The 57671-nt window shown below is 43.7% G+C and carries 45 protein-coding genes; 17 read left to right on the plus strand and 28 right to left on the minus strand.

From position 1 onward, the window contains the following. Positions 1-373: 373 nt before the first annotated feature. Together AACT52_RS22740 and AACT52_RS22745 are read right to left on the minus strand one after the other, a co-directional pair. On the minus strand, positions 374-835 hold the full coding sequence (locus AACT52_RS22740) for a DUF4079 domain-containing protein (protein WP_073627177.1): 462 nt from the start codon (positions 833-835) through the stop codon (positions 374-376). Positions 836-1012: 177 nt separating this feature from the next. After that, a complete protein-coding gene (locus AACT52_RS22745; RefSeq protein ID WP_073627179.1) occupies positions 1013-1405 on the minus strand; it encodes a DUF1830 domain-containing protein in 393 nt (130 codons plus the stop codon). A 540-nt stretch (positions 1406-1945) separates the two neighbouring features. On the opposite strand from AACT52_RS22745, the gene AACT52_RS22750 reads away from it, so the two are divergent. Together AACT52_RS22750 and AACT52_RS22755 are read left to right on the plus strand one after the other, a co-directional pair. Then, on the plus strand, positions 1946-3538 hold the full coding sequence (locus tag AACT52_RS22750) for a photosystem II high light acclimation radical SAM protein (protein WP_073627183.1): 1593 nt from the start codon (positions 1946-1948) through the stop codon (positions 3536-3538). 103 nt (positions 3539-3641) lie between these two features. Next, positions 3642-5039 (plus strand): DICT sensory domain-containing protein, encoded by a 1398-nt coding sequence (locus AACT52_RS22755; RefSeq protein WP_073627185.1) that lies wholly within the window; start codon positions 3642-3644, stop codon positions 5037-5039. A gap of 3 nt (positions 5040-5042) precedes the next feature. Here the strand turns inward: AACT52_RS22755 and AACT52_RS22760 are convergent, their stop codons facing one another. Beyond that, positions 5043-5177, minus strand: coding sequence for a hypothetical protein (locus AACT52_RS22760; protein WP_272937055.1), 135 nt, complete (start codon positions 5175-5177; stop codon positions 5043-5045). Between the two features lie 134 nt (positions 5178-5311). Between AACT52_RS22760 and AACT52_RS22765 the strand changes: the two genes are divergently transcribed. After that, on the plus strand, positions 5312-5950 hold the full coding sequence (locus tag AACT52_RS22765) for a pentapeptide repeat-containing protein (protein WP_073627187.1): 639 nt from the start codon (positions 5312-5314) through the stop codon (positions 5948-5950). Between the two features lie 52 nt (positions 5951-6002). Here AACT52_RS22765 and AACT52_RS22770 read toward each other — a convergent pair whose 3' ends face one another. Both AACT52_RS22770 and clpS read right to left on the minus strand, forming a co-directional pair. Beyond that, entirely contained in the window at positions 6003-6854 is an 852-nt protein-coding gene (locus AACT52_RS22770; RefSeq protein WP_073627189.1) for a CPBP family intramembrane glutamic endopeptidase, read from the minus strand. A 22-nt stretch (positions 6855-6876) separates the two neighbouring features. Further along, on the minus strand, positions 6877-7158 hold the full coding sequence (clpS, locus tag AACT52_RS22775; protein WP_041036514.1) for an ATP-dependent Clp protease adapter ClpS: 282 nt from the start codon (positions 7156-7158) through the stop codon (positions 6877-6879). Between the two features lie 226 nt (positions 7159-7384). On the opposite strand from clpS, the gene AACT52_RS22780 reads away from it, so the two are divergent. After that, positions 7385-7747, plus strand: coding sequence for a hypothetical protein (locus tag AACT52_RS22780; RefSeq protein WP_198940815.1), 363 nt, complete (start codon positions 7385-7387; stop codon positions 7745-7747). Positions 7748-7750: 3 nt separating this feature from the next. Here AACT52_RS22780 and AACT52_RS22785 read toward each other — a convergent pair whose 3' ends face one another. Together AACT52_RS22785 and AACT52_RS22790 are read right to left on the minus strand one after the other, a co-directional pair. Continuing rightward, positions 7751-7978 (minus strand): hypothetical protein, encoded by a 228-nt coding sequence (locus AACT52_RS22785; RefSeq protein WP_158054490.1) that lies wholly within the window; start codon positions 7976-7978, stop codon positions 7751-7753. A 518-nt stretch (positions 7979-8496) separates the two neighbouring features. After that, the gene (locus AACT52_RS22790) at positions 8497-8703 is read right to left on the minus strand and encodes a hypothetical protein (RefSeq protein WP_073627193.1); all 207 of its coding nucleotides are present in this window, start codon (positions 8701-8703) and stop codon (positions 8497-8499) included. A gap of 463 nt (positions 8704-9166) precedes the next feature. On the opposite strand from AACT52_RS22790, the gene AACT52_RS22795 reads away from it, so the two are divergent. The 4 genes from AACT52_RS22795 (at position 9167) to AACT52_RS22810 (ending at position 16319) form a co-directional block, all read left to right on the plus strand. Further along, entirely contained in the window at positions 9167-9529 is a 363-nt protein-coding gene (locus AACT52_RS22795; protein WP_073627195.1) for an STAS domain-containing protein, read from the plus strand. A 98-nt stretch (positions 9530-9627) separates the two neighbouring features. Beyond that, positions 9628-12321, plus strand: coding sequence for a TIGR03960 family B12-binding radical SAM protein (locus AACT52_RS22800; RefSeq protein WP_073627197.1), 2694 nt, complete (start codon positions 9628-9630; stop codon positions 12319-12321). Between the two features lie 1174 nt (positions 12322-13495). Continuing rightward, entirely contained in the window at positions 13496-15550 is a 2055-nt protein-coding gene (locus AACT52_RS22805; RefSeq protein WP_073627199.1) for an Rne/Rng family ribonuclease, read from the plus strand. A gap of 34 nt (positions 15551-15584) precedes the next feature. Beyond that, positions 15585-16319 (plus strand): ribonuclease HII, encoded by a 735-nt coding sequence (locus tag AACT52_RS22810; protein WP_073627420.1) that lies wholly within the window; start codon positions 15585-15587, stop codon positions 16317-16319. A 369-nt stretch (positions 16320-16688) separates the two neighbouring features. On the opposite strand, the gene AACT52_RS22815 is transcribed toward AACT52_RS22810, so the two are convergent. After that, positions 16689-17270, minus strand: coding sequence for a DUF1997 domain-containing protein (locus AACT52_RS22815; RefSeq protein ID WP_073627422.1), 582 nt, complete (start codon positions 17268-17270; stop codon positions 16689-16691). A 169-nt stretch (positions 17271-17439) separates the two neighbouring features. Here AACT52_RS22815 and pheA point away from each other — a divergent pair, with 169 nt between their 5' ends. Next, positions 17440-18330 (plus strand): prephenate dehydratase, encoded by an 891-nt coding sequence (gene pheA / locus AACT52_RS22820; RefSeq protein WP_073627201.1) that lies wholly within the window; start codon positions 17440-17442, stop codon positions 18328-18330. 64 nt (positions 18331-18394) lie between these two features. Here pheA and AACT52_RS22825 read toward each other — a convergent pair whose 3' ends face one another. The 9 genes from AACT52_RS22825 to AACT52_RS22865 all read right to left on the minus strand — a co-directional run bounded on the left by AACT52_RS22825 (position 18395) and on the right by AACT52_RS22865 (position 28362). Then, positions 18395-19045, minus strand: a complete 651-nt coding sequence (locus AACT52_RS22825; protein WP_073627203.1) for an LON peptidase substrate-binding domain-containing protein — start codon at positions 19043-19045, stop codon at positions 18395-18397. A 226-nt stretch (positions 19046-19271) separates the two neighbouring features. Next, positions 19272-19589, minus strand: coding sequence for a 30S ribosomal protein S10 (rpsJ, locus tag AACT52_RS22830; protein WP_008232935.1), 318 nt, complete (start codon positions 19587-19589; stop codon positions 19272-19274). 273 nt (positions 19590-19862) lie between these two features. Further along, a complete protein-coding gene (tuf, locus tag AACT52_RS22835; protein ID WP_073627205.1) occupies positions 19863-21092 on the minus strand; it encodes an elongation factor Tu in 1230 nt (409 codons plus the stop codon). Positions 21093-21115: 23 nt separating this feature from the next. Continuing rightward, positions 21116-23194: an elongation factor G gene (gene fusA, locus AACT52_RS22840; protein WP_073627207.1), complete on the minus strand. Its 2079-nt coding sequence runs from the start codon at positions 23192-23194 to the stop codon at positions 21116-21118. Between the two features lie 138 nt (positions 23195-23332). Beyond that, a complete protein-coding gene (gene rpsG, locus AACT52_RS22845; protein ID WP_073627209.1) occupies positions 23333-23803 on the minus strand; it encodes a 30S ribosomal protein S7 in 471 nt (156 codons plus the stop codon). Between the two features lie 596 nt (positions 23804-24399). Then, complete coding sequence (gene rpsL, locus AACT52_RS22850) at positions 24400-24774, minus strand: 30S ribosomal protein S12 (protein ID WP_073627211.1); 375 nt, start codon at positions 24772-24774, stop codon at positions 24400-24402. A 91-nt stretch (positions 24775-24865) separates the two neighbouring features. Continuing rightward, positions 24866-25195, minus strand: a complete 330-nt coding sequence (locus tag AACT52_RS22855) for a HesB/IscA family protein (RefSeq protein ID WP_073627213.1) — start codon at positions 25193-25195, stop codon at positions 24866-24868. A gap of 292 nt (positions 25196-25487) precedes the next feature. Next, positions 25488-25919, minus strand: coding sequence for a phosphomannose isomerase type II C-terminal cupin domain (locus AACT52_RS22860; RefSeq protein ID WP_073627215.1), 432 nt, complete (start codon positions 25917-25919; stop codon positions 25488-25490). Between the two features lie 316 nt (positions 25920-26235). After that, positions 26236-28362, minus strand: a complete 2127-nt coding sequence (locus tag AACT52_RS22865; protein WP_073627217.1) for a phosphodiester glycosidase family protein — start codon at positions 28360-28362, stop codon at positions 26236-26238. 867 nt (positions 28363-29229) lie between these two features. Between AACT52_RS22865 and AACT52_RS22870 the strand changes: the two genes are divergently transcribed. Then, positions 29230-33948, plus strand: coding sequence for a glutamate synthase-related protein (locus AACT52_RS22870; protein WP_073627219.1), 4719 nt, complete (start codon positions 29230-29232; stop codon positions 33946-33948). A gap of 145 nt (positions 33949-34093) precedes the next feature. Here the strand turns inward: AACT52_RS22870 and AACT52_RS22875 are convergent, their stop codons facing one another. The 6 genes from AACT52_RS22875 to AACT52_RS22900 all read right to left on the minus strand — a co-directional run bounded on the left by AACT52_RS22875 (position 34094) and on the right by AACT52_RS22900 (position 42976). Next, on the minus strand, positions 34094-35014 hold the full coding sequence (locus tag AACT52_RS22875; RefSeq protein ID WP_073627221.1) for a polysaccharide deacetylase family protein: 921 nt from the start codon (positions 35012-35014) through the stop codon (positions 34094-34096). A gap of 898 nt (positions 35015-35912) precedes the next feature. Then, positions 35913-37328 carry a DUF2079 domain-containing protein gene (locus AACT52_RS22880; RefSeq protein ID WP_073627424.1) on the minus strand — a complete coding sequence of 472 codons (1416 nt, stop codon included), beginning with the start codon at positions 37326-37328 and terminating at the stop codon, positions 35913-35915. 27 nt (positions 37329-37355) lie between these two features. Next, positions 37356-38630 carry a mannosyltransferase family protein gene (locus tag AACT52_RS22885; protein WP_083629972.1) on the minus strand — a complete coding sequence of 425 codons (1275 nt, stop codon included), beginning with the start codon at positions 38628-38630 and terminating at the stop codon, positions 37356-37358. Positions 38631-38656: 26 nt separating this feature from the next. Continuing rightward, on the minus strand, positions 38657-40015 hold the full coding sequence (locus AACT52_RS22890; protein WP_233153779.1) for an ArnT family glycosyltransferase: 1359 nt from the start codon (positions 40013-40015) through the stop codon (positions 38657-38659). Positions 40016-40119: 104 nt separating this feature from the next. Next, on the minus strand, positions 40120-41484 hold the full coding sequence (locus AACT52_RS22895) for a DUF2079 domain-containing protein (RefSeq protein ID WP_073627428.1): 1365 nt from the start codon (positions 41482-41484) through the stop codon (positions 40120-40122). Between the two features lie 208 nt (positions 41485-41692). Next, entirely contained in the window at positions 41693-42976 is a 1284-nt protein-coding gene (locus tag AACT52_RS22900) for a mannosyltransferase family protein (RefSeq protein ID WP_073627225.1), read from the minus strand. Between the two features lie 533 nt (positions 42977-43509). Between AACT52_RS22900 and dxr the strand changes: the two genes are divergently transcribed. Next, a complete protein-coding gene (gene dxr, locus AACT52_RS22905) occupies positions 43510-44706 on the plus strand; it encodes a 1-deoxy-D-xylulose-5-phosphate reductoisomerase (protein WP_073627227.1) in 1197 nt (398 codons plus the stop codon). Positions 44707-45315: 609 nt separating this feature from the next. Then, positions 45316-45513 (plus strand): hypothetical protein, encoded by a 198-nt coding sequence (locus AACT52_RS22910; protein WP_073627229.1) that lies wholly within the window; start codon positions 45316-45318, stop codon positions 45511-45513. 320 nt (positions 45514-45833) lie between these two features. Here the strand turns inward: AACT52_RS22910 and AACT52_RS22915 are convergent, their stop codons facing one another. Further along, positions 45834-46340 (minus strand): acyl-CoA thioesterase, encoded by a 507-nt coding sequence (locus AACT52_RS22915; RefSeq protein WP_073627231.1) that lies wholly within the window; start codon positions 46338-46340, stop codon positions 45834-45836. A gap of 603 nt (positions 46341-46943) precedes the next feature. On the opposite strand from AACT52_RS22915, the gene AACT52_RS22920 reads away from it, so the two are divergent. Then, positions 46944-49034, plus strand: coding sequence for a CHAT domain-containing protein (locus tag AACT52_RS22920; protein WP_073627233.1), 2091 nt, complete (start codon positions 46944-46946; stop codon positions 49032-49034). Between the two features lie 220 nt (positions 49035-49254). Here the strand turns inward: AACT52_RS22920 and AACT52_RS22925 are convergent, their stop codons facing one another. From AACT52_RS22925 to AACT52_RS22935, 3 genes are all read right to left on the minus strand, one after another. After that, positions 49255-49599: a DUF1815 family protein gene (locus AACT52_RS22925; RefSeq protein ID WP_041036559.1), complete on the minus strand. Its 345-nt coding sequence runs from the start codon at positions 49597-49599 to the stop codon at positions 49255-49257. 1043 nt (positions 49600-50642) lie between these two features. Further along, complete coding sequence (locus AACT52_RS22930) at positions 50643-50858, minus strand: DUF2839 domain-containing protein (protein WP_073627235.1); 216 nt, start codon at positions 50856-50858, stop codon at positions 50643-50645. Positions 50859-51019: 161 nt separating this feature from the next. Continuing rightward, a complete protein-coding gene (locus AACT52_RS22935) occupies positions 51020-52588 on the minus strand; it encodes an ATP-dependent DNA helicase (RefSeq protein ID WP_073627237.1) in 1569 nt (522 codons plus the stop codon). A 163-nt stretch (positions 52589-52751) separates the two neighbouring features. Here AACT52_RS22935 and AACT52_RS22940 point away from each other — a divergent pair, with 163 nt between their 5' ends. Continuing rightward, a complete protein-coding gene (locus tag AACT52_RS22940) occupies positions 52752-53723 on the plus strand; it encodes a M48 family metallopeptidase (protein WP_073627239.1) in 972 nt (323 codons plus the stop codon). A gap of 330 nt (positions 53724-54053) precedes the next feature. On the opposite strand, the gene AACT52_RS22945 is transcribed toward AACT52_RS22940, so the two are convergent. Further along, positions 54054-54293: a DUF2283 domain-containing protein gene (locus AACT52_RS22945; RefSeq protein WP_073627430.1), complete on the minus strand. Its 240-nt coding sequence runs from the start codon at positions 54291-54293 to the stop codon at positions 54054-54056. Between the two features lie 304 nt (positions 54294-54597). Here AACT52_RS22945 and lysS point away from each other — a divergent pair, with 304 nt between their 5' ends. The 3 genes from lysS to AACT52_RS22960 all read left to right on the plus strand — a co-directional run bounded on the left by lysS (position 54598) and on the right by AACT52_RS22960 (position 57592). Beyond that, positions 54598-56124 carry a lysine--tRNA ligase gene (gene lysS, locus AACT52_RS22950; RefSeq protein ID WP_073627241.1) on the plus strand — a complete coding sequence of 509 codons (1527 nt, stop codon included), beginning with the start codon at positions 54598-54600 and terminating at the stop codon, positions 56122-56124. 47 nt (positions 56125-56171) lie between these two features. Further along, the gene (locus tag AACT52_RS22955; RefSeq protein ID WP_073627243.1) at positions 56172-56375 is read left to right on the plus strand and encodes a hypothetical protein; all 204 of its coding nucleotides are present in this window, start codon (positions 56172-56174) and stop codon (positions 56373-56375) included. Positions 56376-56752: 377 nt separating this feature from the next. Beyond that, complete coding sequence (locus tag AACT52_RS22960; protein ID WP_143172702.1) at positions 56753-57592, plus strand: PEP-CTERM sorting domain-containing protein; 840 nt, start codon at positions 56753-56755, stop codon at positions 57590-57592. The last annotated feature ends 79 nt before the right edge of the window (positions 57593-57671 follow it).

Genomic DNA, 57671 nt, shown 5'->3' on the forward strand with positions numbered 1-57671 from the left:
GTTCGTTTGTGGACTCTTCAAGAATCCCCCGGCTTTTAGCCGTGGGGAGTATCAAACAGAAATGTCACCAATGAGTCTGGAACCGAACAAAACTCATTACTAGGTGCCTTAAGTTCCTGTAAAGGCACAGAGGCGAACCTTCTAAAACGGTTGAGGGCATACCTTCTCAGTTGATTCCCGATCCAATCAATGGTTGACATCATTTCCTCAGTTGTCACAAACCGTGGTGCTGATTCGTTTTATTCGTGGATTTATTTGTCGAATGTCATCAGTGACTTCGCAACTGACTTCGACCTTTCTTAAAGGAGATAGTAATTCTTCCAGATATTGCTTGGCAAACTGGTTCTACAGCTGTTGGGTCATTTGTGACTCATCATGGTAAGTACTTTTGTACTACACTCCAACCTGTGATCGACACCCACACAAAGCCAAAGAACAGGACTATATTAGCACCAACATGGATACGTCTTGCCCAAGGTCGTCTTGCATTGATTAGTAATGCACTCCCAGCAGACAGCAAAACCAGCACTACTGCTATCAACCCAGCAATCAAGTGTGACGAGTGTCCCAAAGAACCAAAGTGACCCAAAGTGCCAATAATGCCAATAAGGAGCAGCAGCAGCACTAAACTTACCATGCAACTGCCGATGAGAAAGTGAAGGGAACGTACGCTTCTATTTCCCTCGGTAAACGGGGAAATAAAAGAGGGGTGCGGCGATGTTCTGTTACGAAACATCCAAAAGCCTGTTACCGCCAATAGCAAATAAGCTAGCAGCGATAGACCCATCGACCATGCTGCTATTTTCCACAGCCAAAGAAAGGAAGGTAAGTTCATAGTAGACATTGTAGATGGGGAGTGAGGAAGTGGGGGAAGCTTCTAAAGGTAGAAGTGTTGTCTTTCCTTGAGCATAGCTGCCCTCTACATAACTGCCTTTTTTCTTTAATGACTAATAACGAAACAAAAGAGGGCTGCTGAGTTCAGCAACCCTCTTACTAAGCAAAATTGTTTTTTTTAATCAATGGATACTAAACCAGCGACCTGTAAGGATTTTATGAAATCTCCGGTTTTTGTATTAATCTGCACAATTGGTTTTTTATTGATAGGGTCAATTGCTGGTTGTGAGTTTGATACAAACTCATAATTGCTAGGTTCGGTGATTGTAAGGCGATCGCACGGAATTGTATCCGATAAAATTGCACTTGCCATCATGCCCGTATGAATCTCAAGTTGAGCTTCTTTTGGAGCTTCAAACACTAACCTTTGTCCAGGAAAAACAACCCGTTCAAAGTACCAGTTGGGAATATTTGAGATGCGAGCCACCTGTATTTTGCTTGTGGCATTCACGTAGCAGCAGAAAATTTTACCTGATTGCTCAGGTGGTAGAGGATCTAATATTTGAGCCATAACTGCTAAGGAGCTTTACGCCACTATCTTATCTTACATCTGTCAAGCTAGCACTGAGTGATCCCCAGCTGCTGTAACTCCGACTACCAAGTGAGCTTTTCTAATATTATTTCTATCTTAAGATGTGCGGCTATATGAAAATTTTGTAAAAATCTATGCCTTTTCTGCAATTCTATATTATTCTCCCACAAATATAATGTTCGCTGGTTCACAAATAAATAACGAAGCGTGAAATCGAGTTGCTTTTCCTGGACTTCTACCACACAACCAAGATACGTGGCTCATCGATTTGCATGCGAGAGTTGCTGTTCTTCTAAAGCTATCATCCCATAAAAATCTTTATAATTTTATAATATCTCTCTTCAGATATTATGTATCTGATGGCTAAATGATTTTAGCTATTTTCACTGATATCAATAAAAACGACAGACTAATTCAATAATCTGCATAAATGTAAAGTAATATTAAGATATAGGACAAAAATCAAAATAAAGACTCTTAAAAAAGCTATTACTATCGCTTTTCCTTAAAAACAGCAAGATGGAAGTTAAAAGACCTGTGATGGACAACCGAATTCTCTACGTTCGCCTTCCTTGTAACCCGATCTTTCCGATTGGGGTAGTTTATCTTGCAGATCACGTCCATAAGCAGTTTCCTACCATAGAACAGCGCATTTTTGATTTGGGATGTGTGCCACCTCTAGATTATGCTGCTGCCCTGGATCGCTGTATCGATGACTTCAAGCCCACACTACTCGTGTATTCATGGCGTGATATTCAAATTTATGCTCCAGTGGGTGGACGTGGTGGTAACCCATTGCAGTATTCCTTCGAGTTTTTCTACTCCCGCAATCCATTACTCAAGATAAAGGGCGCTATTGGTTTGTTGCGGATTGCGTCGGGATACTACGGTGAGTTGTGGCGGAATTTGGGCTTAGTGAAACGGGGCATTAAACGCGCTAAACGTTATAACCCTGATGCTCGAGTGATTGTCGGTGGTGGTGCTGTCAGCGTCTTTTACGAGCAAGTGGGTAAAAGCTTACCCAAGGGAACGATTGTTTCCGTGGGAGAAGGCGAAACCCTGCTGACAAAACTTTTAAGCGCTCAAGAATTTCGCGATGAAAGGTGTTATGTCGTAGGAGAAGAAAAACCACGCGATCGCCTGATTCACGAACAACCCACTCCCCTAGAAAAATCCGCTTGCAATTATAACTATATCGAAAGCATCTGGCCGGAATTTAACTATTACCTGCAAGAGCAAGACTTTTATATCGGTGTACAAACTAAGCGTGGTTGTCCCCACAACTGCTGTTATTGCGTCTACACCGTTGTTGAAGGCAAACAAGTACGCATCAATCCAGCTGAGGAAGTCGTTGCCGAAATGCGGCAATTGTACGATCGCGGTATTCGCAACTTCTGGTTTACCGACGCCCAATTTATCCCAGCGCGAAAATTTATGAGCGATGCTGTAGAACTCTTACAGAAAATCGTTGATTCTGGGATGACGGATATCCACTGGGCAGCATACATCAGAGCCGACAACCTCACACCAGAGTTGTGTGACTTGATGGCGAAAACCGGGATGAACTACTTTGAAATTGGTATTACCAGTGGTTCTCAAGAACTCGTGCGGAAAATGCGCATGGGTTACAACCTGCGAACAGTCTTGCAAAACTGCCGTGACTTGAAAGCTGCTGGATTCAACGACTTAGTTTCTGTCAATTACTCATTTAACGTCATTGACGAACGTCCCGAAACCATTCGCCAAACCATCGCCTACCACCGTGAACTCGAACGCATCTTCGGTGCGGATAAAGTCGAACCTGCGATTTTCTTCATTGGTTTGCAACCCCATACCCACCTCGAAGAATACGCCTTTAAAGAAAATATTCTTAAGCCAGGGTATGATCCAATGAACATTACACCTTGGACAGTCCAGAAAATGCTCTGGAACCCCGAACCCCTCGGTTCATTCTTTGGGCAAGTCTGCTTACAAGCATGGCGACAAAACCCTAATGACTTCGGACGCGAAGTCATGAAAATATTAGAAGAAAAGCTGGGTTGTGCCGACTTAGAAGAAGCACTTTCTGCACCCGTTGAGACGAAAGAAAAACAACTTGTCAGCGTATCATAGAAAACACGGGGATATGAGGGAGATAAGGGAGATAGGGGAGTCACCTTCTCGTTATCCTCCTCATCGTCCTCTGCTCGCTTTGCGGTTCATTTAATCAAATCTCATGTTAGAAGGCTCAATTTTACAAAAGCTAGAAACAGCCCATCGCTATAGTAAAAGACCAATTCAATTCGGTGTCTACTATAAACATACTCTGGTTTCCCTGTGCCATGCTTTGGAAGACCACATATTAAAAAACGACGGTACACCCTTAGTTATCACAGCCTTCCAACAGGGAAAATGGTATCTGCAAGAAGCCGAAAGATACGCAGATATTGCAAAAAAAGCCAGCCAAGTTGCTATCATGGCAGCCCCCCATACAGGCTTTGCCGAACATTCTACAAGCCAGTTGCCCAATGTCAACCTAGTCGCCATAGACCCAGCCGATCCAGTGGCGCAGGAGTGGCATCTGATTATCTTATCGCAAAATTACACAGCAATGGTAATTTGTCAAGAGTTATCAGAAGCTGATTATGGTTCCACTGGAGTACCCGCATCCGACGTAGAGCGCAAATTCTACGGTTTATGGACATTTGAGCCGGAGTTAGTCCAAGAAACAGCAGAATTAGCAATTTCCCACATCGAAAGCTACAACCCAGAACTGGCAAAAGAACTCAAGGCACACAAAGACATAATCCAGCCTCGTCTTGCCACACCAGAAGACTTGAGTGCAGTCGTTTCTCTCGTAGTAGATTACCTCCAGACGGGGCAAGTGAATATATCTGTCCCCACAGCGACTAGCCACCAAGCACTGGATCGGAATTTGGTTTCCAACGAAATCCAGGCATTTTTGCGGATGGCGCAAATGATAGATGCTGCGGATATTACCAATCCAATGGCAGCAGCGGAAGTGGTAGCACTAGCAGAAACAATGGGGCAACTTTTGGATCTTCCCGCGTGGCAAACAAAACGTCTACGCCTAGCAGGGTTGCTGCAACGTATAGATCCATTGCAAAGAGCCGAAAGCGTTCTTTCTCCTGGTTCTTCCACCCGGTACCAAGAAGATGCACCCTGTTGTCCCTTGACTTGTCCGTTAGTACCAGGAGCGCAGGTACTGCGAACAATGCCACGACTGCGGGCGATCGCACAAATTCTTACACATCAAAGCGAGTGGTGGGATGGTACAGGCGAGCCAGCGGGGTTAGCTGGAGATGAAATTCCCTTAGAGTCAAGAATTCTCGCATTAGTAGCAGATTTCCAGTGGCGCGTTAATCAGAAAAAAACGTCTCAGTTAAGCCCCGAGGAAATATTTACTCAAGCTTTAGAAGAGTGCAAACAATTACAATCGTATCGCTTTGACCCCAAACTTGTAGATACTCTAACTTTATTAGTTATGGGTTTGCAACAGGGACTCGACTTACCTTTGATGACACCCAAAGTTAGTACTGGTATGTGGCTACTTAATAGTAGGCTAGATAGCGAAACTAAGAGTGGAGAGATTAGGAGCAGTTACAGGCAATAATAATCAAAGCGCAAAGAGTTCCTTAGCGACGCCAGTCGCCTGCTGTCGGGAAAGCCCTTCGGGTATGCCTATGGCTTGCGCCAGGGCTATCGCCGTTAGCGCAGCTCCTCCGGAGGAGGCACGGCACGCTACGCACATGAAGGAGCCTGCGCTTTGCGCTTACGCCAGTCGCCTGCTGTCGGGAAACAAGGACTGCAGCGCTGGACTCACCGTCATTCGCGCTGGCTCGTCTTTGCGCGAAATTTAACTATCTTAAATAGTGCAGAATTTATATGAATGTTGACGAAATTCGCTCAGGAAAACTCAAACACTTGCCAGGAGTAAATTTAGAAGACGAAGATTTATCAAATGCTGACTTAAATCGCATCAATTTTGCTGGCGCTCACCTTGTCGGCACAACTTTTACAGGTTCCAAACTCGAAGGTGGACATTTAGAAGGTGCCAATTTGATGGGAGCCAACCTCGTAGAAAGCGATTTGCGGGCGAACCTGATGGGAGCAAATTTGATGCAAGCAGATTTGACGGGTGCTGACTTGCGGGGTAGCAATTTGCGTGGCGCTAACTTAATGGGAGCAAGAGTCAGTGAAGTGTCGTTTGTTGGTGCTTTCTTGAGCGGTGCTAATTTGATGAATGTCAACTTGCAGGGTGTTGACTTTCGAGGTGCTGACTTGCGAGGCGCGAACTTGACTGGGGCGAATCTCAAAGGTGCAGACTTGAGCCGTGCAGATTTGCAAGGGGCGTTGTTGAGTGAGGCAAATTTGGAAGAAGCCGACTTACGGGGGGCGAATCTTGCGGGTGCGAATTTGACGGGTGCGAATTTACTGTGTGCTGAACTCCACGGTGCGAATTTAAGTGGAGTGAATTTGGAGCGAGCATGCGTGGTGGGAACAGTGTTGGAGATGGCTTTGTAAATGGCTAATTAACAGCAAGCACCTTCAGCAGATGAGATTTATATAGGTGAATTTAACCAGGGTTGTTCTTTGAAATCTGTCCATTGTTAAGGAATCCTCGCAGGCTGAGGGCGATCGCACTTAAAAGTAATATACCCATCACCCCTGCCAGTGGATTGCGATCAATTCCAGTTATCCACTCTGGCACTTTTTTTGTATACGTAATCAAATTGCCCACGTTAATAATGTAATAACCCCAAACCAAACCCGCGTGGTATCCAATGGGTAAACCGAGCCGTCCCCTACGCCAACGCTTTCCCCATACCTGCGTTAACCCTAGTATGACTAAGGCTGGGAATTGCGGTAGTGTATGAATAATTGCCTCCACCGGCTTAATAAAGTGTAATGCCGCATAAGCGATCGCATCAATCCACAAGGCAACACTTTTGCTATAATCCCGTTGCAACTCATCCAGCAACCAACCTCGGAATAATAATTCCTCAGCAAACCCAACGCCCAAGCCAACAATTAAACTCTCTAAAATCAGTTTAAGAAAAAAAACTTTGGGTTGTTGCCACACTAACCAACCTAAGCTACCTTGCAACCCAAACAAAATCAGAACGCCAATTATCCCAATAGCCAAACCGCGTACCACTTCTACACCATTGAGTTGCGTCAGTTCTAAGCCATAATATCGTAGCAACTGAGCTTGATTGTAGACGTACTTGCCCCATAACCTGAGTAGAAGGATAAACTCAACATACAGCAGCACCATTGTCAATATACTGACTAAATTGGTGTCACGTACGAGTAAGTAAATCGGTGCAGCCAAGGGCAACCAGAGTACCAACAAACTCAATATAAATGCACCCAGCCTAATAGGGGCAGGGTACTGGGACAAACGGAGGAGATTTGTTTTAAACAATCTATCTATTGCCTATGACCTTTTATTCTTCAGGTTCAATTGTGCTACTCAAACCATGATTTTTCAAGGTTTCGCAATAGAACTCGGCGTGTTCTTGAGCGCAAGTAATGACTAGGGCTAGCCCGTTGGTATGAGCTTCCATCATGATACTAACAGCCTGAGGCTGGGTGAGGTTCGGTACTGTGGTTAGTAGAACCTGCACCACATACTCCATAGGGTTGTAGTCGTCATTATGGAGCAAAACGCGATACCGAGGCGCTAGCTTGCGGGATGTTGAACGCTTCTCTATGGTTTCGACAGACACTGTTCTTTGCTCTTTTGTGAATGAATTACTACAACAGAATTTTTGTCCAAATATTCCTTAACACTTATTAACTCATTTTATAGCATACACACACAAATAACGGGGTAGTCAAATTTTTTGCTACTTTGGGCTGATGCCTGCACAGGTTTCACTGCGCCTCTACACCCTATCCCCTTAAAATTGAATAACCAACAAAAATATATTTGTCGCTATCATCCGTGTGACTATGGAGATGACCTTGGAGTTTCAAGCAGGACAAATTGTGTCTTTAGAGCATGGCGACATAAAGTTGTATGCAGAAGTCATTCAAGTCGTGGTTTCTCGTCAGTTGTGTTGGGTGCGTCCTTTACTGCTAGTCAACTTTACCCAAGAACCGCCGCTTCTAACTGATCTACGAGATACATCTGACCTGCTTTGGTCTGTGAATTTATTTCAACCTGCCTTAGACACAGAAGTTATTAGTTTTTTGAGTCAAGTTTTGGCAAAAGAACCAAAACCTGGACAGATCTGTGTTGCCAAGCAACAATTCAATCACTTTATTCAGCAAATTTGGCAAGCACAAAAAGGGGGATTAGGGATTGGGGATTAGGGATTAGGGATTAGGGATTGGGTAAATTCTTGCCCATCCAATTCTCAGTTTTTCTAGCAACAGTAGCGAATACCTGCATCCTTCTGAAGGTATACCATTGAGAGCAGGAAAAAAATTATTTTCTATCTTTAGGGGCATGGCAAAAGGTTTACTACCAGTAAAAATATTAGATGTACGGTAGACGGGATAACCTAGATCTGCTATCAGGGTGTAATCTCCCATTTCAACCAAAGCTACTCCCTTGTCGGTAGAAGACTACCGAATTAACAAACCGCCTACGGCGAAACTCATGCCGCAGGCTAGGCACGTACACGCAAAAGCGATGAGGCAGCGCGAATCCCGGCTTTCCCGACAAAGGCGACTACGTATCAGCGTCTAACCCCGTCACTCCAAATCGGTCTTCCACCCACCTAAGCGTTGCCTTATTAAAAATCTCTACTTCCTGAACAAGAAGTTCATCCATCCTGTTTAGGGTCAATTTCAGCAAACAGGTAGGCGGGAATTTTTTCTAAGGGTCGAGCAAACTACATGGGGATAACTACTGACTAATCCAAATGTGGAAGCACTGTCTTCTCCGCTTACCCCCTGCGATGAAATATATAATTAATTTTACAAAAAAAATATGAGTAGTGACGCTGGCAAAGTATCGTCCCTATTGTTACTATAATTTCTGTTGCTTATATTGAAGTTTCATGACTTTAGTCTTTATTGGAATTAACTCAATTTAAAGCAACTCTAATGCCAAGCTCTCAGGATAACAAGCCTAGACTTGAAACCAACTGAATGCGACCAGCGTCCATCTCTGCCATTAATAGTTCCAAGGCTTCGTAGTCAACGTCAGAAATATAACCCATTTGGGTCAGTTCTGAGTTAATTTCATTTTCAATTTCAGGAGTCAACTTTTTAATATCGAGAGCTTTTTCTACCAATAGACGAATAGAGTATTTTGTTCTCATAGCGATTACACCAACTATATAAGTAGTCATTATCTAGGGTAACATTTGGTATAAAAAGTGATCGAAACACTCCTATAGCAGTGACCTGGATCACAGTATTTGAGGACATGGTTCACTATTGAGCCAACTGTCTGCCAACAATGAAGTGATAACGTCAGGTTATTAGCTTGATAGGTATTTCAATACAAATCAAATAGAATTCTAGGATAAATAAAGTTTATAACTAGAACAAGCTATTTATCCTCACCTGTGCGGCTGCTTGTGGAGATTATATTTGTTTAAAAAGTAAAAAAAGTATATTTAAACACAAATTTTCTTGCGTTTATGACAATCTTTAAACACTAACGCAATAGCAATAAAGATTCAGCAAAGAGACGTAATACGAATGGTCGATGTGAGAAAAAAAAGTTTATGTTCAAATACATCTAACTTTAAAGTTCGATAACTTTAATAGGATGTAACGATGCAAGCAGTACTAGATTATCCAAAAATAACTGTTATTAGTCCTCAAGGCTGCCTAAATGCCAAAAACGCTTTAGAATTTGAAACAAAATTAACAAAAGCGCTAGCACAAGATGGAATTTCTATCTTGCTCGTGAATTTAGAGCATGTAGAATCATTAGATAGTGCAGGCTTGATGGCATTAGTGTCTGCGCTCAAACTGGCTCAAAAGCTAGGACGGCGCTTCAGCCTTTGCTCGGTTTCACCGTCACTCAAAATTATATTTGAACTGACCCAAGTAGATAGGGTTTTTGAGATATTTGAAGGGAAAGCCGCGTTTGAAGCTGCTTACTCCAATCAAGAAGCAACACTGACTTATGCCTAAAAAAGTCTTAAGGGAAACGAGTAGTTCTCTTTAAACACCTAATAAATGCTAATGTTGGAGGTGAGTAGCTGTAATTAAGGTAGCGAAAAGATACCACAGTGGCTGTTGCAGTTGAAAAGTTAATCACATCGGATATTGTAAAACCAGCTCGTTACTTAGGTAACGAGCTCTTAGCGATTCACAAGCCTTGGAATACGGCAGAGATCCGCTGGGTATTGACATACCCAGAAGTTTATGAAGTAGGTGCATCCAACTTAGGGCATATTATTCTCTATAATATTTTGAATTCCCAACCGCGCCAGTTATGCGATCGCGCTTACCTACCAGGACCGGATCTAGCAGCAAAACTACGGACAACAAAAACACCGTTGTTTGCCGTAGAGTCAAGGCGATCGCTAACGGACTTTGACATTTTGGGCTTTAGCCTCAGTTATGAACTGGGAGCAACCAACATTCTAGAAATGTTGGATTTGGCTGGCATCCCTCTGACTTGGCGAGAACGCCTAGAGGCGGAGGGAAGGGGAGACCAGGGAAATGAGGAAGCAACATCTTCTTCATCCCCCCCATCCTTTAGTTACCCGTTGATTTTTGCTGGGGGACAGACGGCGACATCCAATCCTGAACCGTACGCCGACTTCTTCGATTTCTTTGCTTTAGGAGATGGCGAGGAACTGCTGCCAGAAATCGGCTTAGTGTTGGAAGAAGGGAAAAAAGCTAGGCTTAGCCGTAAAGAATTATTGCTGGATTTAGCGCAGATACCAGGCGTTTATGTTCCGCAGTTTTACGACATGGCTTCTGATGGTTCAGTTCATCCCAACCACCCAGATGTCCCAAAACGAATTGTGCGGCGGGTTGCAACCCCAATACCAGCGTATTCGATTGGGCTAGTACCCTACATCGAGCCGGTGCATGATCGGTTGGTAATTGAAATTCGGCGCGGTTGTACTCGCGGCTGTCGCTTCTGCCAACCAGGAATGCTCACCCGACCAGCGCGGGATGTGGAACCAGCGGATGTCGTGGAAGCGATAGATTCCGGAATGCGGCAAACCGGTTACAACGAATTTTCTTTACTATCCCTAAGCTGTTCTGATTATTTATCCTTGCCAGCAGTAGGGACGGAAATAAAAAATCGGTTAAAAAATGAAAATATTTCCCTGACTCTACCAAGCCAACGAGTTGATAGATTTGATGAAAATATTGCTAATATCCTAGGCGGTACGCGCCAAGGGGGACTGACATTTGCTCCAGAAGCTGGAACCCAACGGATGCGGGACATAGTCAACAAGGGTTTGACCAACGAAGAACTGCTGCGGGGTGTAAAAACAGCTTGGGAACAAGGGTGGGATAAAATTAAGCTGTATTTCATGATCGGCTTGCCTGGTGAAACTGATGCCGATGTGTTAGGCATTGCGGAAACAGTCAGCTGGTTACAACGGGAGTGTCGAGGAAAAGGCAGAAGACCGCTGTCATTTAACTTGACGATTTCTAACTTCACACCCAAGCCCCATACACCTTTTCAGTGGCACTCAGTTTCCACGGGTGAGTTTGAGCGCAAGCAAGCATTACTGCGGCAAGCATTCCGGCGGGTCAAAGGAGCCAAGGTGAATTTCACCGATGTCCGTATTTCAGCAATGGAAGATTTTATTGGCAGAGGCGATCGCTCTCTTGCCCCAGTCGTGCGTCGTGCTTGGGAATTAGGGGCAGGCATGGATTCTTGGTATGACAGTGTCGAAAAAGCTTTTAGTGCTTGGGGACAAGCCATTTGGGAAGCTGGGTTAGACTGGAAATACCGCCAAGTGGAGAAAGGCGAGTGGAATTTGTTTGGAAAAGAACATGAGGAAGATAAGGAAGTAACATCCCCCTCATCCCCCTCATCCTCCCTCGACGCCCCCCTACCTTGGGACCACATCGACACTGGTATTGATAAAAAATGGCTCAAGGAAGACTTGCAACGTGCTTTAGATGCAGCAACTGTACCAGATTGCTCGTTTGAAGGTTGTTCTCACTGTGGTGTCTGCGGCACTGACTTTGGTCATAATGTTGTCATTCCCCCGCCTTCTATCCCGGAATTTGCTGGTGAGTTTGTCCCGAATACTACCAAAGCACAACGGTTGCGTGTCTGGTTTGGTAAACTGGGCGGTTTGGCTTTAGTAGGTCATCTAGATTTGATGCGCCTATTTGATAGAACTGTACGACGAGCAGGATTGCCAGTTTCTTTTACTGGTGGCTTTCATCCTACCCCCCGCATTTCCATTGCATATGCCTTGCCTTTGGGAGTTACGAGCAGTGGTGAAATTGTGGATTTTGAGCTAACACAGCCAGTTGATGTGGAGATTTTCCGCCAAAAACTGGCTGAGGCTTTGCCGTTAGATATTCCCATATATCAGGTGGAACAGCTCGATTTAAAAGCGAGTTCGGCTAACCAACTTCTGGAGGCTGCGGACTATCTGCTCACCGTGGCTTGTCAGCAGGAGGCTACACCGATACAATGGGAAAGCTGGATTGAAGCCATCAAAGCCAAAGATGAGATTTGGTGGGAACACACAACCAAGTCAGGCAAAACTCAGTTGGTAAATCTGCGCGTTCGCTTGTTTGAGTTAGAATTATTTGACTTACCAAAACGCCCTGAGCATCAGGAAGAGTCTACAGTTATCCTGCGTTATGTGGGCAGCTGTCGTCATGACGGGGTGCTATTGCGTCCCGAACAAATTCTCTTTATGCTAGAACAAGTCGCAGGTACAGATTTTCATCTGCTGCAAATTCATCGAAATCGGCTGATTTTGGGAGTTTAATCACTTAGGGCAATTTGCTTGTCGTTGCCCTCTCTTAGCACATCTTGGGAATTGATTTTTGACAAGGTTGCGTTAGAATGAGATGAAGAGAAATTTTCTGACGCTGCATTGAGTAAACTGATTCACTACCCTGGTACTCAGGGCGCAAAAGCAAAGATAAAAGAAGTGAAACTAAGCGCGGGTTTTTTATCCCAGACAAACACCAGGCAGATTAAATAACACTCTCTTTAAGCTTAAAGCTCGTGAATCAGCAATTACCAACAGCAAGCTTCGTCGGCTTCTCGGATTCTGTCAACGACCCACGACTAGAAGTCGTGGGCTTCTAGCTCACACTCAAGTCGATAGTTGACCAGACTGAGTACCTTGTGTACTACGTTAACGGCAAGTGTTCAAGTCCTACCTTGGGATGCGTAGCTAGTCCTGAGCTTCTAGAAATTGGGGATTAAACAGATTTATTGGGTTAAGTCAGTGTCTCCGATATAGTTACCGACCGTTAACTTTGTCGTTCGCGCAGCGTCTCCCCTTGGGAGAAGCTAACTTTACCCTTCGGGTTCAACAGTTCCCTAGGTTGGGAAACCCGCCTGCAGGACTGTTTCACTGGAGTAGCAAGGCGATTCCCGGCATTACAGGGAAATGGACAAGTACTACTCCTCTACTTGTCCTCCCCGGTTGGGGACGGCATTTAAAAATGCCGAGTCGTGTTTCCTCCCACCCCGCGCGTAGGGATGGTTTTCCAAAACGAACGCAAGGTTTTATGATTTTTAAAACTAATTAGAACGCCCAATCCACAATGTAGTGCCAAGTATCGAGAGCGCGAGTGCTGAGACAGTGTTGAGTAACGAGAGCGCGAGTGCTGAGTGTAAATTACCCAGAACTCAAAACTTTATTACTTAGAACTCAGGACTCAGGACTCAGGACTCAGGACTCTCCAGGGAAAGGGTATTGGATCAAAAATTAACCACGGACGGATGATTTAATTGCTTAAATAATATGCAGCCGTTCTGGAAGAATCAACAGTGTAAACGCAGTCGAGCGCGTAAATAGCTCCCTAAGTTTGAGCGAAGAAGCGCAATTTTTAAAAGCAGCGCATGAGCGGACTTGTTGTCGGGGCCAGAGGTATAACAAACCCCCAAATCGTCTGTTTGTGCTGCCAGTTCTTGAGGAAAATAATTGAATGCCAAAACAAATTATCATCGCGGAACAGCATCAAATTGCTGCAGTATTTTCGGAAGACCAAATACAGGAACTCGTTGTTGCCACAGGTCATCACCAAATTGGTGATATCTACCTAGGGGTTGTGGAAAATGTACTACCTGGGATAGATGCAGCTTTTGTCAATATTGGTGATCCAGAGCGCAATGGTTTTATTCATGTCACTGACTTAGGACCATTAAGGCTGAGGCGGACAGCAGCAGCTATTACAGAATTATTAACGCCGCAGCAAAAAGTATTAGTCCAAGTGATGAAAGAGCCAACGGGTACCAAAGGACCCAGGCTCACGGGAAACATCACCTTACCCGGACGCTACGTAGTGCTGATGCCTTACGGACGGGGTGTCAATTTATCACGCCGGATAAAAAGTGAAAGCGAGCGCAACCGTTTACGTGCGCTGGCAATTTTGATTAAACCAGCCGGAATGGGTTTGCTGGTTCGTACCGAAGCCGAGGGCAAGCCGGAAGAAGCGATTATCGAAGATTTAGAATCGCTGCAAAGGCAATGGGAAGCAATTCAACAAGAAGCGCAATCAACACGTCCCCCAGCGCTCTTGAATCGGGACGATGATTTTATCCAGCGCGTGCTACGGGATATGTACGGCGCAGATGTCAATCGGATTGTAGTAGATTCGAGTACTGGTTTGAAGCGGGTGAAGCAGTACTTGCAGAACTGGAGTGGCGGGCAAACACCACAAGGGTTGTTAATCGACCATCACCGCGATCGCGCTCCGATATTAGAGTACTTCCGTATTAATGCTGCAATTAAAGAAGCCCTCAAACCCAGAGTAGACCTACCTTCTGGAGGCTACATTATTATTCAGCCGACAGAAGCATTAACAGTGATAGATGTCAACTCCGGCTCGTTCACGCGATCGGCAACTGCTAGGGAAACTGTTTTGTGGACAAACTGCGAAGCCGCAACAGAAATTGCCCGTCAGTTGCGGCTGCGAAATATTGCGGGGGTGATTGTCGTTGATTTTATTGATATGGAATCGCGGCGTGACCAACTACATGTTCTAGAACATTTTAATAAAGCACTCAAAGCAGACAAAGCTCGTCCTCAGATTGCCCAACTTACCGAGTTGGGTTTGGTTGAACTCACCCGTAAGCGTCAAGGTCAAAACATTTACGAATTGTTTGGTAAACTTTGCCCCACCTGTGGTGGTTTAGGGCATACTGTCCATTTACCTGGAGAAACAGAAAGCCGACCACTAGCACCAACAGAATTACCAGACCGCCTTGTATCCTCCGTGCCTCATAGGGAACCACGTCTGCCAGTTGCTCGATCGGCTGAACCACGGGAAACTTATGAAGGATATGGAGAAGCATACGAAACTGACAATGACTTGAGTGCCTCGAGTCTGGTTAATCATCCCAGCTATCAAGAAATTGGCGACAGCAGAAAGCGTCGTACCCGCCGCAGCACTCGCGTAGAGAGAGTGAATGGGGGAAATGGCAAAGATGAGCCACGGATTGCGGCTAACTCCCTGGCGTTTCTTAACGAGCCAGACTTGGAAATGGATGACGACGCGGATCTTGGAGCCCCATCAGAGGTACCTCCACCCAGTATTAGCAAACCTTCTTGGGGTGATAGAACTGAGCGTGCCAAAGTGACTAAGGTAGAGCTAGTCAAGCCGGTGGTAGAACCACCAGAAATTGTGACTGTAGAAATGTCGCCCGAGGAACAGGATGTCTACGCCCAGATGGGAGTTTCTCCCTTGGAAAAGTTAGGTCGGGAGGTTAGAAATCCTAAGTCTGTGATTATCAATGTCACCTTGCCTGGACAAAGCCCTGCTCCACCGACTGAATCAACCTCAGAATCACCTGTTTCTGAAAGAGCACCTGTCTCTGAAAGAGCAAGCGCTGTTGTCACAGTAGTTGAGCCACCAAGCCAACCCGAGCGAGAAGCTGTAACTGCTCGAGAGGATCTTGACTTGATGACGGATGAAAGTGAAGCGAGCAGCAGCTTAAGCGATAAGCGCCGCCGTCGCCGTCGTTCTTCCTCTGTGGAGTAAGTAAATCCACTGAAGAGTGAAAGTTAACAAACTTATGATAGAACCGGAGCAAGCTGTTGCTTCTATTGGGTTGCCAGTACCCATGAAACAGATGAGGTGGCTGGAGTTTTCCACGCACTCAAGCATTGAAGGGCTGATTGCAGGCGTGGATGAAGTGGGGCGAGGGTCTCTGTTTGGTCCTGTAGTGGCAGCAGCAGTGATACTACCAGATACGGCTTTGCCAGAACTTATAGCAGCCCAAATTAAAGATAGTAAAAAGCTGTCTAGTTCTCGAAGAGTGCAGCTAGCGCAGCTCATTTGTGCGCTGGCTCTCGACTGGAAAATCGGTTTTGCTTCAACAGCCGAGATTGACCAGATGAATATTCTCCAAGCAACGATGCTAGCAATGAAGCGGGCTATTCTCAAGCTAAAGGTGCAGCCTGCTCTGTGTTTGATTGATGGCAATCAGTTAGTAAAAGATTTGCCACTGTCGCAACAAACGATAGTCAAGGGGGACGAGCGCTCCATTGCTATTGCCTCTGCTAGCATTGTTGCTAAAGTTTGGCGTGATGATCTGATACTTCGCCTTGCCTCAAAGTACTCTATGTATGACTTGGAACGCAACAAGGGTTATGGAAGTAAACGACATCTGATGGCACTACAACAGTACGGACCTTCACCATTACATCGCACGTCCTTTCGTCCTTGTCAGATGACCGTACTCAGTTCTGATTCAGGGTGTTCTCAAACAAGCAAGAAAAAACAAATAATTTCAGTTCCTGATAGGTAACACTCATGCACATTTGATTTGCAGACAGTATCTTGGCAAGATGATGAAAGGAAACTCCTTTTGTCAAGCTGATTCGCCTAGCTTACCCCTAGGGCATATTTTCAATTGCTTATAAAGTAGGGTGTAAGTTATGTCAGGATGGTTATTTTTTTTCAACTCATGTAACCACAGATTTATACAGATAAACACAAATTTCTTTACTACACAATTGCGACAAGTTGGTAAAGACCCTACCTGTGAGCGCTCGAACCCAGTGAAGAACCATAAAGTCACAAATTTGTCAAAACTGTATTTAAATTTGCGTATATCTACTTAAGTCTGTGGTTTGGGCAACCAAATGTGTTAAAAAATACTACAACCTTCCAATAACTACTCCGGATTGAGGATAGGGATACTTTGATCATCAAGCCCTTTTTCTGGCGTTTGCAACATTACCCAACGGCGATAATCTGCTAGAAGGTGATGTAGCAATCTTTGCTTAATAGTCAACAAAACACTCTTGAGCAAACCATTGCCTGTTGCTTCTAATATTGGCTTGGGCATATAGGAAAATGGCGGTGGTAAATCTACTAACACTTCTAAATCGGCTCTTCCTTTTAAAAGGGTGTTAATACCTTGCTGCTCAGGAGACAAATGCCCTTTTAAATTTAACGCAAAGCGTTGGTTGATATACTCTATACCAAGGATTTCACAAAAGAGCGATCGCACATGAATCGTCCCATTTGATTCAGCCCAGACTTTCATGTCTACAGTTGGTTGAATGCTGAGTGACATAAAGTTTAGAGGACGCATTTTCAAGCGAAAAACTTCCGTACTCAGTTGTTGAATACGGCTAGGGTCAACTAAAGCGTTAACCAAGCGTTGAGGCTGACGCAAGTAGTGGTGAATTGGAATAGGTTGCTCTGGAATAGCAATTTCAACCGATTGAGAGGCAGTAAACCGAGTAGGCATGAGCATATTAAAATATCTGTTAAATAATTGTAATATTTTCTTAAGAAATTATGTTATCAGTCATTGGTTATGACTTAATGAATGATTCGTGTGGAAAGAAGTTTATGATGTCTGATTACGACCCATAAAATTGAATACAAATCAAACTATCCACACAAAACTAAACTCTATGACTTTATCAATTGCACATTTAGGACCTCCTGGCACTTACACAGAACAAGCGGCTCTTCTGTATCTCAATTGGCTTACTAAAAGTACAGGAGTTGAAGCTATCTTATGCCCTTATCCCAGCATCGCTCAGACATTGCGAGCCGTCGATAAAGGTCAGGCAAAGTTGGCTGTTGTGCCTGTGGAAAATTCTATTGAAGGCAGTGTGACCATGACGCTGGATACATTATGGCAGCTAGATAATTTGCAAATTCAGTTGGCTTTGGTCATGCCAATTGCTCATACATTAATTTCCTGCGCTCAGAGCTTGGAGGAAATCAAAACAGTTTATTCTCACCCGCAAGCCCTAGCACAATGTCAGGGATGGCTGGAGCGGTTACTCCCCAATGTACAGATCATTCCAACCAATTCCACAACCGAGGCGCTCCTGCAACTAGAGCAGGACTTGACGGTGGCGGCTATCTCATCTCAACGTGCGGCGCAACTATACAACCTGCCGATACTAGCTAGCGGTATTAACGATTATCCCGAAAACTGTACTCGCTTCTGGGTGGTAAGCCAAAGTCATATGCCAGACGCCCGCCCCAGTTGTTCGGGACGTGCCAGTCACACCTCCCTTGCTTTCAGTACTCCTGCTAATATACCGGGAGCCCTGGCAAAACCTTTACAAGTGTTAGCTCATATAGGCATCAATCTCAGTAAAATTGAGTCTCGCCCGACGAAGCGTTCTCTTGGAGAATATTTATTTTTTATAGATATGGAAGCAGATGCATCTGAACCACAAGTTCAATCTGCTTTAGCAGAAATATCTCCCTGCACAGAGATATTAAAAATCTTCGGCACTTACAACGTTTTGCCGATTAGTGCCCTCAATGGAGGCGTTAGTGGTTAATAGTTAGTTGTTAGGACATAAATGATTAATAACTAATAACCACTTACGATTCACAACTTCTGATTCACAACTTCTGATTCAAAGTGTCTTTGAGAACGGTACGAGCAGCGAGGTGATTGCGAGTAGAAGTCAAAATTTCTGCCTCGCGTTCCAAACGAGCAGCAGTGTCTTGCGTTTCTAGCAATGCCTGCTGCTCTGTAGCAACACCGTAAAGGTTACTTGCTACCCAGTAAGATAGCTCTATTGGTAGATCTGGCAAATCTTCTGGCAGTTCGATGTTTTGCTCTGTTAACTTGGCGCTAAGACGCACAACATCTCGCAGCAGCTGTTCTACATCAGTAGCCAATGGTCGTAAATCTTTGGCAGGAGGATGGTCTTCAATCCACTCAACCACACCGACTCGATATGGCTTTTCACGAACATACTCTAAGACACGAAATCTTTGTTGACCCAACGTCAGCATTTTCATTCGGTCATCTGGTAGCCGCTGATAATGAATGATTTCCGCACAGCAGCCCACATTCGCAATCGTACCTCTCATCGGATCTACCATCAAGACCCCGAACCTGCGATCGCTCTCCAAAATAGTGTTCATCAGGATTCGATAGCGAAATTCAAAGATATGCAAAGGCAAGGGTCTTGTCGGAAATAGAACGACTTCCGGTAACGGGAACAGAGGTAGTTCGCAAACTGCAATTTTAGAAGAGGATGTCATTGTTACCTTGGTATAAATTTAATCCTAAAAAGCTTTTATGCTCTGCTTTTCCCGTGCTTTTTCTTCATTCTATCATTTCAATTTTAAAGCTAATAAAAAGCCCTGAAATATATTTCTTCAAGGCTTTGTCATTCTTTATACAATTAAATTCTTGTCTTAGTTGTTAGTTATTGGTTGTTAAAAAGTACGACTAACCTCTAACTTATAACCTCTGACTAATGAATAATTACAGCTTCACTTCGATATCGACACCGGATGGAAGATCCAGCTTCATCAAGGCATCAATAGTTTTAGAAGAAGGCTGGTAGATGTCGATAATCCGACGATGGGTGCGAGTTTCAAAATGTTCCCGTGAGTCCTTATCTACGTGGGGCGATCGCAACACACAGTAGATTCGGCGTTTGGTGGGTAAAGGAATAGGTCCTATCGCTGTTGCATTGGTGCGGTTTGCTGTGTCTACAATCTTCTCGCAAGATGTATCAAGCAAGCGGCGGTCAAAAGCTTGTAAGCGAATTCTAATCTTTTGCTGCTGTAGAGTTGCCATCTTTAATTGTTTTGGTTCGGATGAATGGTTAGTTAGGGATTGAGGAACTCGGGGTTCCCAAGTCAGTGCTGCCTTGTACACTGGGCGCTACGCCTTCACGTTCGCCGCAGGCATAGGGTTTCAGACATAGTAAGCATGAGGGGCATGAGGACTAGCGACACTTAATATCCTTGCCAATCCTCAGTCCTGGCGCATAGCGCGTTCATAGACGCGAAAAGAGCAGAGCGTATATTATACCATCTCTGCTCCTCTTTTAATTAAAGTGCAAAGTTGCTACTTGAGGATTTTGGAAACAACACCAGCACCAATAGTACGACCGCCTTCACGAATAGCAAAGCGCATTCCTTGCTCAATCGCGATCGGGTTGATCAGTTCCACATTCACCTTGATGCGGTCACCAGGCATCACCATTTCCGCAGTACTGCCATCGTCAGCGGTGAAGGCTTTGATTGTGCCGGTCACATCGGTTGTCCGCACGTAGAACTGAGGACGGTAGCCTGAGAAAAATGGAGTCTTGCGACCGCCTTCTTTTTCTGTCAGGACGTACACTTCACCTTCAAATTCTGTATGCGGGGTAATCGAACCAGGCTTAGCGATTACCATGCCTCGTTCTATATCAGCTTTCTGGATACCACGCAACAGAATTCCGGCGTTATCACCAGCCAGACCTTCATCAAGACTCTTCTTAAACATCTCGATACCAGTGACAGTGGTGGCGCGAGTGTTTCTAATACCGACTAATTCTACGTTATCGCCGACCTTGACTTTACCCCGCTCAATACGTCCGGTAGCTACGGTACCACGACCTGTGATGGAGAATACGTCTTCTACAGCCATCAGGAAGGGCTTATCTATATCCCGTTCTGGGGTAGGAATAAAGCTATCTACCGCGTCCATCAATTCGTAGATTTTGTCTACCCACTTATTTTCACCCCTTTGTGTTTTGGGGTTAGCAACCATTGCTTCCAATGCTTGTAGACCTGATCCTTTGATAATGGGAATGTCATCACCAGGAAAATCATAGCTACTAAGCAATTCTCGAAGTTCTAGCTCCACTAGTTCCAGCAGTTCTTCATCATCCATCAAGTCTTCCTTGTTTAAGAAGACAACCAAGCTGGGAACGCCTACCTGTTTTGCCAATAGGATGTGTTCGCGGGTTTGGGGCATAGGACCATCGGTAGCAGCAACCACCAAAATACCACCATCCATCTGGGCAGCGCCGGTGATCATATTCTTCACGTAGTCAGCGTGTCCGGGGCAGTCTACGTGAGCATAGTGCCGGTTTTGGGTTTCATACTCAACGTGAGCAGTATTGATGGTAATACCCCGCGCCTTTTCTTCTGGCGCGTTATCGATTTGGTCATAGCCTTTAGCTACAGCCTGACCAAGAGCCGCCAAAGTCATGGTGATGGCTGCTGTTAATGTGGTTTTACCATGGTCAACGTGGCCAACAGTACCGATGTTAACGTGGGGTTTATTCCGTTCAAACTTTGCGCGTGCCATGAATGCTAATTTCCTTTTCTAACTTAAGCGTTCCCTTTGCTTTTAGCTATGATTGCCTCAGCCACGTTGCGAGGCACTTCTTCATAGTTGCTAAACTCCATTGAGAAGATGCCCCGACCTTGGGTCTTCGACCGGATGTCAGTGGCGTAGCCAAACATTTCTGCCAATGGGACTTTTGCAGTCACTTTGGCAAGACCCTGTTCAGATCCCATGCCCTCAATTTGCCCACGACGGGAATTGAGGTCGCCCATTACATCCCCAAGGAAGTTTTCAGGAACTTCTACCTCAACTTTCATCATAGGCTCTAACAGGACGGGTGCAGCTTTCAGCACTGCTTCCTTCATCGCCATTGAGCCAGCGATTTTGAAAGCCATTTCCGAAGAGTCTACATCGTGGTAAGACCCATCGACCAGCGTCGCTTTCACGTCAATCAGCGGATATCCAGCTAGAACACCCGATTCGCAGCTTTCTTTCATTCCCTGTTCTGCTGGTCCAATGTACTCTTTAGGTACAGTACCGCCAACAATCTTAGAGACGAATTCAAAGCCTGTGCCTGGTTGTCCTGGCTCCAAGTCGATCACAACGTGACCATACTGACCTTTACCACCGCTTTGGCGGATGAATTTACCTTCAACTCTGTTAACCGGCTTGCGAATTGTTTCGCGGTAAGCGACTTGCGGCGCACCGACGTTCGCTTCCACTTTGAATTCACGTAACATCCGGTCTACGAGAATTTCCAGGTGGAGTTCTCCCATGCCTGCAATCACGGTTTGATTGGTTTCCGGATCGACGTGAACGCGGAAGGTTGGGTCTTCTTCCGAGAGAGATTGTAGAGCCTTGGACAGTTTGTCCATGTCGTTCTTGGTTTTGGGTTCAACCGCCACCGAGATTACAGGCTCCGGAATGAACAGCGATTCCAGAATCACTGGTGAGCCTTCATCAGAAAGTGTGTCACCTGTCAAGGTGTCTTTCAATCCCAACGCGGCTCCCAAATCGCCTGCCCGCATTTCATCTACGTCAATCCGGTCATCTGCTTTCAAAATCACTAAACGAGAAATCCGTTCTTTCTTGTTCTTAGTGGCATTGAGGACGTAGCTGCCCTTTTTCAGAACACCGGAATAAACACGAACGAAGGTTAGACGACCGTAGGGATCAGCCATAATCTTGAAGGCAAGAGCCGAGAGGGGTTCGTTGTCGTCGGCGCGGCGCTCGACAGCGTCACCATTTGGCAGTGTACCTTGAATCGGCGGTACATCGATTGGTGCTGGTAGGTAATCCACTACCGCATCCAACAGCAGTTGTACACCTTTGTTTTTAAATGCTGATCCGCAAAGCACTGGCACAATACTACCTGTAATCGTACCTTTACGTAGAGCTGTGCGGATTTCGTCTTCGGTGAGTTCCACGCCCTCGAAGTACTTGGTCATCAGATCATCATTGGTTTCCGCTACCGCCTCAATCAGTTTGGTGCGGTACTCTTCTACCTGAGAGAGCATATCTTCGGGGATGCCGGTTTCTTGGATATCGGTTCCTTGGTCGTTGGTGTAGATGTATGCACTCATCTTCACCAGGTCAACAATACCCTTGAACTCGGTTTCACTGCCAATGGGCAACTGAATGGCTATGGCATTAGCCCGCAGGCGATCGCGCACTTGATCGAAAACTCTATAGAAGTTCGCGCCCGTGCGATCCATCTTGTTGACAAAAACGATGCGAGGTACTTTATAGCGATCTGCTTGACGCCACACCGTTTCTGTTTGTGGCTGCACACCGCCTACAGAACATAAAACTGTAATTACACCATCAAGTACCCGCATGGAACGTTCCACTTCAATCGTGAAGTCTACGTGTCCTGGAGTATCAATAATGTTAATTTGATGATTTTTCCAGCTGGTGCTAATTGCAGCAGCTGTGATGGTAATTCCCCGCTCCCGTTCCTGTTCCATCCAGTCGGTGACAGCGGTTCCTTCATGGACTTCACCAATCTTATGAATTATCCCAGAGTAAAATAATATTCTCTCTGTTGTCGTTGTTTTGCCCGCATCTATATGCGCCGCAATACCAATATTGCGTACTCTCTCTAGCGGGTTCGTACGTGCCACAGCTGCCTCCTATAGTTCTCGGCTCATGTATCTTGTATATTACACTTTGTTAAGATATTATATCTTTTACGGAAAACCGTCTTTTTCTAGTAAATACACGATATATCGCTCTTCAATCACGATATATCGGTTTACTACTTAGTAACGATAGTGAGCAAAGGCTTTGTTGGCTTCTGCCATCCGGTGCGTTTCTTCACGTTTGCGAATCGCGTTCCCGGTTTCGTTGGCAGCATCCATTAATTCATTTGCCAGCCTGTTTGCCATTGTACGACCTGGTCTTGATCTTGAAAACTGCACCAACCAACGCAGTGCTAGGGTTGTACCCCGTTCCGCACGCACTTCCATAGGCACTTGGTAGGTTGCTCCACCAACTCGACGAGCTTTGACTTCTACCAAAGGCGTGGCGTTACGCACAGCTCTTTCAAAAGTTTCCAACGGATCGCCACCAGTCCGTTCCTCAATTGTTTTCATAGCATCATAAACAATGCGTGCGGCTAGAGATTTTTTACCATGACGCATTATCCGCCTAACTATCATGCTGATAAGCCGACTGTTATATACCGAGTCAGGCGGAACCGGACGCTTTTGAATAACTCCACGACGAGACATACTTAACCTTTAGTTTTGAATTGGCAACGAGATTCTATGCTTTATGCTATCGAACACCAGAAGTTCTGAAAGGCAATTGCCCGTCATCAGACTTTCTTGGGTTGTTTTACTACAACTGCAGCTACCCTAACTGGCAAAAATTGCTGCCCTCAACTATTATGAGGCGACAAAATTATATACTGCGACTGACTCTATTTATCAAACTTCCTTCAGCAAGTACATAATTGCTGGGCGTATTGATTTGATAGAGTTTTGCGTACTTTGAGCTTTACATCGGCAGATACAGTTGGTCAATCTTGTTAGACTCTCTGTACCAGTTTCACGCCTAGTCTACCTGACCGACCGATGGGTATTACCAGAAAAATCCTATCGCGCTTTTATCCTGACTCTAAGCTAAGTTTTTAACAAATACACCTTGCTAGTAGAGCTGGACTTCCCGCTTAGGAAATTGATCTTAACTTGATTTGTGTCAATAGGCGCTTTTGAATAGCTGTGATCACTGTTTTTACAGAACCATAGGGAAAAGCGCTTTCATGAGAGTAAGGAATCAGAAAAATGCGATTAATCCTTACTTGATGCGATTAATCGCACCTGAGCTACTTTTTAGGACGTTTTGTTCCATATTTGGAACGACCTTGCTTGCGGTCTTTGACTCCGGCTGTATCTAAAGTTCCACGGATAATGTGGTATCTCACGCCTGGTAAGTCCTTGACCCGACCGCCGCGAATCATCACAACAGAGTGTTCTTGTAAGTTATGACCAATCCCTGGAATGTAAGCTGTGACTTCAAATCCAGAGGTCAATCTTACCCTTGCTACTTTGCGTAGAGCTGAGTTTGGCTTTTTCGGTGTGGTCGTGTATACCCTAGTACAAACACCCCGACGTTGGGGGCATTGCTTTAGAGCTGGGGACTTGGTTTTCTGACGCGCTTGTTCGCGTTCGTTACGTATGAGTTGCTGTATGGTTGGCATGAGTTACAGCGCGAGAAGCTGCCTATAGTCTAAGTTTTAACAAATCCTGATTATATCTTTTTTTATGCTTTTGTGTCAAACTTTTTGATCACTAGTCATTATTTACTGAAAAGGAGTTACCACATCCACAAGTCGCTTTTGCTTGGGGGTTGTGGAAGCGAAAACCACCGCCCATCAAATCCTCTGAATAATCCAAAGTTAACCCCTTGATATATTTTAAACTTTCAGCATCTATGACGACTTGAATACCTTGAGAGTCAAAAACGCGCTCACCTACCTGTACCGCTTGATCAAAAGACATATCATAATACCACCCGGAACAACCACCAGGCTTGACAGCCAAACGAAACAAGACATTTGGCTGCTGCTTTGATTTTAATCGCTCTATTTCAGTTGCGGCAGTTTTGCTCAATTGAATCATAAAAGTAGCAATACAATTGAAAAACCCATTTTATATTAGAAGCGCTTTTGTAACAGTTAACCAAAAATCTTAATAAACCTCGATAAATAGTTGAAAAAATAAAGCAGCCAAAAACCGGACACATGAGCTAAAAAACCCGGTTTCATCAACAAACCGGGTTTCACATAGAATAGCAGACTTTGCCTGAGTTTCATTTCCTGCCTAAGCTAGCAGGAATTTCCTCATCGGTATATTCAATTTTTCGCTCAAAACCCTGAAAGCAGTGTAGATGACTTTACGAATTTTGCTCGCCCTATGATTTCTTTTTATCTTCAACACGGGCGTAGTCGTCCTGGTAGCGGACAATATCATCTTCTCCTAAATATTCCCCATTTTGAACTTCAATCAACACCAAGGGAATCACGCCAGGATTCTCTAATCGATGAGCTGTACAATGCGGTACATAAGTTGACTGATTATTGCTCAGCAGGACTTCTTGATCACCACAAACAACCTTCGCTGTACCAGAGACGACAATCCAATGTTCACTACGGTGGTGATGCATTTGCAAGCTGAGGCGGTGTCCGGGCTTAACTTCAATGCGCTTGATTTTATATCCACGTCCTTCTTCTAAAACAGTAAATGAACCCCAAGGGCGAAGCTCAGTTGCAGCCACACCTCTGGGGGTGACTGCTGGCGGAAGGGGCAATGTGTTAGTCTGTGTTGCTTCTTGAAATTGAGCCATATTTACCTCATCTTGTGATACAACAAACCGTCAGTACTCTTTAACCATTGATGAAAAAACAAGGCACGAAGTTGCAATTGCGAAGATGAGCAATTCATACCACTTCTGCCAAACATAGCAAAATCAGGTAGTAGAGTGTCATTAATAATCCCTGAAATTACTGTGTCTACACCAAGTCTTTATCAAGTAATATGGCAACTTATTCTCAGCTTTAAAGTCAAGGATCATTGGTTACTTATGTATCTATGAATTGTCAGTTGTCAGTGGTTAGAGGTGAGTCGTCAAAAAGTCTCACTAACTACTTCCTGCAAAAGCCCTAGCGGCGGGGTTGTAAGAAAATACCAACTCCGTTGTGAACACGAGCAGCAGTATTAGGAGAACGGTCAAGGAGTTGCCCTCCTAAGTAAAGACTAGTAGAACTGCCACCATCCAAATTAAGAGCATTTACGCACCCTAAAAGCTGCATGAGTTGGGCGTGTTCTGCCAAGGTAGGTCCTGCACCGCCGGCGCGATTATGTACAGCCGCAATAATCAGATTTCCTGTTGTCGTTGTACAGATCCCACTGCGAACTGCCTTTTGGGCGATAAAGGCATCGCTAAATTTTTCGCCTTTGGCATCAAGGACAATTTGACGATTTTGCACAAGCAGTGGTCCTGCTCCCAGGATATGTGGGTAACGGCTAAAATCAGCAGGAGCAGTGGAACTGGTCATTTTTACAGAAGAGCCAATGGGTAAGCTAGAAGCACTGCTCGTAGCCTTACCGCGTAATGTTAGCAGGTAGCCATCTTGTGGTATTGGGACGCCAATTTCCCCAACTTTACCTCCTATTAACTGATTGATAACCTGGTTTTTCTCGACAACGAGAATGATTTCGTTGTCAGTTAGGGGAGTGTAGGTTGCTCCCCATGCAGGGGTGTAACGGGCAATACCACTCTGAACGTAGCCACTGTTAAGAGTCAGAATCGGTAACTGTAAATTATTGTTACCAATTAGAGTTTCTACCAGGTTGAGACGACCGATGTAAAATTGCCCAGAATCATTCCAGGCGATCGCTCCCCGGTTAAGAATGGGACCTGACAACCATTGACCATCCCGACGAATCGCACCCAGAGGTAATCGATTATTGCGGTTAAAATAACCACCATTAATTGCTGCAACGGCTGAATATTGTTGTGCCGTTTCAATCAAGGGAGCAGTGCCTACTAAGGTGTTTGTGCTTGTCCAAATCGGTTTCAGTTTTATCCCTGAGGCACGAGGATTCATTTCTAACCACACAACTGGAAAGCGTTGTTGACCTAAATTCACAAACTGTTGTCGCCATATCAACCCTGGTGCCCATGTAATATTTCTCTCCACCATCGCATCAGGTCGAATTTCAACAATCAAACGGTTGGGGTTAGCGACAGTGCTCACCCGAGGAGCTAAACCAAAAGGAACACTGAGGTAAATTATTGTTTGATTATTAACCACTTCCACCTGCTGTATGAGGGGTTTAGGCGTTGGTGGTGGAGATGAGGGAGATAGGGGAGATGGGGGAGTTAATTTATCTTCCCCTACTCCCCCTACGGGACTATAGCGTTCTAGCAACACTGGATCTGCTATTCCATCAAGCGTAATTGTCCACTCTCTATTTGGTAGAGAGGAAGAAACTGGGGGCGACAAGGGAAGCTGTGTTAGGGAATTCTCCTTGTCTCGTTGTCCCCTTATCCCTTTGTCCTCTAGTTGGGGTTGAAGTTTTCTTGCTGGTACCCCTTGTGTAATTTGCCAGGGAGTTGGGCGATCCAAATCTAGGATAATGCGATCGCCCACAGGTTGCTTATCCTGATAAATATTTGTGACTTTCGCCCTTGGTGTGGTAATCACTAACGTTTTACCATTAGCTTGCATCTGCCATTGGGCTATTTTTGCTATATTTGTAATATCTAGATACCGATATCCTGTTGTAAGTAAACTCGTTAAAACCAGTGGTTTAGTATTTGATGAAAACCACTGTATTGGTTGTGTCGTTGGATTGCTAGTATCTAATAAATCTACACCGAATAATTGTTTAAGTGCCCCGTCACTCAGATGAATACTTAACAAGCCTGTTTTTTGGCGTTGCTGCAACCAAGCCCCAGATAAGGTGTGACCATTGAGAGAAATTTCGGTACCATAAGAAATTACACCTAATAAAGCAGGAGCTGGACGTGAGTGTTGACCAAGAGGACGTGGAGACTGAGAAACCTGTTGATGCGGAGAATTCTCTGTGTCCCTGTGTCTGTATGTCCCCGTCGTGCCAGTCTCTAATGAAGAAGACTGTGCTTTTGCATCTATACAGGTAGCTGTTAAGCACAGTAGTGTCAAAAGTATGGGTGACACAAAAACCTTGACAAACCTGCTATTACCTCGATTGGTAATAGCACTGCGGTGTTGCTGTCGGCAAAAAGTTAGTATTTCTCCCATAATTCGCAATGTACTTCTAAAAATAATTCCTTAAGGCACTGAGTTACTAATTATCAGGTGTACGGTATAAATGTAGGGAAATTTCTAAATAGCTCAATAGATCCTATATCTCAAACCCGACACCCAGTTTCAACACACAAGCGTAGTGCGTAAGTTGTCAAAATCAGGAAATAATGACATGGGTTTTGATCGAGAACGGGATGTGATATTGTATATATGGGCTTTTTATCTTTATAAAACGACAAAAAATTTTCCAGTACAACTCTCAAAATTACGAGCGCTAAGTAACATGAGCGCTACTGAAATATGACACCAGTTTTCGTTGTCAGAATTGAAGTGATGAAATCTTCGCATGCTACCAAGAGAGTTGGTGTGCACGTAAAGTCATACTGGTAGCAACACTGACAATGATCAATCAATAAAAATTTAGAAAAAATTAAGGATATCTAGAATAGGAATTGTCAAATGGGTATATAGTGTAATACGCTGATTTTGTTGCCAAATCGGGATAATTTTAGATTTAAAACTAGTCAAGCCATATGTTTGAATTTTTTTCAGGTAAGCCGCGAAACGGTAGACCTGGAAAGTAGCGATGTTCAAGAACAGAGAATTGAGGAAATGGATACCGACTCGAATTATAGATAAACAACGGTCGGAGTAAAAGTAATTTCCTTAACTCAGTGTAAACACTAAAAATAACGAGACCATATTAACACGGGTAAAGCAAAAATTAAACCCGAAGTGAAATTTTTTTTTCCCTTATTTTCAGTTATTCTGTATTTCTCCATATTTTTGTATCTCCTGATTTAGCAAAATTTTCCTAACAAGAAGTAGCAAAAATCGTAACCAATACGTCAGGGATAGTCTATGAATAAAAAACGGATCAATCAAGAACAGCAAATGACATCATCAGATACTTCCTTAGGGTCTATCTATCCAGGACAAAGATGGCTCGTAGAAGAACGAGATGCATGTGGTGTGGGTTTTATTGCCCATCGCCAAAACTATGCTAGCCATGAAATAGTAGAAAAAGCTTTGGCTGCTTTGACCTGCTTGGAACACCGGGGCGGTTGTAGTGCAGATCAAGACTCTGGTGATGGGGCGGGAATATTGACCGCGATACCTTGGACGTTGTTCCAAGAGGATTTTGCTGGGCGCGGGAGACAACTTCCTAAGAGCGAAAACACTGCTGTGGGGATGATATTTTTACCACAAGATCCCGAAGCAGCGCAAAAGGCTCGTGCAACAGTTGAGCAAGTAGCAGAGTCGGAAAAATTGACTGTACTGGGTTGGCGAGTAGTGCCAGTGCAGCCTAAATTACTCGGGGTACAAGCAAGAGAAAATCAACCCCAAATTGAACAAATTTTTGTAGCGTCCGAAGAGAAAAGCGGCGATGAACTAGAACGGCATCTGTATATTACCCGCCGCCGAATTGGTCAAGCGCTCCGCAATTTCCTCAACTGCAACTGGTCTGAAGACTTTTACATCTGCTCGCTGTCCAGCCGCACAATTGTTTACAAAGGCATGGTGCGTTCAGCTGTCTTGGGAGACTTCTATGAGGATTTAAAAAATCCGGCATACAAGAGCGCCTTTGCTGTATACCATCGGCGGTTTAGTACCAATACCATGCCCAAATGGCCTTTAGCTCAACCAATGCGGCTTTTGGGTCACAACGGTGAAATCAACACCCTATTAGGTAACATCAACTGGATGATGGCACGAGAAGCCAGTTTGCATCATCCAATTTGGAAATCTCGCATTGATGAATTAAAACCGTTTGTTTACATTGACAACAGCGACTCAGCCACCTTAGACAATGTGTTGGAGTTGCTGGTGCGTTCTGGACGCAGCCCGCTGGAAGCGTTAATGATTATGGTTCCAGAGGCTTACCAAAATCAACCAGAATTGCGTAATTCCCCGGAGATAATTGATTTCTACGAATACTACAGCGGTTTACAAGAAGCCTGGGATGGACCAGCATTGTTGGTGTTCGGCGATGGACGCAAAGTTGGGGCAACACTAGACCGTAATGGCTTAAGACCTGCTCGTTACTGCATTACCAAGGATGACTACATTATTGTGGCTTCTGAAGCAGGAGTGGTGAACATAGACGAAGCCAACATCCTGGAAAAAGGCAGACTCGGACCAGGGCAAATGATTGCTGTGGATTTAGAAAGCCAAGAAGTGCTGAAGAATTGGGAGATTAAACAGCGCATTGCCAAACAGCAACCTTATGGGGAATGGTTGCGCCAGTACCGCCAAGAACTCAAGCAACTCGTGAGTGGTCAGTCAGCCGTCGTTAATGGTAATGGTGTCAAAGAGAATGGACATGGCAGCACTAACCAAAACGGACATTCCACCAAGGAAATTGACAGACAAGCCTTGCTGCGACAGCAAATTGGCTTTGGATATACCACAGAAGATGTGGAAATGGTGATTCAGCCAATGGCAATGGAAGGCAAAGAGCCGACTTTCTGCATGGGGGATGATATTCCTTTAGCAGTGCTGTCAGAGAAACCGCACTTGCTTTATGACTATTTCAAACAGCGCTTTGCGCAGGTGACGAATCCACCGATTGACCCCTTGAGAGAAAGTCTGGTGATGTCCTTGAAAGTAGAATTGGGTGAGCGGGGTAACTTACTCGATCCCAAGCCAGAATATGCCAAGAGACTGAAGCTAGATTCACCAGTGATCGATGAGGCAGAATTGGAAGCTATCAAGCTGTCGGGATTTGCCACAGCACAGTTATCAACTCTATTTGAAATAGCCTCAGGTCCAGAAGGATTGAAAGCAGCAGTTCAGTCTTTGCAAGCACAAGCCGCTGAATCGGTGAAGGCTGGAGCTAAAATACTGATTCTGAGCGATCGCGTAGATCATGGTATTGATACTGAGTACAGCTATATCCCTCCTCTGTTGGCGGTGGGTGCAGTACACCATCACTTGATCCGCGAAGGACTGCGGATGAAAACATCTTTGGTAGTTGAAACCGCTCAGTGCTGGAGTACTCATCACTTTGGGTGTCTCATTGGCTACGGTGCAGGTGCTGTTTGCCCTTACATGGCTTTGGATACCATACGTGATTGGTGGTTCGACCCGAAAACTCAACAGTTTATGGAACGGGGTAAAATCACTGCCATTAGCTTGGAGCAAGCTTTTGTCAACTATCGTAAGGCAGTAGAAGATGGTTTGCTCAAAATTCTCTCCAAGATGGGGATTTCCTTGCTCTCCAGCTACCAAGCAGCGCAAATCTTTGAGGCAATTGGTATTGGTCAGGATTTATTAGAACTGGGATTCTATGGCACAACTTCCCGCATAGGTGGTCTTAGCGTAGGCGAACTCGCTCAAGAGGTGCTGGCGATCCATAGTAAGGCTTTCCCAGACCTGACAACCAAGAAGCTACAAAACCTTGGGTTTGTCAACTACCGTCCGAATGGTGAGTACCACATGAACAGCCCAGAACTTGCAAAAGCGCTGCATAAAGCAGTGGATGGGCAGAAGTACGACCACTACGAAGTTTATAAGAAGCACCTGGAAAATAGACCGTTAACAGCATTGCGTGACTTGCTAGATTTCCAGAGCGATCGCTCACCTATTTCTATTGAAGAAGTTGAGTCAGTGAGTGAGATTGTCAAGCGCTTCTGTACAGGTGGAATGTCGCTGGGAGCATTATCACGAGAAGCCCACGAAACTTTGGCGATCGCGATGAACCGTCTTGGTGGTAGATCCAACTCTGGAGAAGGTGGTGAAGATCCAGTACGATACAAAGTCCTGGATGACGTAGACGAAACACGTCATTCGCCAACCCTACCGCACTTGAAAGGATTGCGGAACGGTGACACTGCTTCGAGTGCGATTAAACAAGTCGCATCAGGACGCTTTGGTGTGACGCCAGAGTACCTGATGAGCGCCAAACAAATTGAAATTAAAATCGCCCAAGGTGCAAAACCAGGAGAAGGTGGACAGCTCCCAGGACCAAAAGTTAGCCCCTACATTGCGATGTTGCGGCGTTCTAAACCCGGAGTGACACTGATTTCACCACCACCACACCACGATATTTATTCGATTGAAGACCTAGCACAGCTCATTTTTGACCTGCACCAAATTAACCCGAAAGCACAGGTGTCAGTGAAGTTGGTCGCAGAAATTGGTATCGGTACGATCGCCGCTGGTGTCGCGAAAGCTAACGCTGATATCATCCAGGTTTCTGGTCACGACGGCGGTACAGGAGCCTCACCATTAAGTTCAATTAAGCACGCTGGTTCTCCGTGGGAACTTGGATTGACAGAAGTGCATCGCGTGTTGATGGAAAATAGCCTGCGCGATCGCGTAATTTTGCGCGTAGATGGTGGCTTAAAGAGTGGTTGGGATGTCTTGATGGGCGCATTGATGGGCGCAGAAGAATTTGGCTTCGGTTCGATTGCCATGATTGCCGAAGGTTGTATAATGGCGCGGATCTGCCACACCAATAATTGCCCTGTAGGTGTCGCTTCCCAGAAAGAAGAACTGCGCAAGCGGTTTACCGGAATGCCAGAACACGTTGTTAACTTCTTCTACTTCATAGCTGAAGAAGTTCGTAGTCTTTTAGCAAGGCTTGGCTACCGTTCTTTGTCAGAAGTCGTTGGACGTGCCGATTTGTTGAAGGTTCGAGAAGACTCACATATCACAAAAACGCAAGCGCTCAACTTAGACTGTTTGGTACAGCTACCGGATACAAAAGAAAACCGCACTTGGTTGGTGCATGAAGAAGTTCATAGCAACGGCGTGGTTTTGGATGACCAATTGCTTGCCGATCCCGACATTCAAGCTGCCATTCGCAACCAGTCTTCTGTGAGCAAAACAGTAGCAGTTGTCAACACCGACAGAACTATTGGCACACGTTTAGCAGGGGCGATCGCATCCCAATATGGCGACAATAGTTTTGAAGGACAAATTAACCTCAACTTCCAAGGAAGCGTTGGGCAAAGCTTTGGTGCTTTCAACCTTCCTGGTATGTTTCTCACCTTGGAAGGAGAAGCAAATGACTACGTAGGCAAAGGTATGCACGGTGGTGAAATCATCATCAAACCGCCTACAAATGCCACTTATAACCCTGCACAAAACGTGATTATTGGCAATACCTGCCTCTACGGTGCTACTGGTGGCGTTTTGTTTGCTCAAGGCTTAGCTGGAGAACGTTTTGCTGTACGTAACTCCAAGGGTACGGCAGTGATTGAGGGAGCAGGGGATCACTGCTGTGAGTACATGACTGGTGGTATCATTGTCGTCCTTGGAAAAGTCGGACGTAACGTAGCCGCCGGGATGACTGGTGGGCTTGCCTACTTCTTGGATGAAGACGGTATGTTCCCTGAGTTAGTCAACCGGGAAATTGTCAAACTCCAACGAGTCATAACCTCATCTGGTGAGAAGCAACTGCAAGAGTTAATTAAAGCTCATGCTGAACGCACCGATTCACAAAAGGCGAAGATGATTCTAGAAAATTGGCAGGAATTCTTGCCCAAGTTCTGGCAATTGGTTCCGCCTTCTGAAGCTAATAGTCCAGAAGCCAATCCTCAAGCTGTGGAAGAAAAACAGCTTGTTAGTTATTAACAAATGGAGGCGTAAGTCCCTACCTATAAACAGATTCCCGGCTTCTTAAAGAAGTCGGGAATTTTCTTGTTCAAGAATGATTTAGGATTGCTATATCAATAGTCTCGATATTATATTATAATAATTAACTATTAATAACTAATAACTATTGGTTCTTGCTCTTCTTAGCTGCCGCCAAGTGTAGTTCTTGGTCTTCTATTTGTAAGAGTTCTGGTACAGTGACAAAACGATAGCCTTGCTTTCTAAAGTAGTTGATGATTTGTGGTAAAGCCTCAACCGTGTGGGAACGATTGCCGCCTCCATCATGCATGAGAACGATACCACCAGGTTTTGACTGTTTAGTCACGTTACGGATTAACTTTGGCACAGCGGGACGACTGTAGTCTACCGAGTCAGCAGACCACAGGACAATCGCGTAGTTTTTGTTTCTAGCGTACTCAGCCACGCCATTGTGCATGATCCCCCCAGGTGGACGGAACAGAGTTGTTTTAACACCTGTAGTTTCATAAATAAGGTTTGATGTACTGTCAATTTCAAAGGCAGCTGCTTGTGGATTAAAGTAGTGATACCAATGATGCCAAGTATGGTTGCCAAGGACATGACCTTCAAGGGCAATTCGCTTCCCTAATTCTGGATAAGTCTTCAGCATCTGTCCGACAACGAAGAATGTAGCCTTTATATTATTTTTTTTCAGAATATCTAGTATTTGTCCGGTAGACTCAGCCCAAGGACCATCATCGAAGGTGAGTGCAATAACTTTTTCCCCTTTGGTCAGTTTTGCATTCGCGATAACTGCACCTTGAAAGCGCGATGGTACAGCATTGGACAGCCCCTTTACATTGGCTTCTTGCTGCCAACTTGTCAGCATCGCCGCCTTAAATTTTTCAATGCGCTGTTGAGTTCCTACTTTGGCTGCTGTATCCTTGACATTTGTAGCTTGTTTTGTCTGAGCTTTTGAAGCATTTGGGTTTACAGGCATGACCAAACCAACGCTTAAACTAGCACAAAAGGCAACTAGGGCAATCAGTATTCCATGCGACCAAACATACGACTTATTCGTTTCCACGTCAAAGCTCCTTAAGGTGGAATCATGAGTGATGTGCCTAACAGTGCGCTTCAGCACATTTTCTCTAGATATTAATTACCTAGGTGGTTTCTCGTAATCCTGAAGATTTAAAGACAGATTAACAGAAATATAAGAATTAAGCTGATAAATGATACAGGTTTAAATGAAACCAAGGCTATCTAGCTTTAAACTAACATATCTAGTAATAGTTATAAATATGATAAATCTAGGCATAAACAATGTTTTAAGTTGTTGAATTTGAAGTATGAGTTGCATAGATGACATTGTATATTCTACTGCTAAAAGTTATTTATGCTTGAAAAAAAAATGTTAAATCTTTAACTGAGTGTTTGTTACCCTTAGCCCTTTACTGAGTAGTAGACGGTAACAAGCTTAATAGAGTTTCTGATTGTCAAAAGTAACTTTTTCTTAAACGCAGAGTTTACCGAGAAGAATGGCTTCCTCAGTATAATTAAGCCGATATTTATGTAACATTTTTTCAGATGCTGAGATTACAGCTATGGAAGTTATGAGTTATTTTGAATGATTTACTGGCTTTCGTCTTAAAGGCTTAACCACAAATTTCTTTACGGTTATTACTTTATTCTTATTCCAATCCCGAATGTATGTTTTCAGTACATACACGGAAAAGATTAAAAATATATGAATTAATTATATTTCATTATGAAATCAAGAAGGTGTATTCATTAAAGCATATTATTTTTTGAAAGTCTGTAAGTTTGTCTAGTAATAAATAAAATTTATATCCGAAGAAAAATTGCTATTTTAAAGATACTATAAAGTTAACTTGAAATAAAGCTAAGTAAGATTTCCCTCAGTACCACATTTGGTTTGAGGATAGTACTAGTTAATTTTGAAGTATTCCTACTTGCTTGAGTTATACACCATTGGGAAAAACTTTTTTCACAAACAGATGTACCCCATCTCGTTGGTAACGCAGTTGAAACAATTGAGTATTCTTGAGTTGATTGACTAAGTTACTTGCAAACTCTCGATTGCTTTGCCAGCCAGGATGAGTTACATCCAACAGTATATAATCAAACTCTGCTAAATTATGTGGTGGTGAGTAGACACTTGTTAATTTGACCACTGGTCTGTGGGTAAGATGCGGGGCAATTTCGGCAGTTGTCAAAACAGGTCTTTTTGTTTGAACGAGGGCAACTGCTTGCCGTGTCGCTTGCCAAGTATCCAGTGAATCTACGTATATAGACCAGAAGTAGCCGTATTTGGCTAAAGCCATGAAAGCTACTAAGGACCACAATATAATTTGTCGTTTGCTGCGTAACCATCCCCGACGCGCTGCTAGGGTGGAAATGACAGCTAGCACAAGAAATGGGACTGCTGGTAGGGAATATTGGTGTATCAAGTTTTTTTGCGTTGGGAAGTCAGAGAGAAGATTGATCCCTAAAGTGGGAAGAGCACCAACTAAAGGCTGTATCCCTTGCAGTGAAAGCCCCCAAATCACAGGTGCTAATAAAAGCAGTAAATATTCCAGGTTATCAAGTGAAAAAACTTGTCCCAACACAAGTCCTGGTTTAAGCAGTAAATTTTGAGCGATCTCTAAAAAAGAGTTTCCCAAATAAGCATATCGACCAATATGACGTTCCACTGACGCCGCTTGGCTACCAAACAAGGGGATGACGATTTTGGTTGCGATCGCAAACCAAGCTATACCACTTATTAGAGCGATCGCACCGTATCGTCGCTTCTTTTCAAACACCAGTAGCCAGACTCCCATTGCTGCAACTGTCAGAGACAATACAGCTTTACATCCCAGCGCCACGACGATAGTTAAACAAAACCAGCCAATGCGATCCAGTCTAGCTGCTAAAACCGCCCCTAACAGTGCTGGCACAGCTATGACTTCTGGGTGGAAATCAAACAGATTGATATTATACACCAGTGGATACAGCAGGTACACTGCTGCGACTGCTATAGATTGCTGCACCGTCAAACCAGCATAACGTGCTAGATACCACGTAGGCAAAGCACCTAAAGCCAAAGAAGCTGCTTGCACTGCAAACAACCAGTAAACACTGGGGTGTATTTTGTAAAATAAGGCTAAAACATAAAAAATCCAAGCGGCATGATCACCAAGAATATGGAAACCAAGGAAAGACGAAATAGGTGATTGCCCTTGGCTGATTAAGTAAATTGCCTGATCAAAAATTCCTAAGTCATAAGCATTTGATTGAAATAGCTCATGTCTTAAACTGCTACAGCCAAATAAAATAAACGCACTGACGCCAATCATCCAAATGACAGGATTACGCGAAATCAGTTTCTTCATCATCCCATCACCTTGTCCTCTACTCTCCATCTACCCTACCCAAAGTTCTTGGGCAAATCGAATAGAGAAGCTTGCAAGTAAAATGGTAAAAAACAACAGCGTCAGGTAACCCCAACGAGGATACCGATAAAATAATATACCGAGAGCTACACTTGGAGACACAATACCGTACACGAGACGACTCAAAGAGATAGTACTTCCAGACGCTAGCAACAAACCTATACCACACAAGCCATAGATAACAGTGACTGGAGTCAATTGAGTGCGTAATTTCCACAACAGGTAAGCACTACCAAAAACAGCGACAGTGTTAATCAACGGATCGCCTGCTAGTATCCACAAGAGCAAGAATAAAGCAGCAAACCCATAATCCACTTTCTGTGAACCTAACCGTTTACGGAAGTACCATAAACAGTAACCAATGGCAATAATCATCGTAAATAATAGGGGATGCAGGGGATCAAAGATCCCGCCATGCTTCCAATTGAATGTCCCGATACTCACTTGCATGATCATTTTCCACCAACCTTGCCAATCAAAACCAAGCGTTGGTCGCCATCCGCGTTGTGCGTGGATAAATCCCAAAGGGTCGCCAAATTGAATCGCACAGTATATGCTGAAAAGAAGTATCCCACCAGCAGTGGCAAAAGATGCAAGGTACGCAATAGGGGGTCTGCGTTGTTTCCAAGCTGCGATCGCAAACGCCCCGATGAGTGCTATTCCTGTCGGACGTGTTGCTGTGGCTATTGCTCCCCAAAAGGCAGTCCAGCCATACTGCTGTTTATCAAAAGCTCGCAAAGCTGCCGTACTCAAAAATAGATATAGCCCCTCAGTGTAAATTACCGCTGCAAATATCGACAATGGACACCAAGCGACCACAGCAGTTGTCCACTGTGCCGCACTTTCACCATATTGTTCCTTAACCCAAAAGTATAAAAAGTAAAGCGCCGCGAAAAAAGCCAGATTGTTGATTAACGTCCCAGCCACTTCAAACGGCAAACCTAAGTTCATCAAAACTCGGATGATTAAGGGAAATAAGGGAAAGAAGGCAAGGGTGTGTGACTTGCCATCGTTAACAAATTCATATCCTGCCGTAGCAATTGTGCGGTAATTTTCACTATCCCATGCATGAAACGCCTCCCAACCAAATGTGGCAGCAATCCCTCCTGATGGTGCTGGTAGCATAGGCGCAATCAACAACATTGCAATCCAGATCAGGAGTCGGCTAGCAAGCCACATTGCTGCTGGGAACAGGAGAGTTTTTGTCGATAAAGCTTTGCTTGCAGATATTAGACCTTTAGCCATAAGCTCAAGTGTTTCTTTTTAGGTTCCTACATATTCAGGGCTGATAATATGTAATGTTCTGTTATAGCTTTTTCGTCTGTATAAGTTTTTGAGTAATTTTGATTGATATAAGCTGTGAGTTGACTATCACTCTTGATTTGTCCAGTCCACCTATCAAGGACAATTTGCTCAGGACGATACTTTTGTAAGACAGCAAGTAGTTCTTTTGATGTCAAATCTCCTGAGTTGAGTCGTTTATACGACATTACTGCAATTTCTGGAGGAACTCGTAAACCAGCGTAAAAGGCGTAGATGGGACGATCTGTAAATACCCAGTGGGTAGAACTTTTGTATTTTAAGACAAGCTGCATGACTTCTAAATTCTTTGGGGGTCTTCCTTTTGGATGTGCAGGAGTTGCAACCACTAAGACAATCAAAAGTACTACTGCCAAGCTAGGAAAGATGCCTTTTTTGATGTTTGGTGATTTGAAATTTTTGAAATACAAATCAAGCAATAAAGCAACTCCATAAGCAGCCAACCAGCATATAGGAATCGCCAGCAAGGGGTAGTGGTGATCCCAGATTGGTTTATGGTTGAGAAAAATGAGTATAGCTGTTAAAAGCCAGGTTAAAGGAAAAAGTCCATCTCTTTGTTTTTTAAAAAAAATTGCTAAGATGCCAATAACCGCTAGAAAAATATATTCATAATCTTGACTCATCATATGATAGAGATAGGTCACATTATTAAAATTGACCATTGTTTTTTCTAGCGGCTGATTCAAGTGAGATTGCAAGAGTTGGTCAGAGTTAGAAAATTGTTGGTATGATAAGCCAATGATTATGTATATAACACCAAGAGTCCCTAGCCAAATAACAAGAGGATGAAACCAATTTTCTTTTTGTTTTTTTTGCTTAATTGCTTTGAGGCTAAAATCTAAAAGAGAAAAGAGCATCAAAGGTATAAGAAATACAGTAAATAGTTTTGTTTGTAATGATAGTGCTAGTAAGCCCCCAGATAAAACTAGAAAATAGTTGCAAAAACGTTCTTTATAGAGAGTGAGAAAATAAATAGAGAGCATGAAGAGTGAAAGTGATGGAAGACCAATCATCACACAAATGCTCAGTCGAATATATAACCAAGAATTGAATAGTAAAACTGTGGCTACCAGTGCTGGTAGAATTCCAAGCTTACGACGGATAATTTGATAAAAGCACCATAGCAATAGTGCTGAGAACAGAACGCTGAGAAAGCGTGCAGCAAAGACTGACTGCCCAAATAAACTAAACCATTGTGATAACAGGACTGTGAAAAGAGGTGGTTGGTCGCTCCAAATTTGGGTATAAAGAGAAAACCCTTGCGAATAAAGAAGGGTTTTTATCAAATTCAGACCTTCATCGTAATCCAATTCAAAGGTTTGAGTGATTGGCTTGAACCTGATTGCAACTAAGAAGCCAACCAACAAAGACATGGTGAGCAGGTGAGCGAGAAAATTTTTTGCTTTGGGCATACTCAGTTTATTAAAGACTTTTTCACAAACAAATAAACATCCTCACGCTGGTAGCCCAGTTGAAACAATTGGTTTTTTTTCAGTTGATTGACTAAGTTAGCAGCAAACTCTGGATTACGACTACCGTCTGGGTGGCGCACATTGAGCAGTATATACTCGTATTGGGCGACATTAGAAGGCGGACCACTGATATCATCGATAAAGTGGATAGTTGGTCGGTGGGATAAATGAGGGGCGATGCTGTGGGTTGTCAAAACATCATCTGTGGTGTGAACTTGGGCGATCGCTTCCTGCGTTGCTTGCCAATTATCAATGGTTCTCAGATACCGCGACCAAAAATATCCATATTTTCCAAGCAGTATGAAAGCCACCAACGCCCACAGGATAATTGCCCGTCTGGAACGAAGCCATCCCGAACCCGCAGCGAGACTAGAAATAACAGCTAACATCAAAAAAGGCAGTATTGGCAAAGAATACTGGTGGATTAAATCTCGTTGTGCGTGTCTGTCTGAAAGAATATTCAAAACCAAGGCAGGAATCGCACTCACCAAAGGAGTAAGATGCCTTGGTGCAAGTCCCCAGATAACAGGTGCAACTAACAATGCCAAATATTCTAGGGAATCTAGTGAAAAGACTCTCCCCAGCACTAACTCTGGTTTCAGCGCTAGATTACTGGCAACTTCTAAAACTGAGTCACCTAAGTAACTGTAACGTGCGACTGCTGCTGCCTCATGATTGCTGTAATAGGGAATAATCACTTGAGTCGCAATCAAAAACCAGCTAATACCGACAGTGAGGGCAAATATACCGCAGAAACGTCGTCGTTCAAACACCAGCAGCCAGATACCCATCGCCGCCACTGTCAGTGATAACACTGCTTTACAGCCCAAAATAAAGACCACACCTACGCAAAACCAAACCAGCCGACCTAATCGCGCCGCCAACACGACTCCCAGAAATACGGGGACAGCCATCACTTCTGGGTGGAATTCAAACAGGTTGACATTAAAAACCAGTGGGTATAGCAGGTAAACGGCTGCCATTGTGATTGCTTGGCTTTCCTTCAGCCCTGCTTGAAGGGCAAGAAGCCAGGTCGGCAATGCACCCAAAGCTAATGATACTGCTTGCACAGCTAACAACCAGTAAGCACTTGGGTGAATTTTGTACAGTAAAGCCAATGGATAAACAGCCCAAGCAGCATGATTACCCATGTGATGAAAGCCCAAAAAAGAGGAAATAGGCGGCATCCCTTGGCTAATCAGGTAAACGACTTGGTCGTAAATTCCCAGGTCGAGAACCCCCGACTGAAACAGGGTATGTCGTAAACTACTGCACCCGAGTAGAATTAGGGCACTTATGCAACTCATCCAACCAACGGTACCAATATTGACAGTCGATTTTTTCACGGCTATCTAAATTTCGGTGATATCTGATAACTTCAGGTATTATCGATCATTAGTTGACGTTTGATTCGCTTGCGGTGTGTCCAGTCGCGGTTTAGGCTTGCGGGCATATTTTTCCCAATTCACAGGGGCGTTTAAATCTCTGTCCTTTTTGTGACAGCGCATTCAAGTTTTACCCAACCCAAAGTTGTTGGGCAAATTTAAGAGCCAGTCTGGCAAGTAGAATAGCAGACACGCCAAGACTTAAGTATCCTTGACGAGGATGGCGAGACAAAAAAACACCAAAAGCTACACTCAGTGACACAATACCGTAAGCCAGACGACCTAAGGAAATTGTGCCTCCAGAGGCAAGCAGCAAACTTATGCCGCACAAGCCATACATCACACTGACTGGGGTTAATTGAGTGCGTAAATGCCATAACATATAACCGCCACCCAATACCATAAACGCGTTAAGTAAGTTATAGATGAACCAATCATCTGCCAGTATTAACAAAAACAAGACTAAACTATAGAAACCGCAGACAACCGGAAAACTAAGATGCTTGCCCAAGCGCCATAAACAATAACCATAGCCAACAACAATGCCAAAAAATAGGGGATGTAAGTAGTTTTTTATCCCAAAATCCTCCTCATAGGATGTGCCGAGAGTAATTTGCAGCAGCATATCTAACCAACCCTGCCAATAAAACCCTAATGAGGGTCGCCATCCGCGTTGTGCATGGATAAATCCTAAGGCATCGCCAAATTGAATTGCACAGTACAGGCTAAACAGAAGCACTCCCATCACAGTGGCAAACCCAGCAACATAGGCAATAAAGGGTCTGCGCTGTCTCCATGCTGCTAACAAAAATCCAGGTATAAGGGCTAATCCTGTGGGACGTGTTGCCGTTGCCATTGCACCCCAAAGGATAGTCCATCGGTATTGCTTTTGATCAAAGGCTCGCAAAGCTGCAGTACTTAATAGTAAATATAGCCCCTCAGTGTAAATGACCGTGCCAAACATGGACAATGGACACCAAGCCACCACAGCTGTTGTCCAACGTGCCTCTTTTTTACCGTAATTTTCCTCTATCCAAAAGTAGATACAATAAAGCGCTGCAAAAAATGCCAGGTTGTTTATGAGCGTACCTGCTATTTCAAATGGCAAGCCCAGCTTCATGAAAACCCAAATCAATAAGGGAAATAGCGGAAAAAATGCCAAATTGTGTTGTTTTCCGTCATCGACAAATTCATAACCGGATGTGGCGATCGCCCGGTAATGGACACTATCCCATGCATCAAACACCCCCCAGCCAAATTCAGGGGTAATTCCTTCTGGTGGTGGTCCCAAGTGTGGATCAACCAACAACATAGCAGCCCAAATCAATAATCGGCTGACAAGCCAGATTACTGCAGGGAAAAGAAAGTCATTTTTCCATAAGACTTTTCTGATAAATATTTGAATTTCAGCCATAAGCTTGAGTGTTTTTCAAACTCCTCTATGCATCGATGTCATTATGGCTGTCATCTGGTACTTTATTAGTAATATTTCGCACATACCACTCCTTCACAAAAATAAGTAAATACCTGAAAATAAACATAGCTGACAAAGTTTCAACTATTTACTATCAGTAGTTATAATTTAGCTGCCTTCGATATGATTCTAAGCAATTATATTTAAATATATAGTGTTTATATACACATTTTTTTTACCAAGAAAAATTGATTTGCAAAGGGGTTCAAGGGCACAATGCTTTGCGCCCCTACAGGTGAATAGGTGTAGAGGAAATCAATTCAAAATTCAAAAATTTACCTATACCCCTACACCGTATTCGCCTTTGCATATCTTTATTTTGAGACAAAATCGCTCAATTCCTCTACCCATCTCCTTAGCTCCCCATCTCCTTATCTCCCTATCAGGGTAATTAAGTAAATTAGATACCAAACCGCATATTTATGCATCCGAAGCAATTTATATTAATGTTGTCTGTCAATCCTTAAACAATTGTGAAAGCAATAACTCTTCTTGGTTCCACTGGCTCTATCGGTACTCAGACTTTAGACATTGTGGCTCAATACCCCGATCAATTTCGGATTGTGGGGTTGGCATCTGGAAACAATGTAGAATTGTTAGCTTCTCAGATTCGGCAGTTTCGACCAAGCATAGCAGCTATCTGCTCAGAGGAGAAATTGCCAGCACTGAAAGAAGCAATCAAAGACCTTGATCCCCAGCCGATTCTACTGGCTGGCGAGGCGGGAGTCATAGAAGTTGCCCGCTATGGAGATGCCGAAACCGTGGTTACAGGTATCGTTGGTTGTGCTGGGTTGCTACCTACCATCGCAGCCATTGAAGCTGGTAAAGATATCGCCTTGGCGAACAAGGAAACCTTAATTGCTGGGGGTCCGGTAGTTTTACCTTTGCTCGCAAAACATAAAGTAAAATTACTACCAGCAGATTCTGAACATTCTGCCATATTTCAATGCCTACAAGGTGTTCCAGATGCAGGTTTGCGGCGTATTTTACTGACTGCTTCCGGCGGTGCTTTCCGTGACTGGGCAGTAGAAAAGTTAGCAGAGGTCACAGTTGCTGATGCCCTCAAGCATCCCAACTGGTCAATGGGACGTAAAATTACTGTTGACTCTGCGACTTTAATGAATAAGGGGTTGGAAGTGATTGAAGCTCACTTTCTCTTTGGGTTAGATTACGAAAATATTGAGATTGTCATTCATCCCCAAAGTATTATTCACTCGCTTATTGAACTGCAAGATACCTCGGTACTCGCTCAACTCGGTTGGCCTGATATGCGCTTACCCTTACTGTATGCTTTATCTTGGCCCGAGCGCATCTACACCAATTGGGAACGCTTAGATTTAGTCAAAATTGGTAGTTTAACTTTCCGTGAACCAGATCATCAGAAGTATCCTTGCATGAAATTAGCTTATGCGGCAGGTAAATCTGGTGGTTCGATGCCTGCTGTATTAAATGCAGCTAATGAGCAAGCCGTCGCTTTGTTTTTAGAAGAAAAAATTGGGTTTTTAGATATTCCTTGGTGTATCGAATGGGTGTGCGATCGCCATGCAAACGATAACCATCCAAATCCTTCTTTAGATGACATTTTGGCAGCAGATCAATGGGCAAGACAGGAAGTTTTAAAAGCAACTGAAAAGCTAGAAACTCGTTCACGTATAACATCTTTGCGATAAAAACCTACTAGCAACGGTGGGTTTTTACTACGTCTGTGTTTAGCGTTCAGCACTCAGCTGAACGCTAAATTATTTTGATGCGTAATTTTTACTTGATAGCCCAATACGGTTGGTGATAAGCCTTGATCCTCCCTAACCCTCCTTAAACATGATTCCTATAGTAGAACTACCTAATGAGAGATTAGGAGTATTTCCCCTCTGAACGAATCTCTTCCTGCTACAAGATTGCTTATCTTATTTCTTGATACAGTTTTCGAGTATCTTTTTCAACTGAATAAAGATTAAATTTTCTGATTTTTAATTATAGAGGAATAGAAAAAATTTATACTTTTCGTAGTGAAGAATTTCTATATAGAGTGTATCAAAAAACTGTAGCAAACAACAAAAATATTTTATTTAATTATTTCTTCAAGAAGGTTTTACGGCATACTAATTTTTTCATTGTTTTATTGTATAGTGAGCGCAGAACAATTACAGGAAAAAGCTCAAGTAAAATTTTGATTTTACTTGGGTAAAAGAGCGTTTACATCTGTAATTGTTACATTCACTAAATTTTTTCTCCTCCAATACCTTCATTGGTAAGACTATTCTAAAGGAAGCGGTGTATCTATGTTTGCGACCGTGATTGTGTCTTGGATTGTCTTCACCTTATTACTAAAAGTCGTGAAAACGACGATGAAGACTGCGTTTATTGCTGCCGTTACTATTGTTTTATTGCATGCTGCTTTTGGTATTAGTCCTCAAGATATTTGGTATCAAATAATACTTGTACCTCAAACATTGTCCCAAGTTGTTAGGGTTCGGTAATACCATTTTTTTAGTGTTAGTAGTTAGTAGTTAGTTTTGAAGAAGAACTCAGAACGCAGAACTCAGAAATCAGCAATGCTTTCAGTGGGGTAGCTGCAGAATCCTTTCTTCCTCAAAAAATACCACTAACTACTAATACCAACTCTTTTTAAAGATGCATAAAATGAGCCTGGCGATCCAGAAAGAAGTCCTGCAGGCGGGCTTCGCGGTGAGCGCTCAGCCGAACGGTTTCCCAACAAGCGGGAACTGAGCGCAAAGCGCACGGTACGCGAACGGAGCTTTGTTTGTTTAAGCCCAGGGTAGGAATAACCACTAATAATCTAAGATGGTTGATTTTTTGATCCTGAAAGTCGTGTCAAAGCATCCTTGACAGTTGTAGGCAACTGACGCATAATCTTGCCTCTTTCACGATCTAATGCCACTAAAGTCACCTTGGCAGTGACATATAACTGTTGCCTATCTAGCGATTCAATTGCATAATCCCAGTTGATGCGAACGCCAGTCACCTCAGCCATGCGCGTTTTGACTACCGCAGCCGTACCTAACTGAAGAGGACGGTGATAGCGGATCGAGAGTTCTACAACAGGCAAATCACAGCCCAAAGCTACTAAATCAGCGTATTCGATACCAATAGCTCGCAAGCATTCCACCCGCGCTTCTTCCAACCAGGCTAAGTAGGAACCGTGCCAGACAATGCCTGCATAGTCCGTATGATGCGGGTTGACTCTTATGGGATATTCAAACCAATTTTCCAAGGAACTGCTTGCAGGAGTGTCAATGGCACTCGTTGATGAAAGTTGTGGTTGTTGTGATTTTTCCTGGGGCATATTAAAGTTTTTTGCAGCCAAAAATAGATTTTCCAGATCTGGAATAGCATAAAGTTAGATATTGTGTGCAATTTATTCATTTAGCTCCCTCCCCAAACTGCGTTTGGGATTAGTTGCAGGACGCACGCCAATACAAGCGCAATTCCTCCCGACACCGAATCAAAGATTACGGTGTCGAACTCCTTGCGGATTTAGTTGAAAAGTGTGTAGGGGGTCTAAAGCTATTTGTTCTGCCTAAGACACTTATTCAATGAGCAACTGGCTGACATTCTTTCTTATTTCTATTTCCAAACGTGCATAAGTTGATTTTGCTTACCCTAGTAAGAGTACAGCAAGGAAAGCTCAGGAAGGCTTAACTTCCATTCCACTCATCAAATCATTCTTGCTAATCCATATAATTAAAGTTTTGTCAATGCATAAATTTTAAATTTTTATTTTACAGTTTCCGAAATAAAAAGCGTTAAGGAAAAGGGGTCTTACGCCGTGAATTTATTCATGGAGAATAAAGACTCTTTGTCCTTGTTGTTCAATCCCCTGGATTTATTCGTGAGGATTTAATCAGCACTCAGCACTAATGAATTGCAGACACAGGAAGGTTTTTTTATGCATGTTCCTAATCGGTTTTTTAAAGTTGTTTTTGTTACACTACTGATTTCTCTGAGTTCTGGAATGGCATTCCCAGGAACTCGTCTGATGAGTGCAAATGCAAAGGCACAGCCAGATTCGAGAAAAACCGTTCAGGCTTTACCTCAAAACAATAACCAATCTCAGGTCACGCGGCTCAACCAAGAGGGGATCAAACTCTCTGGACAAGGTAAATTTGCACAAGCATTGCAGATATTAGAAAAAGCGTTAGCCATGAGCCAAAAAAATGAAGAACGCTTTGTACATTCTGCAACGCTCAACAACATTGGTAGAGTTTACCAAAATCAAGGTCAATATTCGCAAGCACTCAAATATTATCTGCAAGCTTTACGCATTAACAAAGAACTCCAGCTTAACGAAAAAACTCCAGGACAGGCTCATATTGCTTTGGGCAAAACCTACAGCAATTTAGGTTACTTATTTGAACGACTTCAAAAACCAGAGTTAGCAATTTTCTTTTACAAACATTGCGTTATCAATCGTGAGAAAGTTCGTTTGAACCCAGCAGCGTTTTCTGTAGCGCAAATTGATGCCTACAACTTGACTGTTGCTCAGACATACCGCACTTTAGGTGAAGCATTACTAAAGGGCAAGCGTATCAAGGAAGCGCTACGGATTATGGATTTGGTGAAAGTGGAAGAACTCGAAGAGTATCTCCACAACGTGCAGGGTAATGAACTGACTGTCAAAGGTATTGAGATCGTGCCACCAGAACGACAAATTAAACAAAAGTTGGATAAAACCCTGGATGATGCTGTTACCCAAGGTAAAGAACTGGTAACACTGCGCGAGATTCCTGCAGAATCGCGAACACCGCAACAGAAACAGCGGATTGAGGAATTGGTGGCGACTCAGCAAAAAATTATGGATGAATTCTATGATTTTATCTCTAGTTCCGCAGTGACGGCACAGGTAAACCAAATCAGCCGCACAGCAAGGCAGCAAAATTTGAACCTAGAAAGCGTTAATGCGATTCGGGATAATTTAGCACAATTGCCAGAAAAATCCGTACTTCTGTATCCCCTAGTTTTAAAAAATAGTTTGGAATTAATCCTGGTCACTCCAGAATCTCCACCAATTCATCGTACCGTTGCTGTCAAGCGAGAAAAATTTTACCAGACAATTGCTGCTTTGCGCCAAGGCTTAGAAAATCGCAGTACACAAGATGTCAAAGTACCCGCAAGGCAGTTGTACGATTGGCTGATTCAACCGATAGAAAACGACCTCAAGCAAGCAGATACACAAACCCTGATTTATGCACCAGATGACCAGTTGCGCTACATTCCTCTAGCTGCTTTGTATGATGGCAAACAGTGGCTTGTGCAACGTTTTGGCGTCCATCATATCACCGCAGCCAGCTTGACTAACTTTAACACCCCAAGGAAATCTAATGTGCGCGTTTTAGCTGCTGCCTTTACCAAAGGTAGTTATAACGTCAAAGTAGCTAATCGTCAGCTGACGTTTTCTGGCTTACCCTTTGCAGAACGGGAAGTAGAAAGTTTAGCAGCTAGCGTCCCAGGAACAACGAAAATTTTAGATGATGCTTTTACCCTCAAGACGACTGTGCCCCAGATGGACGATCATACAATTGTTCATCTGGCAACTCATGCGGCGTTTGTTGTAGGTAAGCCGGAAGATTCTTTTATCTTGTTTGGGAATGGCGATCGCGCTAACCTCAGAGATGTCGCTACCTGGTCTTTACCCCGTGTTGATTTAGTCGTGTTGAGTGCTTGTGAAACCGGCTTAGGAGGAAAGCTAGGTAACGGTGAAGAAATTCTCGGCTTTGGTTACCAGATTCAAAAAACTGGTGCCCGTTCTGCCATTGCTTCGTTATGGGCTGTAGATGATGGCGGTACGCAGTCTTTAATGAGTTCTTTTTATGCCTTGCTGCCCGAGGGCAGGTTGACAAAAGCTCAAGCTTTACGACAGGCGCAAATTGCTTTGATTACAGGAAATTTCCCTGTAGCTGTTCAACAGCAAGGCATCGGTACTAGCCTCAGTCACCCTTACTATTGGGCACCGTTTATTTTGATTGGAAATGGTTTGTAAGTCTTTTCGCTTGCTTGCTGATTTGAATTGACACTCTGATGACTGTCAATATGCTTTGGATACTCACCAGATACTAGGCACCACTATCAGAATACAAATGGCAGCAATGCCAATTAGCTTTGAAATAAGGTATTAAAGTTATGAGTTTCGAGTTAATGAGTTACTAGTTACGATTTATTAACTTTTAACTTTAAACTCTGAACTCCTAACTTTTGAGTCTCTAACACCGCTTGGCTAAGGTTTTATTACCTACACTGTTTTGCATGGGATGCTTGACTATATTGGCAAGTTCCTGTAGCTGGTTAACTGCCTCTGCACCCTCTAACTTCATTAATTCGCGATCATCCCGCATTTCCGTCCAAGTGATCCCGTAATCGGATACTAAAAACCGAATCAGATGGTTTTCTCCCAGGCTAACCATAAACGAAGCACTATTCATTTGGTCGCCGCAGGTATAACATGAGGCAGGATATCCACGCCTCTCCAGGACAATTGCTAAAGCTTGTAAGTTCATTACTAAGTCCTGGACAAATTGCCGATGTTGTTGTGCGAGTCTCAGAAACACTTTTTCCCTCCAAACACCACAGTCATTTGAGTTGCTTTTATATTTTCTTTAGATTTTCCTACCAACTGGTATTGTAAACTATTCATTACAATTCATAGATACATATATATTCATGAATTGGCTACCAAACTTAGGGTAGTCGATATAGCTTTTGCGTGTCGTATCAAAATATTCAGTTTGTAGACCTAAAATATCGGACAGGATTGCTAACCTTTATATTGTCTTTACAAAGTTCTGCCAGAGTAGATGGTAATTTAAAGCAATCCGATTTAAGGGTAACTCATATTCGGCACAAGTCAACTCCCGAAAATACCGAATATTCTATTTTTATTGGCTACTTTTAGGTTAACTTGCCACTCTTCCTTGCTGCCAGGAAGCTGTACGTCTTTTCAGAATCTTTAACTATGTATATATCTTGTAAAATTTGTGCAAACCGCTAAGCAGTGGAAAAATTTTGAGGTATATACACCAACTTCTCGAGGTAATATGGCAAAACTGGTAGATGACCATGTGTAGATTGAAATTGTCGATTGGGATAGGTAACTGGTTTTACAGTGACTATCTATACAGGAAAATTCCCTAATCCACAATCTCAAGTGTAAACCCAAATCGTTTGACTTAACACTGACGATAACTAAACTCAAGATAACCATGTTGCCATTTAGGCAGATATTTTTTTGACATTCTTTTAGTTATCGATTTATACTTAGTTGAATAACGGCTTAAAAGAATTAGGCATACGCTTTTTCAATCGTGTCAAGCCTCATAAGTAGGTAAGAGGGTTGCTTGCTAACAATAGGTTTTTTACATAGATGTAATGGAATAGAATTACCTCACCAATTGTACTCTACATAATAGATTCGATAGAATTTATAGTAAATAAATTAACAAAGAACAAACCAAGACAGCCAGGGTTACCGAGGCTGTCTTGTGTAGGAAAATTATCTAAGTGAAGATTGCACACGTGTACAGACGTTGCATGCAACGTCTGTACATTCACGTCTTGATAATGGTTTTGGTCTTATCACCAAGCGTATTGAGGTTTAGACAACTTGCCACCAACCGAAAGCTGGACCGATGAAACGAACTGTCACCCAAGCTGCGACCAAACCGCCAATACCAACCCAGCTCATGCGGGTTGACCATTCTACAAGTTTTTCTGCTTGGGTTTTGGTAATAGGAACCCACGGCAAAATGCGAGTTGTATCTTGACCGTATTTTTCTCCCAATGCGGCTTTACGACGCTTTGCTTCACCCATAGTGTTAAAAATGAATCTCTGCTAAGGCTGATGATAGCGCTTGCTTGGAAGCGAATGCTAGAAAATATGCAAAACTCAAAAATCAAAGCGCTTCGCCCAGGGTGTAAGGCAAATGAATTCAAAATTCCAAATTATTTTTTGACTCTTGAGTTTGGACTTTTTTATGCAGAATCCTCTTCTGTTGCAGAGGAAAACAGATTGGGATCGAGGTAGTTAATGCGTGCCAAGGGACTTAGAGCAGCTAAAACTTGAGCACCGTAGCTACGGTTAATCACACGGCTATCAAGCAAAGCAACGATGCCTTTACTTTCTCGCAATGGGGCTACAGCCCGTTGCAATTCATTCAAAGCAGTTGGCAACAAGTACAAACGGAACCAATCTTGATGCAAGCGCTTGTAGTGCGCCACTCGACCTGCCACTATGGGATTTTCTAGAGATGGCAGAGGTAAAGTCGCGATCGCCAGAAGCTGGGGAGCAGGCAAAACCTTTTGATGCTCGCGCCAAAACTCCCAACCGCTCACCAAAATCCCATTTTCATCCAAACAAGTTTTTTCCACCTGCACGCGTGAACCAAACTCAGAGGCAAGAATTGCCCCCACCTGAGCTTTCAAGGGCACATCTCCCACAAGGACAACTGTCAATCCTGATGCTGTAGCACTGAGGCACACCAGCGTCAGAACTTTGTGAATAAATGCTGATTGAAATTCTGGTGTGTTGGGTAGGGGTAACTGGTAGGGTATATACAATTGAATCGCTTCTGTTTGGGTATCTGAGGAAAACTTGAGGCAAGTTAACTCATCTTCCAACCCTAGGCGATGGCGGAACAGGGGAGCTTCAGTTTCCGGTTCTAAGGCACTGCCAATAAACACCACAGGCTGGCGCTGCCAAATTGGCGATAGTATTTCTCCTAATTCAATGGGAGCACAGTGCAAAGAAAATAATCCTTGACGACGGGCAATCGTTGCCCAAAGCAGGGATGCGGCAGATGAGTCAGATAGGGCAGAGAAATTTCCGTTTCTGTGTTGAAATTGCTGCCAAAACTGTTTCCAGGTATCCGGTAAGCTGGATATTTCTAAAGCCGAATACAGACGGCTCAAAATTTCTTCTTCTGCCAGAGAAATGAGATAACATTCGTAGGGATTTGCAGGGCGCTTGAACAGTTCGTGTGTCAGTTGCGCCCGTGCAGAGCGAATGACCTCAGCTTGGATTGGGCAAGCAAGCATAAGTTGATCCCAATCATGTGCTTCCAAGCTCACTGTGAGTTCTTCACGCACCCAGTCTTCCAAACCGTCTACTCCATCAATAATTGTGGGAATGCCACTAGGAAAATTCTCACTAGAACTTAGCTGCGCTTTTAACCAAGCTTCAGGAGAAACTAGGAGGAGTCCTTGGAATTCACCACCAGGCCAAGCGTCACCTGTTCTAATTGCTTTATTAACTTGCAGCCACTGCTGTAGGCGCGGTATTTCCACTTTCGCAAGTCGTTGCTGTACGTCTTCAGGGGCAACAATAATCACAGGACCGTGCCACATTAACGCGGATGCAACAAAGCTGGTACGATACCGCCCTTGATAGCCGCAAGCTGCCCCTACTTGAATGAGGGCGCTACGTCCTAGCCGCAAGGCGCGAGCTACCAACCGTGCCATCGTCAAATGATGTGGCCACGAAGGGAAACCCGCCTGCGATCGCAGGAAGTTATGTAGTGACAAATGAACTTCTGCTTCAATCACACGCTTTTAATCCCATACAAAGTGATTTTTTACTTGCTTTTAGCCCCATTACTATTATGTTGTTACTTTCAGGAGTGAGTTGTTATGTGTTAGTTGTTGGTTGTTATATTAACTACTAACTACTAACTCCTAACTCCTAACTAGTAACCAAATACCCCTAATTATGCCAACTTACAAAGGAATTTCCAGCGAAGCCTTCAGGCATCCTCTGGATCGCCAAGCAGAACTTGCCTTACGCAGTTTACCCGGATTTGATTTTGTCGCCCGGAAATTTGTGGAATTTTTCGTAGAACGCCCTCAGTTAATTTATTTAATGGGCAACACCATCCAAGTCGGGCCACGCCAATATTCCACTATTTACCAGATGTTTCGGGAATGTGTGCGGGATTTGGATATTTATCCAGAACCTGCACTATTTGTTGAGCAAAATCCCCTAGCAAATAGCTATGCGCTGGGGCAAGAGCATCCTTATATAGTCATAAATACAGGGGTATTGGACTTGCTAAACGAAGCCGAAATTAGGGCGGTGCTAGCCCATGAGCTGGGGCATATTAAATGTGGTCATACTATTTTAATTCAAATGGCGATATGGGCAATGAGTGCTGCTTCTGCGATCGGGGATCTAACCTTCGGCATAGGTAATTTTGTCACTCAAGGTTTAATTTACGCTTTTTATGAATGGCGGCGTAAAGCCGAGTTATCAGCAGATCGCGCCGCGTTGTTGGTGATGGATGATTTGAACACTGTGATGACTTCTATGATGAAAGTCTCGGGAGGTAGTATCAAATATGCCAATGAATGCAGTTTACAAGAGTTTATCCGTCAGTCGGAAGAGTACCAGGCACTTGATGCAGATGGACTGAACCAAATATATAAATTCTTAATTTACAACGGCGGTCATGGCACGATGCTCAGTCATCCTTTTGCCGTGGAACGTATACACTACCTGAGACAGTGGGCACAATCAGAAGAGTATCAGCAAATCAAGAGAGGAAATTATCAGCGAGCAACCGCTGCGGGAGCAGTCAATGTAGAAGCGCAGACTGCCCAAAATGAAGAAGTCGAAACTTTGCGCCGCCAAATTGAAGAATTGCAAAGGGAAATGGATCGCATTAAAAGGTCTAAGTCAGAGTAGGGGTTAGGTAAGAAGTAGATTTTTCCACATAGCCTGAAAAGTCACCAACAGGACTTACGTATGCATTATGAAGAAAGGAAGCGCAATTACAAGTTTTAGGGGCTTGCAATTCAAAAAATCTCCAATTTGTAGTAACGCACCGAATATTGGTGGGTTACGGCGCTGCGGCAAGTCCTGTATGTAAAAGACCAACTGTCGTGCGCCTAACCCACCCTACATAATGGATAATTTATTTTTGGTACTTCATATTGCGGTACGAATTTATGAAATCCAGTACTTGGTAGCTAAACAACCAAAAATAATACGGATTGATGCAGGAAATCCCCAAGATTATGCAGTGGGCGCAAAGTGAAAATCTGCTATCAGTGGCAGTTCCAAAAGCGGTTTCTCGGATAACCTTTTGGAAAAGAACAAAATTTCTAGATTTTCAATTTCACCTGTAGTAGGGTTGAGACGAGCAATCACACCATACTCAATTTCTGCTGGTTCTTGCTCTGGGTATGGAGGAAGCTTGTTGATGTACAGGGTGTCAGCAGAGCGATCGTATTCAAACTGTAATTTTGCGTGCATAAAATTTCTCTTGCTGCATTTTCTAGGTGTCAGCTGCCAACAGCTTATGCTGCTGTTTATAGCAGTTGACGCTAACGCAACTTTGTACCCTCTACAACAGTCAACCTGTCTTTTAATGATAAAGTCTGAAAAATCAACAGGTACAGTGCTTGCTCTGCTCGTTTGCTGTCGAATATAAGAGCGAAAATGAAAAGAGTTAGAATTGAGCATTGAGAATTCAGCTTCAGGATTTGAATCTCCTTCTGAAAAGACGCGGAGAGGTCAAATACAATAATGAAGTCTTGCCCTATTTAGTTCGTCAACCATGTCGGAAGAAGATATTCGTGCTACGCGGCTGGAAAAAGTAGAACAGCTCAGGCAACTAGGGATGAACCCTTATGCCTATCATTGGGAATCAACCCATCATGCCGCTGAATTACAGGAAAAATTTGCTGATTTGCCCAGCGCTGAAGAAGTTGATTTGGAAGTCACTGTGGCTGGACGCGTTATGGCGCGTCGCGTTTTCGGGAAACTGGCTTTCTTCACTTTGGAAGATGAAACCGGCACAATTCAGCTTTATTTAGAAAAAAACCGCATTCAAGAAAGCATGGCAGATGTTGATGCTGATGCTTTCAACCACTTGAAGCAACTTACAGATGTCGGCGACATCTTGGGAGCCAAGGGGACAATCAAACGGACTGAAAAGGGCGAGCTATCTGTCTTTGTAAAAAAATACACTATTTTAACTAAATCCCTGTTGCCCTTACCTGATAAATGGCATGGGTTGACGGATGTTGCTAAGCGGTACCGTCAGCGTTACGTTGACTTGATAGTAAACCCTGAAGTCCGGCAAACTTTCCGGCGTCGCGCTCTCATTACGGCTGGTATTCGTCGGTACTTGGAACAACGTGATTTTATTGAAATTGAAACTCCTGTTTTACAAGGAGAAGCGGGGGGTGCAGATGCGCGTCCGTTCATCACGTACCACAACACTTTGGAGATGGAGTTGTATCTGCGAATTGCGACAGAACTCCATCTCAAGCGCTTGATTGTTGGTGGATTTGAAAAGGTGTTTGAATTGGGACGGATTTTCCGCAATGAGGGAATTTCCACCCGTCATAACCCCGAATTTACCACAATTGAAATTTACCAAGCTTATGCCGATTACAACGACATGATGGCGCTGACGGAGGGCATTATTACCACTGTCGCTCAAGAAGTTCTCGGCACGCTGCAAATCACCTACCAAGGCACACCAGTGGATTTGACTCCCCCTTGGCGACGTGTGACAATGCACGATTTGGTGAAGGAACACACAGGTTTGGATTTCAACTCATTCCAAACTTTAGAAGAAGCAAAAGCAGCGAGTAAAAATGCTGGTCTTGAAGGTGTAGAAGATTGCTCTTCAATTGGTAAGCTCCTGAATGAAGCTTTTGAGCAAAAGGTAGAGGAAAACTTAATTCAGCCTACCTTTGTGATCGACTATCCAGTGGAAATTTCGCCACTGGCAAAGCCGCACCGTTCTAAACCTGGTATCGTGGAACGATTCGAGTTATTTGTTGTCGGGCGCGAAACTGCCAACAGCTTCTCAGAACTGACCGATCCTATCGACCAGCGTCAACGTTTGGAAGCACAAGCCGCACGAAAAGCTGCTGGTGATTTGGAAGCGCAAGGGGTAGATGAGGATTTCTTGACGGCGTTGGAATATGGAATGCCTCCCACTGGCGGTTTAGGGATTGGAATTGACAGGTTGGTGATGTTGTTAACAGACTGTGCGAGTATTCGGGATGCGATCGCATTCCCATTACTCAAACCTGAAAAATCCGAATCATCCCCAGAATCAGCTACATAGCCATACGGTGCGTTCAGGCAAAGCCTAACGTACCCTCAAAACATCGGTTGGTTGGTTTTGTTGTTGCCGTATCTAAATTCAATGTTCTGGTGTTGGATACACCACAGCTAGGGGCACTTAGCCTTGCTGTGCCCCTACAAACGCCTGTATTGCACTTATACCAAGTTGCGTTCATGCATACCTTATCTGGGTTGTCCCAACAACTGCGTGATATCTTTGAACGCAACTCCGTATCTATTGAAAACGCCTAGAAATATGTATTTATCGCAACGTTAATAATACTTAGGCTTTACAGTTTTAACATCAAATCTCTACAAAATTTGATAGTAGCTTACATGAAATTTATAAAAGTCGCTCTTTTAAGGCATTAGTATAATTACGTAAGCCAAAATTAATCACACAGGGTGTCAGGGTAATACTACCAATTTGATTAGTTGCTGTCTTTTCGGTGCAAAGACGGATAAAGCGATGATTTGTGATTAAACAAAAAACTTCTTGCCACCACTGCAAGAAGGGCTTATGGATTTAACAAGCCCTTGAGTTTACAGTGGCAATTTTCATACTTGCCAAACCTAACGTTAGGCAAGTTTATCAGGCTGAGAATCAAAAATTTACTAAAGAGGATTGTATGAAGCGACACTCGGGGCTTATCAACCGAATTTTGCTACTGGCTACTCCGGTAATGGCAAGCTCTATGTTAGTAGCGTTACCCAGTCAGGCTGCTACTTTTGGATCTTCTGAGGCAACATTTAATATTGAGAACTTTAATCGCAATCCATTGGGTATTAGGACTATTACTGATACTGTGACTAACGCGATTAGTACAGATGGTCAAGTTAATGCTAATGCCGATGCTAAGGCGAATTTTGAAGTCGATCCAAACCCTGCCTTGACATTTGCCTCCAATTCATCTATTAGCAAAGCTCAAGGTCAGGGTGTTAGCTATATTGGAGAGGGGCAAAGCTTTGCAGGGGTTATCGGTTACGACTTTTTAGTACAACCTGGCGAAACATTTTCTTTTGATTTCAATGGGTTATTGGATCTCAAAACATCCATTGACAATCCAACAGCAGAAAATGCTACTGCTAATGGACTACTAAAATTTGAGTTATACGACAACGAAAATAACAGCCTTTTAGACTCTTTTACAATTGCCGGAAATTTAGCGACTCCAGGTAACAATGATGCTCTTGAACTTAAACAGAGCAGTAGCATCACCCTAGATCCTGCTCAGTCTTCCTACAATACATCTTTTGGCGGAACGCAAGAAATTGCTCTAGCTGATGTCAAGGGTAAGTATTTCCGTACTTTTGACAAGTCAACTTCTCTGACTCTAGTTGAAACTAAAACCAATCAAGTAAGAGTTCAAGCACCCGAACCATCGACAGTCCTTAGTTTACTCTTTGGTTGTGCGATGCTTGGCATGACCGGGAAACGTAAACGCAAAGCAGCTATCTTAGATTCCTGATTAGTAAGCCAGGAAAACGCTGAGACTCGAAGACGACCTATTCCTTTCTTGGTATCTCACGTAGGCTAGTGGTTCATGT

The sequence above is a fragment of the Scytonema sp. HK-05 genome, from assembly GCF_963872035.1.
Classification (GTDB): domain Bacteria; phylum Cyanobacteriota; class Cyanobacteriia; order Cyanobacteriales; family Nostocaceae; genus Kalymmatonema.

Bases quoted from the DNA above. Each gene is read 5' to 3' on its own strand.
- AACT52_RS22765 (WP_073627187.1), top strand. From the start codon at position 5,312: ATGAATGTTGACGAAATTCGCTCAGGAAAACTCAAACACTTGCCAGGA.
- lysS (WP_073627241.1), top strand. From the start codon at position 54,598: ATGTCGGAAGAAGATATTCGTGCTACGCGGCTGGAAAAAGTAGAACAG.
- AACT52_RS22915 (WP_073627231.1), bottom strand. From the start codon at position 46,340: ATGCCCCAGGAAAAATCACAACAACCACAACTTTCATCAACGAGTGCC.
- AACT52_RS22855 (WP_073627213.1), bottom strand. From the start codon at position 25,195: ATGATTCAATTGAGCAAAACTGCCGCAACTGAAATAGAGCGATTAAAA.
- AACT52_RS22945 (WP_073627430.1), bottom strand. From the start codon at position 54,293: ATGCACGCAAAATTACAGTTTGAATACGATCGCTCTGCTGACACCCTG.
- AACT52_RS22930 (WP_073627235.1), bottom strand. From the start codon at position 50,858: ATGGGTGAAGCAAAGCGTCGTAAAGCCGCATTGGGAGAAAAATACGGT.
- AACT52_RS22910 (WP_073627229.1), top strand. From the start codon at position 45,316: ATGTTTGCGACCGTGATTGTGTCTTGGATTGTCTTCACCTTATTACTA.
- AACT52_RS22805 (WP_073627199.1), top strand. From the start codon at position 13,496: ATGCCAAAACAAATTATCATCGCGGAACAGCATCAAATTGCTGCAGTA.
- AACT52_RS22860 (WP_073627215.1), bottom strand. From the start codon at position 25,919: ATGGCTCAATTTCAAGAAGCAACACAGACTAACACATTGCCCCTTCCG.
- AACT52_RS22760 (WP_272937055.1), bottom strand. From the start codon at position 5,177: ATGTGCGTAGCGTGCCGTGCCTCCTCCGGAGGAGCTGCGCTAACGGCG.
- AACT52_RS22790 (WP_073627193.1), bottom strand. From the start codon at position 8,703: ATGAGAACAAAATACTCTATTCGTCTATTGGTAGAAAAAGCTCTCGAT.
- AACT52_RS22755 (WP_073627185.1), top strand. From the start codon at position 3,642: ATGTTAGAAGGCTCAATTTTACAAAAGCTAGAAACAGCCCATCGCTAT.
- AACT52_RS22885 (WP_083629972.1), bottom strand. From the start codon at position 38,630: ATGGCTAAAGGTCTAATATCTGCAAGCAAAGCTTTATCGACAAAAACT.
- AACT52_RS22750 (WP_073627183.1), top strand. From the start codon at position 1,946: ATGGAAGTTAAAAGACCTGTGATGGACAACCGAATTCTCTACGTTCGC.
- AACT52_RS22795 (WP_073627195.1), top strand. From the start codon at position 9,167: ATGCAAGCAGTACTAGATTATCCAAAAATAACTGTTATTAGTCCTCAA.
- rpsL (WP_073627211.1), bottom strand. From the start codon at position 24,774: ATGCCAACCATACAGCAACTCATACGTAACGAACGCGAACAAGCGCGT.
- AACT52_RS22780 (WP_198940815.1), top strand. From the start codon at position 7,385: ATGGAGATGACCTTGGAGTTTCAAGCAGGACAAATTGTGTCTTTAGAG.
- rpsJ (WP_008232935.1), bottom strand. From the start codon at position 19,589: ATGGCAACTCTACAGCAGCAAAAGATTAGAATTCGCTTACAAGCTTTT.
- AACT52_RS22920 (WP_073627233.1), top strand. From the start codon at position 46,944: ATGCATGTTCCTAATCGGTTTTTTAAAGTTGTTTTTGTTACACTACTG.
- AACT52_RS22815 (WP_073627422.1), bottom strand. From the start codon at position 17,270: ATGCCTACTCGGTTTACTGCCTCTCAATCGGTTGAAATTGCTATTCCA.
- pheA (WP_073627201.1), top strand. From the start codon at position 17,440: ATGACTTTATCAATTGCACATTTAGGACCTCCTGGCACTTACACAGAA.
- AACT52_RS22960 (WP_143172702.1), top strand. From the start codon at position 56,753: ATGAAGCGACACTCGGGGCTTATCAACCGAATTTTGCTACTGGCTACT.
- AACT52_RS22825 (WP_073627203.1), bottom strand. From the start codon at position 19,045: ATGACATCCTCTTCTAAAATTGCAGTTTGCGAACTACCTCTGTTCCCG.
- AACT52_RS22940 (WP_073627239.1), top strand. From the start codon at position 52,752: ATGCCAACTTACAAAGGAATTTCCAGCGAAGCCTTCAGGCATCCTCTG.
- AACT52_RS22870 (WP_073627219.1), top strand. From the start codon at position 29,230: ATGAATAAAAAACGGATCAATCAAGAACAGCAAATGACATCATCAGAT.
- rpsG (WP_073627209.1), bottom strand. From the start codon at position 23,803: ATGTCTCGTCGTGGAGTTATTCAAAAGCGTCCGGTTCCGCCTGACTCG.
- AACT52_RS22865 (WP_073627217.1), bottom strand. From the start codon at position 28,362: ATGGGAGAAATACTAACTTTTTGCCGACAGCAACACCGCAGTGCTATT.
- AACT52_RS22810 (WP_073627420.1), top strand. From the start codon at position 15,585: ATGATAGAACCGGAGCAAGCTGTTGCTTCTATTGGGTTGCCAGTACCC.
- AACT52_RS22880 (WP_073627424.1), bottom strand. From the start codon at position 37,328: ATGATGAAGAAACTGATTTCGCGTAATCCTGTCATTTGGATGATTGGC.
- AACT52_RS22745 (WP_073627179.1), bottom strand. From the start codon at position 1,405: ATGGCTCAAATATTAGATCCTCTACCACCTGAGCAATCAGGTAAAATT.
- AACT52_RS22895 (WP_073627428.1), bottom strand. From the start codon at position 41,484: ATGAGTTGCATAAGTGCCCTAATTCTACTCGGGTGCAGTAGTTTACGA.
- tuf (WP_073627205.1), bottom strand. From the start codon at position 21,092: ATGGCACGCGCAAAGTTTGAACGGAATAAACCCCACGTTAACATCGGT.
- AACT52_RS22900 (WP_073627225.1), bottom strand. From the start codon at position 42,976: ATGGCTGAAATTCAAATATTTATCAGAAAAGTCTTATGGAAAAATGAC.
- AACT52_RS22740 (WP_073627177.1), bottom strand. From the start codon at position 835: ATGAACTTACCTTCCTTTCTTTGGCTGTGGAAAATAGCAGCATGGTCG.